The 55601-nt window shown below is 61.6% G+C and carries 59 protein-coding genes (2 of these 59 only partly in view); 32 read left to right on the forward strand and 27 right to left on the reverse strand.

Annotation, left to right across the window (positions count from 1 at the left end; genetic code table 11):
* Window positions 1–8 carry the start of an amino acid ABC transporter permease gene (locus EFD56_RS15740; protein WP_126905719.1) on the reverse strand. The gene continues 700 nt to the left of window position 1, outside the view, so the window shows 8 of its 708 coding nt (coding positions 1–8); its start codon is at window positions 6–8; its stop codon lies off the left edge, out of view.
* The gene (locus tag EFD56_RS15745) at window positions 5–778 is read right to left on the reverse strand and encodes an SDR family oxidoreductase (RefSeq protein WP_126905720.1); all 774 of its coding nucleotides are present in this window, start codon (window positions 776–778) and stop codon (window positions 5–7) included. Before EFD56_RS15745 ends, EFD56_RS15740 begins: the two co-directional genes overlap by 4 nt.
* Window positions 779–1009: 231 nt before the next feature.
* Here EFD56_RS15745 and nac point away from each other — a divergent pair, with 231 nt between their 5' ends.
* The gene (gene nac, locus EFD56_RS15750; RefSeq protein WP_126905721.1) at window positions 1010–1915 is read left to right on the forward strand and encodes a nitrogen assimilation transcriptional regulator NAC; all 906 of its coding nucleotides are present in this window, start codon (window positions 1010–1012) and stop codon (window positions 1913–1915) included.
* Window positions 1916–1921: 6 nt separating this feature from the next.
* Here nac and EFD56_RS15755 read toward each other — a convergent pair whose 3' ends face one another.
* From EFD56_RS15755 to EFD56_RS15795, 9 genes are all read right to left on the reverse strand, one after another.
* Window positions 1922–3124 carry a pyridoxal phosphate-dependent aminotransferase gene (locus EFD56_RS15755; protein WP_037113679.1) on the reverse strand — a complete coding sequence of 401 codons (1203 nt, stop codon included), beginning with the start codon at window positions 3122–3124 and terminating at the stop codon, window positions 1922–1924.
* 61 nt (window positions 3125–3185) lie between these two features.
* Entirely contained in the window at window positions 3186–3953 is a 768-nt protein-coding gene (locus EFD56_RS15760; RefSeq protein WP_126905722.1) for a 5-oxoprolinase subunit PxpA, read from the reverse strand.
* Between the two features lie 21 nt (window positions 3954–3974).
* Window positions 3975–4970 carry a 5-oxoprolinase subunit C family protein gene (locus tag EFD56_RS15765; RefSeq protein ID WP_126905723.1) on the reverse strand — a complete coding sequence of 332 codons (996 nt, stop codon included), beginning with the start codon at window positions 4968–4970 and terminating at the stop codon, window positions 3975–3977.
* On the reverse strand, window positions 4967–5674 hold the full coding sequence (pxpB, locus tag EFD56_RS15770) for a 5-oxoprolinase subunit PxpB (RefSeq protein WP_037146677.1): 708 nt from the start codon (window positions 5672–5674) through the stop codon (window positions 4967–4969). Before pxpB ends, EFD56_RS15765 begins: the two co-directional genes overlap by 4 nt.
* Window positions 5671–6093: an acetyl-CoA carboxylase biotin carboxyl carrier protein gene (locus tag EFD56_RS15775; RefSeq protein ID WP_037146679.1), complete on the reverse strand. Its 423-nt coding sequence runs from the start codon at window positions 6091–6093 to the stop codon at window positions 5671–5673. Before EFD56_RS15775 ends, pxpB begins: the two co-directional genes overlap by 4 nt.
* Window positions 6090–7481 (reverse strand): acetyl-CoA carboxylase biotin carboxylase subunit, encoded by a 1392-nt coding sequence (gene accC / locus EFD56_RS15780; RefSeq protein WP_037146685.1) that lies wholly within the window; start codon window positions 7479–7481, stop codon window positions 6090–6092. Before accC ends, EFD56_RS15775 begins: the two co-directional genes overlap by 4 nt.
* Window positions 7481–7912, reverse strand: a complete 432-nt coding sequence (locus EFD56_RS15785; protein WP_037146687.1) for an acetyl-CoA carboxylase biotin carboxyl carrier protein — start codon at window positions 7910–7912, stop codon at window positions 7481–7483. Before EFD56_RS15785 ends, accC begins: the two co-directional genes overlap by 1 nt.
* 138 nt (window positions 7913–8050) lie before the next feature.
* A complete protein-coding gene (locus EFD56_RS15790) occupies window positions 8051–8368 on the reverse strand; it encodes a CopG family ribbon-helix-helix protein (protein WP_085743867.1) in 318 nt (105 codons plus the stop codon).
* A gap of 95 nt (window positions 8369–8463) precedes the next feature.
* On the reverse strand, window positions 8464–9534 hold the full coding sequence (locus tag EFD56_RS15795) for a LacI family DNA-binding transcriptional regulator (RefSeq protein WP_126905724.1): 1071 nt from the start codon (window positions 9532–9534) through the stop codon (window positions 8464–8466).
* A gap of 222 nt (window positions 9535–9756) precedes the next feature.
* On the opposite strand from EFD56_RS15795, the gene EFD56_RS15800 reads away from it, so the two are divergent.
* From EFD56_RS15800 to ppk2, 7 genes are all read left to right on the forward strand, one after another.
* Entirely contained in the window at window positions 9757–10710 is a 954-nt protein-coding gene (locus EFD56_RS15800) for a sugar phosphate isomerase/epimerase family protein (protein WP_126905725.1), read from the forward strand.
* A gap of 57 nt (window positions 10711–10767) precedes the next feature.
* Window positions 10768–12000, forward strand: coding sequence for an ABC transporter substrate-binding protein (locus EFD56_RS15805; RefSeq protein ID WP_126905726.1), 1233 nt, complete (start codon window positions 10768–10770; stop codon window positions 11998–12000).
* Window positions 12001–12104: 104 nt separating this feature from the next.
* A complete protein-coding gene (locus tag EFD56_RS15810; RefSeq protein ID WP_126905727.1) occupies window positions 12105–12992 on the forward strand; it encodes a carbohydrate ABC transporter permease in 888 nt (295 codons plus the stop codon).
* A complete protein-coding gene (locus EFD56_RS15815; RefSeq protein ID WP_126905728.1) occupies window positions 12992–13876 on the forward strand; it encodes a carbohydrate ABC transporter permease in 885 nt (294 codons plus the stop codon). Before EFD56_RS15810 ends, EFD56_RS15815 begins: the two co-directional genes overlap by 1 nt.
* Before the next feature lie 7 nt (window positions 13877–13883).
* Window positions 13884–14966: an ABC transporter ATP-binding protein gene (locus EFD56_RS15820; RefSeq protein ID WP_126905729.1), complete on the forward strand. Its 1083-nt coding sequence runs from the start codon at window positions 13884–13886 to the stop codon at window positions 14964–14966.
* Between the two features lie 83 nt (window positions 14967–15049).
* Entirely contained in the window at window positions 15050–16702 is a 1653-nt protein-coding gene (locus tag EFD56_RS15825; protein WP_126905730.1) for a GMC oxidoreductase, read from the forward strand.
* A gap of 108 nt (window positions 16703–16810) precedes the next feature.
* Window positions 16811–17725: a polyphosphate kinase 2 gene (gene ppk2, locus EFD56_RS15830; protein WP_004670916.1), complete on the forward strand. Its 915-nt coding sequence runs from the start codon at window positions 16811–16813 to the stop codon at window positions 17723–17725.
* A gap of 127 nt (window positions 17726–17852) precedes the next feature.
* Here the strand turns inward: ppk2 and EFD56_RS15835 are convergent, their stop codons facing one another.
* Window positions 17853–18728, reverse strand: a complete 876-nt coding sequence (locus tag EFD56_RS15835) for an aldo/keto reductase family oxidoreductase (protein WP_126905731.1) — start codon at window positions 18726–18728, stop codon at window positions 17853–17855.
* A gap of 97 nt (window positions 18729–18825) precedes the next feature.
* Between EFD56_RS15835 and EFD56_RS15840 the strand changes: the two genes are divergently transcribed.
* The gene (locus EFD56_RS15840; protein WP_126905732.1) at window positions 18826–19737 is read left to right on the forward strand and encodes a LysR family transcriptional regulator; all 912 of its coding nucleotides are present in this window, start codon (window positions 18826–18828) and stop codon (window positions 19735–19737) included.
* 120 nt (window positions 19738–19857) lie between these two features.
* On the opposite strand, the gene EFD56_RS15845 is transcribed toward EFD56_RS15840, so the two are convergent.
* The 4 genes from EFD56_RS15845 to rpsU form a co-directional block, all read right to left on the reverse strand.
* Complete coding sequence (locus tag EFD56_RS15845) at window positions 19858–20337, reverse strand: pyridoxamine 5'-phosphate oxidase family protein (protein ID WP_037147559.1); 480 nt, start codon at window positions 20335–20337, stop codon at window positions 19858–19860.
* A gap of 61 nt (window positions 20338–20398) precedes the next feature.
* Entirely contained in the window at window positions 20399–20974 is a 576-nt protein-coding gene (locus EFD56_RS15850; protein WP_126905733.1) for an alpha-ketoglutarate-dependent dioxygenase AlkB, read from the reverse strand.
* A 7-nt stretch (window positions 20975–20981) separates the two neighbouring features.
* Complete coding sequence (locus EFD56_RS15855) at window positions 20982–21176, reverse strand: hypothetical protein (protein ID WP_016736977.1); 195 nt, start codon at window positions 21174–21176, stop codon at window positions 20982–20984.
* A 23-nt stretch (window positions 21177–21199) separates the two neighbouring features.
* Window positions 21200–21433: a 30S ribosomal protein S21 gene (gene rpsU, locus EFD56_RS15860; protein ID WP_004670929.1), complete on the reverse strand. Its 234-nt coding sequence runs from the start codon at window positions 21431–21433 to the stop codon at window positions 21200–21202.
* Between the two features lie 638 nt (window positions 21434–22071).
* On the opposite strand from rpsU, the gene rapA2 reads away from it, so the two are divergent.
* From rapA2 to EFD56_RS15890, 5 genes are all read left to right on the forward strand, one after another.
* Complete coding sequence (gene rapA2 / locus EFD56_RS15865; RefSeq protein WP_037113659.1) at window positions 22072–22788, forward strand: calcium-binding lectin RapA2; 717 nt, start codon at window positions 22072–22074, stop codon at window positions 22786–22788.
* 167 nt (window positions 22789–22955) lie between these two features.
* Complete coding sequence (locus EFD56_RS15870) at window positions 22956–23144, forward strand: hypothetical protein (protein WP_016736975.1); 189 nt, start codon at window positions 22956–22958, stop codon at window positions 23142–23144.
* Between the two features lie 380 nt (window positions 23145–23524).
* Window positions 23525–25021 carry a DUF4153 domain-containing protein gene (locus EFD56_RS15880; protein ID WP_126905734.1) on the forward strand — a complete coding sequence of 499 codons (1497 nt, stop codon included), beginning with the start codon at window positions 23525–23527 and terminating at the stop codon, window positions 25019–25021.
* A gap of 47 nt (window positions 25022–25068) precedes the next feature.
* On the forward strand, window positions 25069–25773 hold the full coding sequence (locus EFD56_RS15885; RefSeq protein WP_004670945.1) for a response regulator: 705 nt from the start codon (window positions 25069–25071) through the stop codon (window positions 25771–25773).
* Complete coding sequence (locus tag EFD56_RS15890) at window positions 25773–26795, forward strand: sensor histidine kinase (RefSeq protein WP_126905735.1); 1023 nt, start codon at window positions 25773–25775, stop codon at window positions 26793–26795. The genes EFD56_RS15885 and EFD56_RS15890 overlap by 1 nt, the downstream gene beginning before the upstream one ends.
* Window positions 26796–26812: 17 nt before the next feature.
* On the opposite strand, the gene EFD56_RS15895 is transcribed toward EFD56_RS15890, so the two are convergent.
* Window positions 26813–27451: a TetR/AcrR family transcriptional regulator gene (locus EFD56_RS15895; RefSeq protein WP_004670949.1), complete on the reverse strand. Its 639-nt coding sequence runs from the start codon at window positions 27449–27451 to the stop codon at window positions 26813–26815.
* A gap of 279 nt (window positions 27452–27730) precedes the next feature.
* On the opposite strand from EFD56_RS15895, the gene EFD56_RS15900 reads away from it, so the two are divergent.
* From EFD56_RS15900 to EFD56_RS15920, 5 genes are all read left to right on the forward strand, one after another.
* Window positions 27731–28294, forward strand: a complete 564-nt coding sequence (locus EFD56_RS15900; protein WP_126905736.1) for a TRAP transporter small permease — start codon at window positions 27731–27733, stop codon at window positions 28292–28294.
* Window positions 28295–28304: 10 nt separating this feature from the next.
* Complete coding sequence (locus EFD56_RS15905) at window positions 28305–29585, forward strand: TRAP transporter large permease subunit (RefSeq protein WP_126905737.1); 1281 nt, start codon at window positions 28305–28307, stop codon at window positions 29583–29585.
* Window positions 29586–29654: 69 nt separating this feature from the next.
* Window positions 29655–30671, forward strand: coding sequence for a TRAP transporter substrate-binding protein (locus tag EFD56_RS15910; RefSeq protein WP_126905738.1), 1017 nt, complete (start codon window positions 29655–29657; stop codon window positions 30669–30671).
* 65 nt (window positions 30672–30736) lie between these two features.
* The gene (locus EFD56_RS15915) at window positions 30737–31597 is read left to right on the forward strand and encodes a shikimate dehydrogenase (protein WP_126905739.1); all 861 of its coding nucleotides are present in this window, start codon (window positions 30737–30739) and stop codon (window positions 31595–31597) included.
* 27 nt (window positions 31598–31624) lie between these two features.
* A complete protein-coding gene (locus EFD56_RS15920) occupies window positions 31625–33514 on the forward strand; it encodes a bifunctional sugar phosphate isomerase/epimerase/4-hydroxyphenylpyruvate dioxygenase family protein (RefSeq protein ID WP_126905740.1) in 1890 nt (629 codons plus the stop codon).
* A gap of 108 nt (window positions 33515–33622) precedes the next feature.
* On the opposite strand, the gene EFD56_RS15925 is transcribed toward EFD56_RS15920, so the two are convergent.
* From EFD56_RS15925 to otsB, 7 genes are all read right to left on the reverse strand, one after another.
* Window positions 33623–34387: an SDR family NAD(P)-dependent oxidoreductase gene (locus EFD56_RS15925; RefSeq protein WP_126905741.1), complete on the reverse strand. Its 765-nt coding sequence runs from the start codon at window positions 34385–34387 to the stop codon at window positions 33623–33625.
* A gap of 41 nt (window positions 34388–34428) precedes the next feature.
* Window positions 34429–35157: an SDR family oxidoreductase gene (locus tag EFD56_RS15930; protein WP_085743885.1), complete on the reverse strand. Its 729-nt coding sequence runs from the start codon at window positions 35155–35157 to the stop codon at window positions 34429–34431.
* A 24-nt stretch (window positions 35158–35181) separates the two neighbouring features.
* Window positions 35182–36441, reverse strand: coding sequence for a sugar ABC transporter permease (locus EFD56_RS15935; protein WP_126905742.1), 1260 nt, complete (start codon window positions 36439–36441; stop codon window positions 35182–35184).
* Window positions 36438–37259: an ATP-binding cassette domain-containing protein gene (locus tag EFD56_RS15940; protein WP_126905743.1), complete on the reverse strand. Its 822-nt coding sequence runs from the start codon at window positions 37257–37259 to the stop codon at window positions 36438–36440. Before EFD56_RS15940 ends, EFD56_RS15935 begins: the two co-directional genes overlap by 4 nt.
* 68 nt (window positions 37260–37327) lie before the next feature.
* Window positions 37328–38401 carry an ABC transporter substrate-binding protein gene (locus tag EFD56_RS15945; protein ID WP_170967751.1) on the reverse strand — a complete coding sequence of 358 codons (1074 nt, stop codon included), beginning with the start codon at window positions 38399–38401 and terminating at the stop codon, window positions 37328–37330.
* Between the two features lie 233 nt (window positions 38402–38634).
* Window positions 38635–39519 (reverse strand): helix-turn-helix domain-containing protein, encoded by an 885-nt coding sequence (locus EFD56_RS15950; RefSeq protein ID WP_004676167.1) that lies wholly within the window; start codon window positions 39517–39519, stop codon window positions 38635–38637.
* A gap of 201 nt (window positions 39520–39720) precedes the next feature.
* Window positions 39721–40500, reverse strand: coding sequence for a trehalose-phosphatase (gene otsB, locus EFD56_RS15955; protein ID WP_029532090.1), 780 nt, complete (start codon window positions 40498–40500; stop codon window positions 39721–39723).
* Window positions 40501–40622: 122 nt separating this feature from the next.
* Here otsB and EFD56_RS15960 point away from each other — a divergent pair, with 122 nt between their 5' ends.
* From EFD56_RS15960 to repC, 5 genes are all read left to right on the forward strand, one after another.
* Window positions 40623–41708, forward strand: coding sequence for an ROK family protein (locus EFD56_RS15960; RefSeq protein ID WP_126905744.1), 1086 nt, complete (start codon window positions 40623–40625; stop codon window positions 41706–41708).
* Between the two features lie 492 nt (window positions 41709–42200).
* Window positions 42201–42377: a hypothetical protein gene (locus EFD56_RS32635; protein ID WP_004676165.1), complete on the forward strand. Its 177-nt coding sequence runs from the start codon at window positions 42201–42203 to the stop codon at window positions 42375–42377.
* A gap of 240 nt (window positions 42378–42617) precedes the next feature.
* Window positions 42618–43835, forward strand: a complete 1218-nt coding sequence (gene repA, locus EFD56_RS15965; protein ID WP_004676164.1) for a plasmid partitioning protein RepA — start codon at window positions 42618–42620, stop codon at window positions 43833–43835.
* The gene (gene repB, locus EFD56_RS15970) at window positions 43832–44821 is read left to right on the forward strand and encodes a plasmid partitioning protein RepB (RefSeq protein ID WP_126905745.1); all 990 of its coding nucleotides are present in this window, start codon (window positions 43832–43834) and stop codon (window positions 44819–44821) included. Before repA ends, repB begins: the two co-directional genes overlap by 4 nt.
* 199 nt (window positions 44822–45020) lie before the next feature.
* Window positions 45021–46325: a plasmid replication protein RepC gene (repC, locus tag EFD56_RS15975; RefSeq protein WP_126905746.1), complete on the forward strand. Its 1305-nt coding sequence runs from the start codon at window positions 45021–45023 to the stop codon at window positions 46323–46325.
* Window positions 46326–46503: 178 nt separating this feature from the next.
* Here the strand turns inward: repC and EFD56_RS15980 are convergent, their stop codons facing one another.
* The 3 genes from EFD56_RS15980 to EFD56_RS32640 are packed head-to-tail and all read right to left on the reverse strand — an operon-like array spanning window position 46504 to window position 47256.
* On the reverse strand, window positions 46504–46827 hold the full coding sequence (locus EFD56_RS15980; RefSeq protein ID WP_064819503.1) for a type II toxin-antitoxin system RelE/ParE family toxin: 324 nt from the start codon (window positions 46825–46827) through the stop codon (window positions 46504–46506).
* A complete protein-coding gene (locus tag EFD56_RS15985) occupies window positions 46827–47108 on the reverse strand; it encodes a type II toxin-antitoxin system Phd/YefM family antitoxin (protein WP_004676161.1) in 282 nt (93 codons plus the stop codon). Before EFD56_RS15985 ends, EFD56_RS15980 begins: the two co-directional genes overlap by 1 nt.
* A gap of 4 nt (window positions 47109–47112) precedes the next feature.
* Window positions 47113–47256, reverse strand: coding sequence for a hypothetical protein (locus EFD56_RS32640; RefSeq protein ID WP_004676160.1), 144 nt, complete (start codon window positions 47254–47256; stop codon window positions 47113–47115).
* Window positions 47257–47326: 70 nt separating this feature from the next.
* Here EFD56_RS32640 and EFD56_RS15990 point away from each other — a divergent pair, with 70 nt between their 5' ends.
* The 8 genes from EFD56_RS15990 to EFD56_RS16025 form a co-directional block, all read left to right on the forward strand.
* Entirely contained in the window at window positions 47327–48319 is a 993-nt protein-coding gene (locus EFD56_RS15990) for an LLM class flavin-dependent oxidoreductase (RefSeq protein WP_126905747.1), read from the forward strand.
* 23 nt (window positions 48320–48342) lie between these two features.
* Window positions 48343–49692, forward strand: coding sequence for an LLM class flavin-dependent oxidoreductase (locus EFD56_RS15995; RefSeq protein ID WP_126905748.1), 1350 nt, complete (start codon window positions 48343–48345; stop codon window positions 49690–49692).
* Window positions 49693–49710: 18 nt separating this feature from the next.
* Entirely contained in the window at window positions 49711–50910 is a 1200-nt protein-coding gene (locus EFD56_RS16000; protein WP_126905749.1) for a M20 aminoacylase family protein, read from the forward strand.
* Window positions 50907–51470, forward strand: coding sequence for a GNAT family N-acetyltransferase (locus tag EFD56_RS16005; protein ID WP_126905750.1), 564 nt, complete (start codon window positions 50907–50909; stop codon window positions 51468–51470). Before EFD56_RS16000 ends, EFD56_RS16005 begins: the two co-directional genes overlap by 4 nt.
* Before the next feature lie 36 nt (window positions 51471–51506).
* On the forward strand, window positions 51507–53282 hold the full coding sequence (locus EFD56_RS33460; protein ID WP_126905751.1) for an amino acid ABC transporter permease/ATP-binding protein: 1776 nt from the start codon (window positions 51507–51509) through the stop codon (window positions 53280–53282).
* Window positions 53283–53373: 91 nt separating this feature from the next.
* Window positions 53374–54318, forward strand: coding sequence for an ABC transporter substrate-binding protein (locus EFD56_RS16015; protein ID WP_126905752.1), 945 nt, complete (start codon window positions 53374–53376; stop codon window positions 54316–54318).
* 71 nt (window positions 54319–54389) lie between these two features.
* Entirely contained in the window at window positions 54390–55328 is a 939-nt protein-coding gene (locus EFD56_RS16020; RefSeq protein ID WP_126905753.1) for an ABC transporter substrate-binding protein, read from the forward strand.
* Window positions 55329–55345: 17 nt separating this feature from the next.
* Window positions 55346–55601 carry the 5' portion of an LLM class flavin-dependent oxidoreductase gene (locus EFD56_RS16025; protein ID WP_406549983.1) on the forward strand. Its footprint extends 848 nt past the window's final position, so the window shows 256 of its 1104 coding nt (coding positions 1–256); the start codon lies at window positions 55346–55348; its stop codon lies off the right edge, out of view.

Consider the following 55601-nt stretch of genomic DNA (forward strand, 5'->3'; position numbering starts at 1 on the left):
CCGCTCACGAGCCTGGCTCCCCGGATGGATCCGTCTTCGGTTGCGGCCTTGCGGTCTGCAGGCCGCCCATGACCTGCAGCGTTGGCGTGATCTCCATATGTCCGATGTTGACGGCAATCGGAGCCGCTATGGCGAAGGCGATCGCATCGGCGATATCGGCCGCCTGCGGCAGTTCGAAACCATCGATGAACCGTTCCCGGATGCTGGGGTCATCGCCGTGAACGTGATTGAAAATATCGGTGGCGACGCGGCCGGGGCAGATTTCCGTCACCCGCACCCGCTTGCCGAACGCGTCGATGCGCAGCTGGTTGGACAGCATGCTCACGCCGGCCTTGGTGGCGTGATAGGAGGAGTTGCCGCCGAAATTATAGGCGCCGGCGATCGACGAAATGTTGATGACGTGGCCGCGGTCGCGCGCCACCATGCCCGGCACGACCAGGCGGCAGATATGCAGGACTGCCCTGAGATTGACGTCGACGATGAGATCGATATCGCCCTCGTCGGCTTCCAGGAACTTCTTCGGCCGGTCGACGCCGGCATTGTTGACGAGAATGTCGAACTCGACCTGGCCCGCGAGCTCAGCGATCGCCGGCCGATCGGTCACATCGATGGCATGGGCGATACAGCCCGTGCGCTCGGCCAGCTGCTGCAGCGCTTGAGCACTGCGGGCAACGGCATGGACTTCGATGTTCTCTCGGCGAAGCCGCTCAACCACGGCTGCGCCGATCCCGGAGGATGCGCCGGTCACCAGTGCGGTCTTGTAGTCGGAGAATGGCATTGTCGTTCCCTTGTGGTTGATCGAGACAGTAGCGAAGCTTTAACCCCTTGCCTAAGACCGATTATCTCTGGAGCAATAAGCAACGGTTATGGAGCGCGCGGCCTGCCGAAGAAGAGAAAGCGGCGATGCCGGTATTCTCTGCCCGGCCTCGCTTCAGGCCGCGCCGCGTTGCAAAAGCAATTCGCCTCTGCAAACATGCCATCCACAGATCAGTATGGTACCCCGATCCCCATGGACATCAGACGCCTCAAATCCTTCATCGTGATCGTCGACAGCGGCAGCATCACACGAGCGGCGGATCTTTTGCATATCGCCCAGCCGGCTCTCAGCCAGCAGCTCGCGGCGCTGGAAGAGCATTTCGGCCACAAGTTGCTGATCCGCAGCCAGCAGGGCGTCAGCATGACGGATGCCGGACACGCGGTATATCGCCATGCGCAGATCATCCTCCGGCAGATGGAGCAGGCCCAAGCCGATGCATCGGCCGCCGGCAATTCGCTCGCCGGGCGCGTCTCGGTCGGCCTGGTGCCGTTCAGCAGTGCGGCGACGCTCTCCGTCGATCTGCTGGCGGAAACCCGGAAGCGACATCCCGGTATTCTGCTGCACCTGACAGAAAGCGTCGGCCAGACCTATAGCCAGATGATCATGAACGGCCGGCTGGAGATGGCGCTTCTGCATGGAACCGGACCGATCAAAGGCGTGCGCTTCGAACCGATCCTGAGCGAAGAGTTTTTCCTGGTCGCCCATCGCGACTTTGCGATCGAAGCGGATACGAAACCCGTTGCGGTCAACGCTCTCGACGGCATACCGCTGCTCCTGCCGCCCGCCTATAATTTCGTCCGGCGTGCGGTTGACACCGCCTTCACCCGCACACGCACCAATTTGAAGGTCGTGGCGGAGGTCGAGATCGTGCGCACGCTCGCCCGCGCGGTCGGTAGCGGCCTCGGCGCGACGATCATGCCGAAGGCGATTGCCGATCGCATCGTCTCGGAATCGAGCGAGCCGCTGATCTGCCGGCTGGTCTCGCCGCGGATCGAAGAAACCCTGTCGCTTTGCGTTTCCGACCAGAATCCCCTGTCGGAACCGGCTCTTGCTGTCCGCGACATCCTTCTGGAATTGACGGTGCGGCTGAAGGGTTAAAAGCGGTCAGCGCATCTCCTTGCAGAACTGGGCGATACGCGCGCAGCCTTCGCCGAGTTTTTCCATGCTCGTCGCATAGGAGATACGGAAGAAGGGGCTCATTCCGTAAGCCGCGCCTTGCACGGTCGCGACATGATGCTCCTCAACCAGGCCCATGACAAAATCGACGTCGGTCTCGATCTTGCGCCCGCCCCTGCTGGTCTTGCCGATCAGCCCCGATATGTTGGGATAGATATAAAAGGCGCCTTCGGGCCGATGGCAGCGCAGGCCCTCCACCTCCGACAATTTGTCGAGGACGAAATCGCGGCGCGTCTTGTAGATCGCTGCCCGCTCCCTCAGCAGGTCCTGGGGCCCGTCCAGCGCCGCGGTCGCTGCCGCCTGGGTCAGCGTCGCGATGCCGCCGCCATTCTGGCCGTTGACGTTGCTGATAGCGGAGATCAGCTCTTTCGATCCGGCGCAGAACCCGAGCCGCCAGCCGGTCATCGCGTAAGCCTTCGAGACGCCGTTCATCGTCAGGACGCGGTCATATAGTCTCGGTTCGACTTCCGCGATCGTGCAAAATTGAAAATCGTCATAGACCAGATGTTCATAGATATCGTCGGTCATGATCCAGACGTTGGGATGGCGCAGCATGACCTCGGCGATGGCGGCCATCTCCGCCCGCGAGCAGGCTGCCCCGGTCGGATTGTTCGGGAAATTCAGGAAGAGCCATTTGGTGCGCGGCGTGATCGCCGCTTCCAGATCCTCCGGGCGCAGCTTGAAGCCGGTCTGCTCGCGGCAGGGCACGGCGACCGGCACGCCGCCGGCGAATTTGACGATGTCGGCATAGCTGACCCAGGAGGGCGTGGGAATGACGACCTCGTCGCCCGGGTTGCAGGTCGCCAGCATGGCGTTGAAGATCACCTGCTTGCCGCCGCCCGAGACGACGATCTGGCTGGCATCATAGTCGAGATTGTTGTCGCGCTTGAACTTCCTGATGATCGCGGATTTGAGCGCCGGCGTGCCGTCCATCGGCGGATATTTCGTATCGCCGGCAAGTGCAGCCGCATGGGCCGCCTCGATCGCATGCGCCGGGGTGGGGAAATCCGGCTCGCCGGAGGAGAGGCTGACGACCTTGATCCCCTTGGCGGCCAGTTCTCGGGCGCGCTGGGTCATGGCGGCGGATGCTGAAATGGAGACGTTTTTCAGGCGGTCGGCGATGACGGACATCGACATGATCCTTCGATGAGGGATTGAAACAAGAGACCGCCCGCGGGCGATCGGGATTGCGTTATTCGGCGAGTTCGGCCGCAGGTGCGAGGGTGGCGCCGGTGGCTTCGATCTCACCGCGCACGATGCCGGCAAGCTCGAGGGCGCCTGGCGTGTCGCTGTGAACGAGGATGGAGCGCGCCGGCATGGCGATCACGCCGCCGTCGCTGGTCTCGACGCTGCCGTCGAGGAGGAATTTTCGCACACGGGCGCGCACGGCGGCTTCGTCCTTGATGACGGCGCCCGACAGCCCGCGGGCAACAAGCCTGCCGCCGGCGTCATAGGCCCGATCCGCGAGGAAAAGCGCCAGCGTTTTCAGGCGCGCGCGTTTCGCCGCCTGCTCGATCTCGCTGCCTGACGTGACGAAGACAACCAGGTTGCGATCGATGGTGACGATCGCATCCATCATCAGGTCGGCAAGGACAGGGTCGCGGTTGACCATATTGCCCATGGCGGCATGGAAGCTGATATGGGAGACGGCGACCCGCTCGGCTATGGCGATCGCCATCAGCGCGCCGAGCTGGTAGAGCATCTGCTGGCGAAGCTCGTCCGCCTGAAAGGGCATTTCGCGCCGGCCGAAGCCCAGCCGGTCGGGCAGGCCGGGATGGGCGCCGATGCCGACGCCATTCTGCTTTGCAAGCCGCACCATGCGCCCCATCGTATCGGGGTCGCCGCCGTGGAAACCGCAGGCGATATTGGCCGAGGAGACGATCTTCATCATCGCTTCGTCGTCGCAGAGCCGGTAGGGACCAAATCCTTCGCCCATGTCGGAATTCAGATCGATCTTCATCAGTTCCTCCTTTCGCTCCGCTTAGGCCATCGCCTTCAGGGCACGCTTGACCATCCCGAATGTCAGCCTGACATCCTCGACATAGCGGGCGACAGCTTGTTCGACCGCACGCGCTTCCGCATGCGTCGAGCGGACGAATTTCAGGCGGGCGCCGATGCGGGCCTGCCCGAGCCGCCAGAGGTCGCATTCGATCACGCCGGCGACCTTCGGATAGCCGCCGGCCGTGTTCGCGTCGCTCATCTGTACGATCGGTTCGCCGCCGGGTGGAACCTGGATGACGCCGGGCACGACGCCATGGGAGCGCATCTCGATGGCGGCGGTCGGCGTGATCGGCTCACCCGACAGGCGGTAGCCCGTGCGGTCGCTGCGCGAGGAAATCCGCCAGGTCTGGCTCCAGAAGTCTTCGCCGTCTCCGGCGAAAAGACCATGCTCGCCGGCAGGCAGGGCGCGGATCGGCAGCACGCCATCGACGGGCTCCGGGAAGACCTCACGCAGTGCCACGGCCGGCTCCACGACCGCGAGGCCCGTGGCCGGCAGCATGGCAATCTCCAAGTCCTCGCCGACCGCGATGCGATCGCCTTTCGCCAGCGGCCGGCCGGCATTGCCGCCGAAGCCGCCGCGCAGCGACGTGCTGCGCGACCCCATGACGACAGGAATATCCAGCCCGCCGCCGACCGAAATATAGGCGCGCGCCAGCAGCGGGGGCTGCTTCAGTTCGAGAATCTGTCCGGGCTCTGCCATATAGGCGCACCAGGGAATGAGTTCCGATCCGTCGAGGTGAGGGTGACCGTCGGCGCCGGTCACGGCACAGACGGTGCGCCGCTCGAAACGCAGGCTGAACGGGAAGGTCTGCACCTCGATCACAGCCGCATTCTCGTCATTGCCGACGAGACTATTGCCGATCCTCACCGCGAGCGGATCCATCGCGCCGCTTGCCGACACGCCGATATCACGATAGCCGGGGCGTCCGAGATCCTGCACCGTGTTGAAAGGACCGCTTTCCAGGATCTCGATCATAGCTCGATCCTTGCCGGCAGGAACCGCACCGTATCACCGGGCGCCATCATGGCCGGGGATGGCGCGGTTGGGTCGAACATCTCAAGCGTCGCAAAGCCGATGGAGTTCCAGCCATTGGGGCCGGTCAGCATGGCGACGCCGGTCTGCATGCCGCCGATCGTCACGCAGCCCTTCGGCATCTTCAGCGACGGCACGGTCTTTCGCGGCATATAGATGCGCGGGTCGAGGCCATGCAGATAGCCGAAACCCGGCGCGCTGCCCAAGGCGAAGACACGGTAGGTGGCTTCATGATGGATGCGGACGACCTCGCGGTCGCTTAAGCCCGAGAGATCGCAAAGGGCGGGAAGATCGGTCGCATGTTCGCCGCCGTAATGGACGGGAATCTCGATGGTTTTGCCGTCGAGATCGATGCTCTGCGCATGCTCCCATGCCTCCAGCAGCCGGACGACCACCGCATCGGGATCCTCGGGCGTCTGCTTGAAGATCACCAGCAGGTTGGTCATCCCGGGAATATTTTCGGCGAGGTCCGCCCAGCTTCTCATCGTCTGAGACAGGGCCCAGATCCGCCGCTGCGCGATGAGATCGAAATCGCCCGGCGCCTCGAGCAGGAAGGATCTGGCCCCGATCGAGGAAACCCGCGCCCGGCTTTGGGTGGCCGGAACGATTTCGCGTTGCGAGGCATGTCTGTTCGTCGTGGCGATCATGATGGCAGCTCGATTTCGAACAGAGGGTCACCGAAGCCGACCAGGGCGCCGGGCTCAGCGAGCAGTCTGGTCAAGACACCGGAATGGCCGGCGCGAAGGGGAAGCAGCACATGCCCTACCCTGATGAAGCCGAGGATATCGGCATCGGATACGAAGCGCGGCAGAGTTTGGGGCGTGACAGCGGCGGCCGGATGTGCGGCGCAGAAATGCCCCGCCAGCGGCGCCTTCACGACGACAGGTGGGGAGTGCGAGGCGCGGGGTGTGGCTGCCGGCGCGGTGATGCGGGCGCCCTCCCCTGAAATGACGATACGAATCTGCCCGTCCGGCCGGGAGATTTCGAGGCCCTCCACGCCGGCGGCCGTCAGCGCGTCGGTGAGGAATGCAATGGTGGCGGGATCGCTGAAGTCGATGGCGCTCATGCCGTCCTCCGCAGCTTCAGCCAGTGCTCGAGATAGTGAATATCGGTCTCACCACGTGCGAATGCGTGGTCCTCGAACAGGGCGCGCAGAAAGGGGATATTGGTGGCGATGCCCTCGATCTCGGTGCCGGCAAGCGCCTCGCACATTCTGGCCATCGCTTTTGCCCGCGTCGGCGCGTGGACGATCAGCTTGGCGATCAGCGAGTCGTAATAGGGCGAGACCCTGTAGCCGGGATGAAGATGCGTATCGACCCGGATGCCCGGCCCCTGCGGCAAAGCGAGATGAGTGACGACGCCGGCCGACGGCAGGAAAGTGTCGGGATCCTCGGCATTGATGCGGCACTCGAAAGAATGGCCTTCGCAGGTGACCTCACTTTGGGCGAGATCCAGAAAGTCGCCCTGGGCCGCCTTTATCTGCGCCTGGACGATATCGACCCCGCTCGTTAGTTCGGTGACGGGATGTTCGACCTGAAGCCGTGTGTTCATTTCGATGAAATAGAAAGCGCCGTCCTCATAGAGGAATTCGAAGGTGCCAACGCCGCGGTAACCGATCTGGCGACAGGCCTGGACGCAGGCCATGCCGACCGGCTGGATGATCTCAGGCGCGATCCCGGGCGCCGGCGCCTCCTCTACCACTTTCTGATGGCGGCGCTGCATCGAGCAATCCCGATGTCCCAGCCACACGGCATTGCCGTGATCGTCGCAAAGGACCTGGATCTCGATATGGCGCGGATGCTCCAGGAATTTCTCCATGTAGAGGGCGGGCGAGCCGAAGGCCTTGCGCGCCTCTTCCCGGGTCAGGGCGATCGCCTCATGCAGTTGATCGGCTTTCGGGACGACGCGCATGCCGCGTCCGCCGCCGCCGCCGGACGCCTTGACGATGACGGGATAGCCGATCTCCAGCGCGATGCGCTCGATTATGGCCGGGTCGTCGGGCAGCACGCTGTCGGGGCCGGGAACGCAGGGAACGCCGGCCGCCATCATCGCCCGCTTCGCCGCGATCTTGTCGCCCATGGTCGCGATCGATGATGCCGTCGGCCCGATGAAGGTCAGCCCGGCCCTCTCGACGGCGTCGGCGAATGCGGCGTTCTCAGACAGAAAACCGTAACCGGGATGAATGGCGCCCGCGCCGGTCAGGCGTGCGGCGAGAAGGATGGTATCCTGATTGAGATAGCTCCTGCCCGCAGCCGACGGGCCGATGCAGAGAAAATGGTCTGCGGTCCTGATGTAGGGCGCTTGCCGGTCCGCCTCGGAGCAGATGGCGACCGTCTTCAGGCCGAGTTCGCGACAGGCGCGCTGAACCCGAGCGGCGATCTCGCCGCGGTTGGCGATGAGGACGGTGTCGAAGCGGCGTCCCGAGGCAGCGGATTGTTCAGATGTTTCCGGCATCAGGCGATCTCCGCCAGCAGATCGCCGGTCTCGACCTCGCCATTGTCGATGTCGGTCAGGTGCGTAATGCGCCCGGACCGCGGCGCGGCGATCGTGTTGAAGACCTTCATCGCCTCGATGATGAAAAGGGTCTGCCCCTCCTCCACCGCGTCGCCGATCGCGACGAATGGCGGCTCGCCGGGCGCCGGCGCCCGGTGCAGAACGCCAAAGACGGGCGCCTTCACCGCATGGGAGGTTTTCTCGACGCTCGAAGGCGCATCGGAGACAAGGCCTATCGTCCATCCCGGCTCTTTCGGGGGCTCGGCGACAGCGGCCTCTCCCGGCGACGTGCGGAAAATCCGAACGGTTACATCCTTTTCCGTCACGGTCAGCTCGGTAATGTTCGATCGTCCGACAAAGTCGATCAGCGTCTTGATCTTCGAGAGGTCCATGTGCGTGCTCGGAATTTCAAATTCCGCCGCGCAGACCTGAAGGTTCGGATCGCCCGGCGTCGTGATTTTCGTAGCACGACGGGCCGACTGATGGGGTCAGACGAAGTTTTGATGGAGTGCAGTCAGCGCCTGTCGGCCCTATCGCTGGACGCTCGCGAAATGCCCAGCCACCAGGCGTGACTTGTGGCATTCGGGGGCGGACAACTCGTCGTCAAATCCCCAGGTCGAAAGCCATTTTTCGACCTCGGCGCCGGTGACGTGCAGTCCCGTCGCTTCAAATTCATTCCAGGCCTCAAGCGTCTCCTGCCGCAGCGCCTCGCGCTTCTCCTCGCGCTCGACAAATTGCGCGATGGCTTCACGCATGATCCAGTGGGACGAAGGGCGGCGCGCCTCGGCCAATTGTTGAACGCGGCCCTTTAGCTCGTCATCGAGCTTGAGCGAGGTCGGCGATGCCATGAGGCCTCCTTAGTCAGAGGTAATACCTGACGCTAATTTAGGCTTTCCCGCGGTATTTATCCATGAATGAATTCAATGATGCGGTTCAGGCATCGTCAAATCTTCGGAGGGGCGATGCTCTCCCGCAGGATGAGCTTGCTGCGGACGACGGTGCGCACGCAGTCCGGGTTTTGCCTCTGGCCGAGGGCGTCGAGCAGGAGTTCCACTGCCGCGCGCCCCATCTCTTCGACCGGCTGTTCGATCGTCGAGAGCGGCGGCGACGAGAATTCGCAGACCGGGGAACCGTCGAAGGAGACGACGGAAAGATCGTCAGGAATGCTCAAGCCGGCGCGCTGGATGCGGCTGACGAATGAAATGGCCATGTCATCGCTGGTGGCGATGACCGCCGTGGGTTTTTCGGCCAATCCAGCGAAATCGTCTGCCGCCTGCACGCCGATATCGAAACCGTGCTGATAATCGAGACGGCCGCCCGAGCGGCGCACTGCCTCCTTCGACAGGCCGGCTGCCTCAAGCGCCTCCAGCACGCCGCCATAGCGCTCGACGTCGTGATAATTGCCTTCTGGTCCCGCAAGATAGAAGAACCGCCGATGGCCCAAGCGGATCAACTCGGCAGTGACGTCGCGCACGGCTTCGCGGTCGTTGGTAACGACACTTTGCAGGCCCGCATCGCTCATGTCGAGCAGCATCGAAACGATCGGCAGACCGGAATTTGCCAGCGAGCGCCCATCGACCTCCGGAAGCTTCGACGACAGGATGATCGCGCCGCGTACGCTGCCGCCGAAGGCAAGATCGAGAATGTGCCGCTCGGAAATCTCGTCGCGATCGAGGTTGGCGATCATCAGGTTGTAACCGCCCTGGATCAGCGATTTGTTGATGCTCTGCAGGACCTGCGGAATGATCTGCGAGACGCCGTAATAGAGCGATCCGGGCAGGATGATCATGATGATGTTGGATTTCCCGACCCTGAGGCCCCGCGCCATTGCATTCGGCGTATAGCCGAGCTGCTTGGCCGCCGCGTTGATCTTGGCACGGGTCTTCTCGTTGACGCGCCGGGGATTGGCGAGCGCACGGCTGACCGTCGATATCGCAACGCCGGCAAGCCGCGCGACATCGGCCATCAGCGCGCCCGATTGATCCTCGCCGACCACATCCTTGTTTTTATTCACGTTTATCTCTTTCCCTCGGATGCTTCGATTTGCAACTCTAAGACAGGCGATGGTCTATAGCAAACGTTTGCCAAAAATCGCTTGCCAAAAAAACCAGCTTGGCTATCATCTTCCAATGGCAAACGATTGCCATTTCTTAATGCGTTGATAATCCATGACTTGTTGGATGTGGAGCTGCTGTTCCGCTGACAGATGGGTCCTGCCTCGAGAATGGGATAGATTATGGCTACTGGCGACAGGCTGCGCTTCGGCGTCGATCTCGTGACGTTCTTTCATCCAGGCTTCTGGGGCGTCGATGACCATGATGCGATTGTCGCCTATGCGCGCGCCGAACCGCGCGCCTTCTGGGACAAGATCCTCGACAGCGTCCAGGCCTCCGGCGTCACCGGCGTCGAGCTGACCTTCTCTCCCTTCAACTGGCAGGATGCGATCAAGACCTATGGTTCCGTCAACGCTTTCGCAGCCGAATTGGCAAAACGCGGTCTGACGCTCTGCAGCGGCTTCTTCGCGGAACTGGAGGCGGCCGGCGACTTTGCCGAGCCCGAGGCCCAGCGCGCGCTGATCGACAAGGCGGAACGTTATGCCGACTTCCTGAAAGCCTGCGGCAGCGACATCATGGTGATCGGCGCGCCCTTGCGTCAGACACTCGGCGCCCAGCCGGTGCAATTTTTCGATTTCGACCGCGCCAAGGTGATCGCCGATTTTCTGAACCGGCTCGGCGCGACCCTTTACGCCAGGGGCGTGCGGCTGGCGCTGCACACCGAAGCGCATTCGATCTTTGCAGGTGCGCGCGACGTCGACCTGATGATGATGCTGACCGACCCTGCCTATGTGCATATGTGTCCGGATACGGCCCATATTATTGTTGCCGGCTCCGACCCCGTGCAACTCGTCGATCGCCATCACGAGCGGATGATTATCGCCCATTGGAAGGATGCGATCGGTCCGATGCCGGCCGACACCCCGATCGACAAGCACATTCACGAACGCCATCAGCCCTATTTCTGTGGTTTCGGCCTCGGGCGGGTCGACTGGCCTGCCTGGATCCGGCTGTTGCGCGACCGGGCCTATGAAGGCTGGGCGATCCTCGAACTCGATGCCGCGCCGGATCCCGTCCGCGACATCGCCAACGGGCTGACGCTCGTCCGGCAGGCGCTCCTGCCGATCTATCGCTGACTTCATTCCGAAGATGACGAACGCCCCGCCAAGAGGGCATTTTCAAGAGGTGGAACAATGAAAACCATGATGAAGCTTTTTCTTGCCGGCGTGGCATTCGCCGGCCTCTTCGCCGCCGCGCAGGCCGAAGACAAGCCGACGATCGAGATGATGTCGTCCTGGACCTCGGGCGGTGAGGCAGCCGCTCTCAATGTCATCAAGACCGAGTTCGAAAAGCGCGGCGGTGTCTGGAAGGATTCCTCCATCGCCGGCTTTGGCGCGGCCGATGCCGCCTTCCAGAACCGTATCGTCGCCGGTGACGCCCCTGGCGCCAAACAGGGCGTCATCGGTCTTGCCGCCGCTGATTTCGTCAGCCAGGGCCTGTTCAATCCGATCGACGACGTCGCTGCCGCCGGCAAATGGGCCGACGCCCTGCCGAAATCGATCCATGATCTCATCTCCTATGACGGCAAGGTCTATCTTGCGCCGACCGGCGCCCATGGCGAAAGCTGGGTCTTCTATTCCAAGGAAGCCTTCGGCAAGGCCGGCATTGCAGAGGAGCCCAAGAGCTGGGACGAATTTTTCGCCGATCTCGACAAGCTGAAGGCCGCCGGCATCATCCCGGTCGCCTGGGGCGGCCAGCCTTGGCAGCAGACCAAGGTCTTCAACATGATCCTGCTCTCGCAGGTCGGGACCGACGGTTTCCTGAAGATCTATGTTGACAAGGACAAGAGCCAGGCCTCCGTCGAGGGCGTCAAGAAGACCCTCGAAATCCTCGGCAAGCTGCGCGGATATGTCGATGCGGGGGCGGCCGGCCGCAACTGGAACGACGCGACCGCCATGCTGATCACCGCCAAAGCAGGCGTGCAGTTCATGGGCGACTGGGCCAAGGGCGAATTCACCGTCGCCGGCAAGGAACCGGGCAAGGATTATGGCTGCATGATCGCGCCGGAATCCAAGGGCATGGTCTATATCGCCGACTCCCTGTGGTTCCCGAAGACCAACAATGCGGCGACTGACAAGGCGCAGAAACTTCTCGCTGAAGTCGTCATGGATCCGGCCGTCCAGGTCGAATTCGCCCTCAAGAAGGGCGCGATTCCGATGCGCTCCGATGTCGACAAGTCGAAACTGGATGTCTGCGCGAAGAAGGGTGCCGAGCTGATGGCCGCCGGCGCCATCGTGCCGGACCAGGCGATCGTGCTCACGCCGCAGCAGGTCGGCGCGCTCGACGATTTCGTCGACGAATATTGGAGCGGCGGATCGAACGATGCGGCGTCCGCGGCCGAAAACTTCTTCGCCATCTTCGAGTAGGATCGTGACCGTGGCGTCGGCCTGATCCCAACGCCACGGCTGCCGGCCGCTGCGCTCCACGCGGCGGCCGGCAGCCCCGCTTTCATCCGTCAACGAGCTGGCCGATGTCCATCAAACGCAAGCCCAATCTTTCCGCCACCATCGCGCTACTGCCGACATGGTTCGTCGCGATCGTCGTCTTCATCGGCACCATGTCGTGGTCGATCCGGCTATCCTTCACCAATTCGACGCTGTTTCCATCCTCGACCTATGTCGGCTTCGCGCAATATTCGAAGCTCTTCTCCTCCGCCAAGTGGCTGGCATCGCTGCAGAACGTGTTGATCTTCGGCATTCTTTACGTCGCAGGCTGCCTGCTGCTCGGCTTCCTGCTGGCGGCCGCACTCGATCGTAAGATCCGCTTCGAAAGCGCCTTCAGGACGATCTTCCTCTATCCCTACGCCATGTCCTTCGTGGTGACGGGGCTGATCTGGCAATGGATGCTCAATCCGACGCTCGGCATCCAGGCGAGCGTGCGTTCGCTCGGCTGGGAAAGCTTCGTCCTCGACTGGGTCGTCAATCGCGACATGGCGATCTATGCGCTGGTGCTTGCCGGCGTCTGGCAGGGCGCAGGGCTGGTCATGGTCATTGCGCTCGCCGGCATACGCGGCATCGAGGCCGAGCAGTGGAAAGCGGCGCGGATCGACGGCATTCCCATCTGGCGCATCTATGTCTCGATCATCCTGCCGCAGCTCGGGCCGGCGCTGGCGGCTGCCGGCATGCTGCTCGCCATGGGCGTGATCAAGACCTACGACATCGTCGTCGCCATGACCAATGGCGGCCCCGGCAATGCCACCGAGGTGCCGGCGAAATTCATCATGGACAATCTGTTCGGGCGCCAGAACCTCGGGCTCGCCACGGCGGGCGCGACGGTTCTGGTCCTCGGCGTTGTTATCGCAGTCGCGCCGTTCCGCTATGCGATGCACATGCGCAACCGGGCGAAGGGGGCGGCGTGATGACCCAGCGCCATCCGAACGGGCCGAAGCCGTCGCAGATCACGGCGGGGCGCATCGGTCTCTACGCCTTCCTTATCGTTGCAGCACTCTTCTTCCTGCTGCCGCTCTATACGATGGCGGTGACCTCGCTGAAATCCATGGATGAAGTCCGGCTCGGGCAGATCTTCGCTTTGCCGGTAAGGCTCGACTTCTCCGCCTGGGTGACCGCATGGTCGGGCGCCTGCATGGGAACCGTCTGCGTCGGCATTCGCAGCGGCTTCTGGAATTCGGTGGCAATCACCATTCCCGCGGTCGCGATCTCGGTCTTCATCGGCGCCGTCAACGGTTATGCGCTGTCGCTCTGGCGGCCGCGCGGGGCAAATGCGCTCTTTGGCCTGCTGATGGCCGGCGGTCTCATCCCCTACCAGATCTTCCTCTATCCGATGGTTCGCGCCATGGCGAATATCGGTCTCTACAATTCGCTTGCCGGCATCATTCTCGTCCATGTCATCTTCGGCCTGCCGCTGGTGACGCTGCTCTTCCGCAACTATTTCGTCAGCGTGCCGGAGGAGCTCTGCAAGGCGGCGCGGGTCGACGGCGCCGGCTTCTGGCGCATCTTTTTCGAGATCATGCTGCCGATTGCCGTACCGATGGTGGTCGTGGTCTCGATGCTGCAATTCACGGGTATCTGGAACGACTTCCTGCTCGGCCTCGTCTTCGCCGGGCGCGATAACCTGCCGATGACCGTGCAGCTCAACAATATCGTCAACACCACGATGGGCGAGCGCACCTACAATGTGAACATGGCAGCGACGATCCTGACCGCCATCGTCCCGCTTGCCATTTATTTCCTGTCCGGCCGCTGGTTCGTGCGCGGCATCGCCGCCGGCGCAGTCAAGGGGTAACGCTTCCATGCAATCCGCCGTCTCCGTCAAGGATCTGAAGATCGCCTATGGCCACCATACGGTGATCGAAAAAATGTCGATCGATATTGCTCCGCAGGAGTTCCTGGTGCTGCTCGGCCCTTCCGGCTGCGGCAAGTCCACGCTGCTGAATGCCATTGCCGGGCTGCAGGACATCGTTGCCGGCGAGATCTGGATCTCAGGCAAGAACGTCAGCTGGGAGGAGCCGAAGGACCGCGGCATCGGCATGGTCTTCCAGTCCTACGCGCTTTACCCGCGCATGTCGGTGCGCAAAAACCTCTCCTTCGGCCTTCGCGTCGCCGGTCTGCCGAAGGCCGAGATCGAGGCGCGTGTTGCCCGTACGGCTGCTCTCCTCCATCTCGACACATTGCTCGACCGCCGCCCTGCCGAACTGTCAGGCGGCCAGCGCCAGCGTGTCGCCATCGGCCGGGCCTTGGTGCGCGAAGTCGATGTGTTCCTCTTCGACGAACCGCTGTCGAACCTCGACGCCAAGCTGCGCCACGAGTTGCGCGTCGAGATCAAGAAGCTGCATCAAAGCCTCGGCAATACCATGATCTACGTGACCCACGATCAGGTCGAAGCCCTGACCCTCGCCGACCGCATCGCCATCATGCGGGACGGCGTGATCCAGCAGCTCGCCTCGCCGGCCGAGATCTACCGTCGCCCGGCCAATCTCTTCGTCGCCGGCTTCATCGGCGCGCCGGCGATGAATTTCATCGAAGGCCGGATCGAGCGCGGCGGCGCCTCGCCGGTCTTCCGAAGCAGGGAGCTCAGCGTCGATCTTTCCGGCTATGCCTTCAGCCACGCCGCGGCGGACGGACCTGTTACATTAGGTTTTCGCCCCGAGCATCTCGTCCTCGATGGAGCCGCAAGCAGCCTGCCCACCATTCCGGGCCGGGTTTCTGTCGTCGAGCCGATGGGCTCGGATGCCGTCGTCTGGTTCGACTGGGCCGATCAAAGCCTCTCGCTCCGGCTGATGGGGGACGTGACCCTCGAGCCGGGCGATGCCGTCGTTCCCGGGCTCGATATTGCCAAGGCGTCGCTCTTCGACGCCGACGGATCGCGGCTGTGACGCATCATCCCTTTGTTTTCCCGCAATTCCGGACGCGCTGCTCGCCGTTTCGGGGATTGCTCCAGGACAGGATTTGAAAAGACATGTCTGAGATCGTCTATGATGCGCTGGTGATCGGTTCCGGCGCGGCGGGTTCCTTCGCGGTCAGGGAATTGACGGCATTGGGACTGTCGGTGCTGCTTCTGGAGGCCGGTCCCGCCGTCGGACCGAAGGATTTCGACCCCGCGCGCAAGAAGGCGCCGGCAAGCAGCATCAATATCTGGGAGCGTGCGCGGGCCACAATCAAGGGGCAGCCGATCCAGGCACGGGCGGCCTTTTTCACCGAGCGCTTCAGCCATTTTTTCGTCAACGACCGTAAGAACCCCTATACGACGCCGAAGGGCGAGCCCTTCCTGTGGATCCGCGGCCGACAGGGCGGCGGGCGTCTCCACAGTTTCGGCCGGGTGCTGCTGCGCTGGACCGACGACGATTTCAAGATCCGGTCGCGTACCGGAAAGGGCGTCGACTGGCCGGTTTCCTATGACGAACTCACGCCTTTCTACGACGAGGTCGAGGCCTATCTCGGGCTCTATGGCAACAAGGACGATGTGGCGACCCTGCCGGATGGCGTCTATGCGAAGCCGGCGAGCCTGACGCCCGCCGAGCAGATCTTCAAGCAGGCAGTCGAGAGCCGCTGGCCGGAAAGGCACGTCGTCTCCTGGCGCTATATCGCGCCGGATGCCGAGCGCATGCCGCGGCCGCTGCGCGAAGCAAAGGCGACCGGCCGGCTGACCGTCCGCTACGATGCGGTCGTCCGCCGCATTACCACGGACGAGAAAACCGGCCGCGCCACCGGCGCGGAATTCATCGACCGGAATACAAGGGAAGTATCAACGGCTAGCGCCGCAATGGTGGTGCTGTCGGCCTCGCCGATCGAGAGCGTGCGGCTGCTCCTCAATTCGGCTTCAGCCCAACATCTCGACGGCCTTGGAAACAGCTCGGGTGTCCTCGGCCGCTATTTCATGGATCAGCTTCCTTGCCTGGCCTTCGGCTCCTTTTCAAAGGCGAAAGGTTGGGCACCCGACGAATCCGCTCCGACCGACCCGTTTTATAACCCGTCGGGTGGGATCTTCATCCCCCGCTTCGGCGAGGGTGATTCCGCCCGCGGCGATTTCGACTACCAGGGCAGCGTCGGCCGGGCACCGGTCTCCGGCGACACCAACGCGCGTCTCGCCTTCTTCGGTTTCGGCCGCATGCTGCCCTATGCCGACAACCGCATCACCCTCGATGTCAGGCGCAAGGACGCTTGGAACATTCCCGTGCCGCATATCCGCTGCGTCATGCAGGCGGAGGAGCAGGCGCTGCTTCGCCGGCAGGAGGAGACGCTGATCACGATGATCCGGGAAGTCGGTGGCGAACTCGAATTCATCGGCTCGCCGACTGGCCTCAAGGAGATGGGCAAGGGCGCCTTCCCCGATGCGGACGCCTTCAGCCGTTTCATGTTCCGCACATGGTTCCGCAAGACCATGTGCATGGGCGCGGCAATTCATGAAACCGGCGGTGCGCGCATGGGTGAAAGCCCGGAGGCATCGGTGCTCAACCCTTATAACCAGGTCTGGGATGCGCCGAATCTCATTGTCACCGACGCCAGCGCTTTCCCCGGCAGCGGCATCGCCGGCACGACGCTCACCGTCATGGCCCTGACGATCCGCGCTTGCCGAAACCTAGTCGACCGGTACCGGGCCGGCCAGCTTTAAGGCCTGCTTGGAACGAGAGACGCGGGTAACCGTTTCAGCTCGATCAGTGGTCGTCATATAACCTTCGCACTGACATGCTCCTGTCAACAAAAGCAGGAAGGAAAACCCATGTCTCAGACACATCAGGACCAGCTCAACCGGATAAAGGCCGAGATCGCCGACAGCTTCGATGAGGAGCTGGAAATGCAGATGGAGGAGGACCGGCTGGACGATCTGGTCGCCGAGGGAATGTCGGAACCGGCCGAGCAGACGCTCGAGCGAAAGATCTACTTCCGCGAACTCTTCCGGCTGCAGCACGAGCTAGTACGGCTGCAGGACTGGGTTCAGCACAAGAAGCTGAAGGTTGTGGTGCTTTTCGAAGGCCGGGATTCGGCCGGCAAGGGCGGCGCGATCAAGCGCGTCACCCAAAGGCTCAATCCGCGCGTCTGCCGCACCGTCGCGCTGCCCGCCCCGACCGAGCGGGAGCGTCATCAATGGTATTTCCAGCGTTACGTCCCGCATCTCCCGACTGCCGGCGAGATCGTGCTCTTCGACCGCAGCTGGTACAACCGCGCCGGCGTCGAGCGGGTGATGGGCTTCTGCACCCCCGATGAACTCGAGGAGTTCTTCCGCTCGGTCCCGGAATTCGAACGCATGCTGGTCCGCTCCGGCATCGTGCTGATCAAATACTGGTTCTCGATCACCGACGAGGAGCAGGAATTCCGCTTCAAGATGCGCATTCACGATCCGCTGAAGCAGTGGAAGCTTTCACCGATGGACATGGAAAGCCGCGTCCATTGGGAAGAGTATACCAAGGCCAAGGAAGAAATGCTGGCGCGCACGCACACCAAGGAAGCGCCTTGGTGGGTGGTGCAGGCCGTGGACAAGAAACGGGCGCGGCTGAACTGCATCGCCCATCTTCTCGAGCAGATTCCCTATGAGGATGTGCCGAAACCGGAGATCCAGCTGCCGGACCGCATCCGCCACGCCGACTACACCAGGGCGCCGGTGCCGCCTGAAATGTGCGTACCGGAGCGTTATTGAAGCAATAGCCGCAACGGACTTTCACGGCCGCAGATGACGAGCGGACACCAATTCGCTGATGGTTTCGGCTATTGCTACACCACGTGTGAGCGTCGTTGTGGCAATAGCTCTTGGCCTTTGAATGCGATCAGGCGGCAATGTTTCCGATCTGATTGAGCTCGTCGATAACCTCATCCGGCAGAACAAGCGCGGCAGCGGCAAGGTTCTCCTTGAGATGGCCGACGGACGAGGTGCCGGGGATCAGCAGGATGTTCGGCGCTCGGCGCAGCAGCCATGCGAGCGCCACCTGCATGGGCGTCGCATCAAGGCGTGCGGCGACATCGGACAGGGTGGATGACTGCAGCGGGCTGAAGCCGCCGAGCGGGAAGAAGGGCACATAGGCGGTGCCGTCTCGGGCGAGCTCGTCGATCAGGCGATCGTCGGCCCGATGAGCCAGATTATACTGGTTCTGCACGCAGATGATCTCGGTGACCCCGCGCCCTTCGGCGATCTGCTTCGATGTGGCGTTGCTTAGGCCCACGTGACGGACCAAGCCCTGCTGCTGAAGGTCGGCAAGTACCGTCAGGGGTGCTTCTATCGAGCCTTCGGCAGGGCCATGAATGTCGAACATGATTCTGAGGTTGACGACGTCAAGCACATCCAGGCCGAGGTTGCGGAGGTTGTCGTGTACGGCTTGCGTAAGCTCTTCCCGCGAGAAGGCCGGAATCCAGGATCCGTCGGCGCCGCGCCGCGCGCCGATCTTGGTGACGATGACGAGATCATCGCGATAGGGGTGGAGGGCTTCGCGGATGATCCGGTTGGTGACTTGCGGGCCGTAGAAATCGCTGGTGTCGACGTGATTGACACCGCTGGCAACCGCCTCGCGCAGCACCGCAAGCGCGGCGCCGTGATCCCTGGGCGGGCCGAACACGCCAGGCCCGGCGAGTTGCATGGCGCCATACCCAAGTCGTTTGACGGTGCGGTCGCCGAGATTGAAGCTGCCGGCCTGATCGATAATGGACATGATCTCACTCCTTTCAAGAGATGCGGCCAAGACTACGCCTTGGCGGGTCGTATGATAATCGGCTACAATCAGTACAGGCCGTGCGGAGTGGCGAACAGTGAAAGCAGATTTGAGCGATCTCAATGCCTTTGTCGCCGTGGCGCGGGCCGGCGGTTTTCGCGAGGCGGCGCGGGGCAGCGGCAGCAGCGCCTCCTTCCTGAGCGAAGCGGTGCGTCGCCTCGAGGCTGAGCTCGGGGTCAGACTGCTGAACCGCACGACGCGTAGCGTCGTTCCAACGGAAGCAGGCAAGGGCCTGCTGGAACGGCTTGGCCCTGCCTTGACGGAGGTGGAGGCCGCGCTCGACGTGGTCAACCGATTTCGCGACAGGCCAGCCGGTTCGCTGCGGCTCAATGTACCGGTCAGCGCGGCGCGCCTGGTGCTGCCAGCTATCATTCCGCCATTCCTCGCCGCCTATCCCGATATTCGCCTCGAGATCGTCGCCGAGGAGAGCTTCGTCGACGTGCTTGCTGCCGGATGCGATGCCGGCATCCGCTATGACGAGCGGCTGGAGCAGGATATGATCGCGATACCGATCGGGCCGCGCCGGCAGCGCTTTGCCACCGCCGCGTCGCCGGCCTATCTCGACCGTCATGGCCGGCCGCAACATCCGGGCCAACTCCTCGACCACGCCTGCCTGCTGGGCCGTTTTGACAGCGGTGCGCTGACGACGCCCTGGGAATATGAGCGGGACGGCGAAGTGGTGCGGGTCGAACCATCGGGACCATTGATCGTCAAAGTCGGCGGGGCGACCGATCTGTCTGTCGACGCCGCCATAGCGGGCACGGGCGTAATCAGCATTTTCGAAGACTGGCTGCGCCCGTATTTTGACAGCGGCGTTCTCGAGCCAATTCTCGAGCCCTGGTGGCAGCGCTTTTCCGGGCCGTTTCTCTATTATCCCGGACGGCGCCTGGTGCCCGCCCCGCTCCGCGCCTTCATCGACTTCGTCAAGGCGTCAGCCAGCCCGGCTTGAACGAAGTTGCCCGGCGTTAAACCGCGTCGCGACCTTTCAGACTCGCTCCCTGCGCGTTAGTTCTTTATTTTCTCGCATGTCGTTGAGGCAAAACCGCTGCACACTTTTGTACGGCATGCTTTAGAGCTTGACCTCGACGTTGTCGCCCATGTCCGGTTTGCTGTTGGAGACCGCTGCGGCCGCCATTTTGATGTAGCTGATAATCGTGCCTGGGCTGTCCCAATATTCGGCCGAAGACGGGGTAATCTTGAGAATACGGATGGAGGGGTCGTCAGGGTTGTCCCACCATGCCTTTGCCGGTGTCGCCCACAAATCCCTGATCTTCTCGCGATCGTTCTGTACCTCGGCCGTTCCCGATACGGAGACATATTTCTGTCCCTTGGTGTCGGCGAAGGCCAGGCAGACGTTGGGCCAGCGGGCGATCTCATCGTCCTTGTGGCTGGCAAGATCGGTTAGAAAATAGACCGCGTTTTCAAGCTGTGCGCTATAGGCTGACATCGGGCGGGCGCGCAGGCCGTCGCCGTTGCGGGTTGTCAGCATGCAGAAGCCGATCCTGTCGATCAATTCCCACACGCGCGTTACATCGTCATGCTCGACCATTATTATCTCCATCTGTACAAAAGACGGAGTAACCATCTGCTGGCGTCGATGTTCCCGTGGCTTACTGCGCTAACTCTCGGAAGGTGACCGAATAACGCAGACGGTCGACGGGCGGGATCGAATGTTCCCAGAGCTTTCTTGACGCGCCGGCCAGAAGATAGGCTGAGCCGGGATCAAGCACGAACGACTGCCGCTGCCATTTGTCGCCGGTCCGGCGTCTCAGCCTGAAGGTGCAGGACGAAAGCAGCGAAATGCCAACGACCCGGCCGAACACGGATTTGTCTCTGTGCCAGCCAATTGGAGCGCCGGGTGTGTATTCGGTCACGAGAGCCTGCTCGAGCGCCTCCGCGACGATTCCAGCGAAACCTGCGGCGACCTCACGAATGGGAAGCAGCAATGACGGTATCGGCTCTGTTTTCCTGATGCTCTGACTGTCGAAGTCGTATTTCCACCCGAAGGAAACCGTCCTGCGCTTGCCTTCGAACCCATGGAAGTCGAAGGCTTTGAACGGCAGGGCGGGTATCGCTTCGAGAACGGAGCGCTGCAGATCCGGGAGAACGATATCAGGGGAATATCGGAACCCCTCCGGAAAGCGGTCGTCGGCCACACCAAAGAGATCCTGTTGCGCCGTCACCATTCGTTCCTCAATGCACGCTTGGCGTTTCCATGACCATTGCGAAGTCTTCCGCGACCAGTTCGCTGACGGCTATGAGGATTTCCTCCCGTGAAAAGCCGGAGGTCAGCGCACGCTGGATCAGGTCCTGCAGATCCGGCTCGACCACGTCACGGCAATCCTCGAGGCGTTCTTCTGAAACGGCAAGACTATTCAATTCGTCCATTGTCTATCCTTTCGGGAAAGCTATTAACGTGTTGCCGTCTGCTTGCGCCCGGTCAGCAGTCCTTCGCGCTGCATCTTCTTGCGTGCGGCCTTGCGCTGCCGGCTGATCGCCTGGGCTTTTTCTCTGACGCGGCGTTCGGACGGCTTCTCATAGGCGCGCCGTTCCTTCATTTCGCGGAACAGACCTTCGCGCTGCATTTTCTTTTTCAGCGCCCTCAGGGCTTGATCGACGTTGTTGTCTCTGACGAGTACCTGCATTCGCATTCTCCTTGTTGGATGGTGGGTCGATCTCTGTCAGCCGCGTTATCAGGTAAATCAGACCTGCATTCATGGCGGCTAAAAAGGGAAATACCTTTCACGCTCCAGCAGTCTCGGACGGGATCCCGACCCTTGCGCCGGCCGATCAGCGGCCGCAACCGCAGTCGCGATATTTCGTGGTTCAAAGAAATCCTCTGACGGCGGTCGGCGGAATCAGCTCGCTGCTGGGATTGTCCAAGGGCCGCCCGGATGGCGCATGCCGCCGATCCTATTGCGTTCATTCACCTGTCGGCACCGCTTTGAGGGTCCGGTCAGATCGGCTGCGGCCTTAAGGTAGGTGCCAGGGTCACGGATTGCAATGCCGTGCAGCCGCCATAGAAGCAAGCGTCAGAAGAGTGTCGGCAACATAGTCACGGGGCAGGTTCTTTCAAGTTTACCGGGTGTAAATTGGTCGAAATTGCTTCAAATTTGATTGGTGCAGATAACGTATTGGTCGCTTTATGAGCACGCATACACGTTATGGATGAATGTTAACCTTGCGCTAAATACCCCATTGACTTGCATGATTAATAAGTTGTTAAAGAAGCCGCTCGCGAAGGTCAAAATGACCCACTGATAAACAATTTTAGGAGAAACTAATGGCTTCCCCGATTCACGCAACTGACGATAGTGCAACTTTTCAAGAAACCGACGTAATTTCCGGCAATCTTCTTTCCAACGATTCCTCCGACAACGGTCACCTGTTCCTGCGCGCCTTCGACCAGCAGACAGTCGGTGCCAAGCAGGCCGGTCAGATCACCGAAATCCACGGCGATTACGGCACGTTCTTCGTCAAGGCCGACGGCAGCTATACCTATGTTCTGAGCGACGCTGCCAAGATCGGTTTCACCCATGGTGAGACGCTGGTCGAAAAGGTTTCCTACAAGATCTCCGACGGCGCCGGCCACACCGACTTCGGCCTGTTCACCCTGAACATCCAGGGCGTGACCCAGATCAAGCCGGTCGCGGTCGATGACACCTACAGCTTCACCGAAGGCCATGCCATCGGCGGCAACGTTCTGGACAACGACATTGCCGGCGACAACGGCAAGATGTTCCTGCGCCAGTTCCTGAGCACCAAGGTAGACGCCGCTGCGGACGCCGTAACCGACGTTGCCGGCACCTATGGCACGTTCCATGTCAAGTCGGATGGCACGTTCACCTACGACCTGACGGCCGATCTGGATGCAGGCGTGACCTACACGGAAGTTCTTCGTTACTACAAGATCTCCGACGGCGAAGGCCATACGGACACTGCCAAGGTGACGCTCAACATCCTCGGCACGGACGCTCATCCCGACGGCGTCGGTGTTTGATCCGAAGCAATAGATCAGTGAGACAAGACGCCCGCCGCACAATCGGCGGGCGTCTTCGCATCCGCTTTCTTGACACATGCTTTCTGAATATAGTTGCTCGTAATCCTTTTTAGCTAGTTCTTATAAAATCCTCGTGGGCGTAGTCTTGATGTTCGGAGGACACGCCGTTGACCGAACACATCGAACCCAGCCAAATCGAAACGGACGACCTGACGAAAGTCTGGTCCGTCACCGAGTTCTGCGCTCGTCACCATATCGATACCGAGGAACAGGCGCAGCTGCTCAAACTTTTCGGGCCGTTCGCGACCGCCTGCGAACTGCTGCACAATGCCAGACGTGCTCAGCGATTCAGATAATATCCTTTATTCTTCCCTCGCTCTTCTCTGCCGAAGAGGAACGGTTCCGACATACGTCCGGGGTTGGGCTCTGACCGTGCGTTCGCGGGCGACTGCCTAATGTTGCAGTGTGCTCCGCGCGTCTGAACAGACGCGCGGCGCTTTGCGGCAATTTCCTGAATTGCTCCTCGCTTTCTGCACAAAATCTGCAATCCGGCGCGGCATCTTCCCGCCATGAGCAAGAACGCCAGCCCGCCCCGCCCCGCACTCCCCGCTTTGCCGGATCGCCTCCGCAATGACGGATGGTGGCTGACGGAAGAGTCTCAACACACCCCTGCCGCGACGAGATCGGACACCCAGCTGATCGTGATCAGAACGCGGCCTTTGCAAAAGGAGCAGCAATGGATACAGCCGATATTTTGACAGAGCCGATGACGATCAAACGCGGCAGCGGCCGGACCGTGACGCTGCTTGCGCTGGTGGCGCTTGCGGATTTTCTGATCTTTGGCCAGGAGCTCGGGATAAACCTCTTCCTATTTGCGCTCGCCGTCTGCGCCGGCATTCTGTTTTCGGCCAGGCGGGGTCCGCAGTTTTCCATGGCGGCTTTCCTGTTCGGTCTTTTGGTCCTGTCGTCGGCGCCCCTTGTGGAAGCGGCCTCGCTCACGGGCCTCGTCCTCTGCTTCTGCGCACTGATGTCGGTTGCTCTCGTCCGCGCCAGATTGATGCCTCGCCGCCTTACGGGCCTGCCCCTGGTGTTTTTGCGCTTCGCCCTCGTCATTCCCCTACGGCTTGCCGAGAGTATCCGAAAATATTTTGCCACCCCGGCCAAACGATTTTCTTTTGCCGTGGTCCGACAAGGCGTCGGCCTCTGGATCATGCCGCTCGTTCTCGCTGCGATCTTTGTATCTCTCTTTGCTGCGGCCAATCCGCTGATCGAGATCGCGCTGCGCAGCATCGATTTTGCCGTTTTGCTGCAGTTCCTCGATCTTTGGCGGATCGGCTTCTGGACGATGACCGCTATGGTGGTCTGGGCGATGCTGCGGCCGCGCCTGAAGCGTCGCGTTGCAAGATCGCAAGCCGGCAGATCTTTCATGATCGTACCCACCAGGAATGCGCCGCTCGGCCAAGCTTCGCTGTTGCGATCGCTCATCTTGTTCAACGCAATTTTTGCCGTGCAGACGCTTCTCGATCTCGTCTATCTCTGGGGCGGCGCCGATCTGCCCGAGCATATGAGCCACGCCGAATATGCGCATCGCGGTGCCTATCCGCTGATTGCCACCGCACTTCTCGCCGCCGGTTTCGTGCTCGTCGCCATGCGCCGCGGCGGCCCCGGCGATCATAGCGCACTGATCCGCGGCCTCGTCCATGCCTGGATCGGCCAGAATGTTCTGCTCTGCCTGTCGTCGATGCTGCGGCTCGGGCTTTACGTCGAGGTCTATTCGCTAACGGAACTGCGTGTCGCTGCCGGTCTCTGGATGGGCCTCGTCGCCATCGGCCTTGTCTTGATCCTGCTCCGGATTCTGTTCAACCGTTCCAACGCGTGGCTGATCGCCGCGAACCTCGCCTCGCTCCTTATCGCTCTCTACATCAGTTCCTTCATCGATTTTCCGGCTTTCATCGCCCGCTTCAATGTCGCCCATAGCCAGGAGGTCAGCCAGGAAGGCCCGCCGCTCGATCTTGCCTATCTCTCTTCGCTCGGCCCTTCCGCCATTCCGGCGCTCGATCGCTATATCCGGATGCTGCCGGATCACCTGATCGACAAGAAGAGCGAAGCGATGACGGTTCGTTACCATCTCTCCAGGAATTTTGAGATCCGCCGGCGCGACTGGCGGAACTGGACCTTCCGTTCCGCACGGCTGGAGAGCTATCTCTTGTCTTCTGCGACCATTGCAAGATAGGACGAGAACGACGACAACAGGCACGACAAACCAACACAGGACCGGTGATGGCGCCCCGCATTCTCGTCGTCGATGATGAACCTCACATTCGCGATGTGATCTGTTTTGCTGTTGAGCGCGCAGGCCTGACACCGACGGCTGTTCGCAGCGGCTCCGAAGCGATGGCGGCCTTCCGCCGCGGCAATATCGATCTGATCATTCTCGATATTGGCATGCCCGATATGGATGGTCTGGAGGTCTGCCGCCAGATCCGCAAGACATCGGGATTGCCGATCCTGTTCCTGTCCGCCCGCGACGAGGAGATCGACAGGATATTGGGGCTCGAAATCGGTGGCGACGACTATGTCACCAAGCCTTTCAGCCCGCGTGAACTCATCGCGAGGGTCAAGGCGATATTGAAGCGAAGCGGCAACGGGGCGGCGCCCGGCAGACGCCATGCCGCCCTTGTCGCCGGCGAGATCAGCCTGGATCGCCACGGCCGGACCGTCATGTTCGGCGACAGCGCCCTCGCGATGACGGCCTTGGAATTCGCGATCCTGGAAGCGTTGCTGTCGCGTCCCGGTATGGTCTTCAGCCGCGAACAATTGATGCAATCGGCCTACGGCGCAGGCACCTACGTCGCCGACCGGACGATCGACAGCCATATCCGCAACATTAGAGCCAAATTCACGGCGGTCGGCGGTACCGGGATCATCGCGACTGTTCACGGCATCGGCTTCAAGCTAAGCGGTGAAATCGGGAGGAAGGCCTGATGCCGGCGCTGAAAGTCAGGGTGAAATGGCGGCCGAGGCTGGCGCTGATCGTCTATGCCGTGCTGCTCGCCGTGATGGCGCTGCCGATCCTGATCGTCGTCTGGTTTCGCGCCGTCGAGGCGAGTTCCGACCGGATGGCGCCAGCGGAAATCGGAGCGCTTGCGATTGTCGCAATCCTGACGCTCGGCATTGCCTATGTGCTGACCCGCACCATCACCGGGCCGATCGACGCCCTGATCGCCCGCACGGAAGAGATCGCTCGCGGTGGCAAGGCGGCAATCCGTCCGCTCGACAGCTATGGTACACGGGAGATCGCGCTGCTGTCGCAAAGCTTCCTCGATCTTGCCGGAAAACTGGTCGACCGCACGGACTATGTCCGCTCCTTTGCCGCCCATGTCTCCCACGAGTTGAAATCGCCGCTGACCGCCATCCGGGGAGCGGCGGAACTTCTGCGCGATGACGATGCCGAGACGCCGATGACGACAGCGCAGCGTTTGCATTTTCTCGACAATATCGTCGCCGACGCTGTCCGGCTCGACGCATTACTGCAGCGGCTGCGGGAACTGGCGCAGGCGGAAACGCCTGTGAACGAGGGCAGAAGCAGTGTTCCCAGCATCATGACTTCACTGCGCACGCGCTTTCCCGCCCTTGATATTTCGGCGGCCGGAGATGCGGAAATATCGATCGCGCTCCCAAATGAAGCAGCCGTCATTGTCTTCGCCAACCTGGCCGAAAACGCCTTACAGCACGGCGCCACGCTGTTGGAATTCGCAATATCGGCCGACGACCGCAATGTCGTCTTTCTCGTCCGGGACGACGGCAGCGGTATTTCCGAGGCAAATCGCGAACGCATCTTTCAACCGTTCTTCTCGACCCGCCGCGAACAGGGAGGCACAGGCATGGGTCTCGGTATCATCCGCGCCATGCTGAGTGCTCATGGCGGCAAGATCCGCCTACGACCGACGGTTGGCGCCGGCGCCGAGTTCGAAATCACGCTGCCCGTGCCATCGCCGCGCTGTTGAGGTGGAACTTCCTGCCCTCAGCTTTTCAGATAGCTGACGACAGCGTCGGCAATCATGCCGCGATGGCGCTCGATGGTATCGCCGTCCGAGAGATTGCGCCTGAAGATCGTGCCGAACGTATACCGGTTGGAAACGCGGAAGAAGCAGAAGGCGCTGATCATCATGTGAATGTCGATCGGGTCGGCCTTGCGCCGGAAGACTCCGCGGTCGAAGCCACGCTCCAATATGCCGGCGATGGTTTCGATGACCGAAACATTGAGATCGCGAATCGCCTCCGAACGAAGCATATGCGCGGCGTGATGAATGTTCTCGATGCTGACCAAGCGGACGAAATCCGGATTGGCCTCATCATGATCGAAGGTCGTTGAGATCAGAGTCCGCAACGCCTCTTCCGGTTCGAGATTGGACAGATGCAGATCGGCTTCCAGCGAGCGAATCTTGCGATAGGACTGCTCCAGGACGGCAAGGTAGAGCCCCTCCTTGCTGCCGAAATAATAATAGATCATCCGCTTCGACGTGCGCGTCTTTTCCGCGATCGAGTCGACACGGGCGCCGGCGAGCCCATGGGTCGAGAATTCCTCAGTCGCGACAAGGAGGATGTCTTCCCTCGTCTGCTGCGGATCATTCTTCCGGCCGTTCTCGCCCCGTTCCGCCATAAGCCTGGTCGCCAGCCCTTCTAAACTTTTGTTTCGCCGTCGGAATTTCGGCCTTCAGAGGCATTCGAAGCAGATGCTCCGGTCTCACTGCTCACCAGTCTTATTCACGTTGGCGGCAGGTTTCAATAGATGGCGCTTGACATACGAACTAGTTAGTACATTTTTAAAGGGCAGCGGTAAGGGAGTTGATCGTGGCGCAATATCTTGGTCGGACATGCAACAGCTTGTCCGGTGACGGTCGATGGCCTGTGCAGCAAAGGCCACGCTTGGGAGGAGCGAATGACCCGTATCATCGATTTTTATTTCTACGCGCTGAAGATGACGATCGCTCTGCTGCTGGCGGGGATGGTCGTGCTCGTTTTCGGCAATGTCGTGCTTCGTTACGCCTTCAATCAGGGCATCACCTCGTCCGAGGAGCTGTCGCGCATCTTCTTCATCTGGCTGACTTTCCTCGGCGCCGTCGTGGCGATGCGTGAGCACGCCCATCTCGGGGTCGACTCCCTCATCACCCGCCTGCCGAAACCTGTCGCCAAGCTCGCGGTGCTCTTGGGTTACGGCATGATGCTGGTCGCCACTTGGCTGATGATCAGCGGCAGCTGGTCCCAGACGCTGATCAATCTTCACGTCTCGGCGCCGGCGACCGGCATTTCGATGGGCGTCTTCTACGGCGCGGGGCTCGCCTTCGGCGTGCCGGCCTTTTTCATCCTGCTCTGGGACGCCTATGCGATCGCGACCGATCGCATCGATGTGACGACCGCCGCACTCGTACGTGACAGCGAGGAACAGGCCGCACTCGAAGATCCCGCGCAGACCGCCTTTTCCGTTCTGAAGCCAAAGCACTGAGGCCGCCGTCATGACCGTCACCATCTTCCTCGGCGCTCTTCTCGGTCCGATGGCGCTCGGCGTGCCGATCGCCTTTGCTCTCATCATCACCGGCGTGGCGCTGATGTTGTATCTCGGCATGTTCGATGCGCAGATCGTCGCGCAGAATGTGCTGAACGGGGCCGACAGCTTCCCGCTGATGGCCGTGCCCTTCTTCCTGCTGGCCGGTGAGGTGATGAACACCGGCGGCCTTTCGCGCCGCATCGTCAATCTCGCCATGGCCATGGTCGGCCATATCAGGGGCGGTCTCGGCTTCGTCGCAATTTTCGCGGCCTGCATACTCTCCAGCCTTTCCGGTTCCGCGGTCGCCGATGCAGCGGCGCTTGGCGCCCTGCTCTTTCCGATGATGCTGAAATCCGGCCACGATCCGGCCCGCGCCGGCGGCCTGCTCGCCTCGGCCTCGATCATCGGTCCGATCATCCCGCCGTCGATCGGCTTCATCCTCTATGGCGTCATCGGCGGCGTTTCGATCACCAAGCTGTTCCTGGCCGGCATTTTCCCGGGCCTATTGATCGGTGCTGCCCTTTGCATCACCTGGCTGATCGTGGCGCGCAAGGAGCAGTTCGCCCTGCCGCCGAAGCAAAGCGGCGCCGTGCGGATGAAGGCTTTCGTCGACAGCATCTGGGCGCTGATGCTTCCCGTCATCATCATCGTCGGCCTGAAATTCGGCGTGTTCACGCCGACGGAAGCCGGCGTCGTCGCCGCGGTCTATTCGCTCTTCGTGTCGATGGTCGTCTATCGCGAACTGCCGCCGTCGCGGCTGTTCGAGGTCTTCGTCGCCGCGGCCAAAATCACCTCGGTGGTGATGTTCCTGGTGGCCTGCGCCGCCGTTTCCGCCTGGCTGATCACCGTTGCCGACGTGCCCGGTGAACTCGCCGGCCTCGTCGAACCGCTGATGGGCAACCAGACGCTGCTGCTGCTTGCCATCATGGTGCTCATCGTCGTCGTCGGCACCGCCATGGACATGACGCCGACGATCCTGGTGATGACGCCGGTGCTGATGCCGATCATCAAGCAGGCCGGCATCGACCCGGTCTATTTCGGCGTGCTGTTCATCATCAACAATTCGATCGGGTTGATCACGCCGCCGGTCGGCACGGTGCTCAACGTCATCTGCGGGGTTTCGAAGCTATCGATGGAAGAGCTGATGAAGGGCGTGATCCCCTTCATGATCGCCGAGCTGGTCGTTCTGTTTCTGCTCGTCCTTTTTCCTGAGCTGGTGACCGCTCCGGTCGCCTGGTTCGGACACTGACTTCGCCGATAACGGCGGTGAATTGCAACGCGGCCGGAGGAGACGCCGGCTCTATTCTGGGAGGAAAACATGCTGAATAGATTGACAAAACTGGCGCTGGGACTAGCCCTGCCGATCGCCTTGCTGGCAGGCGGCCCTGCTATGGCCGAAATCCGCGAGCACAGCCTCAAATTCGCTGCCGCCAACAACAAGGGCCATCCCCAGGTCATGGGCATGGAGAAATTCGCCGAGCTGGTGAAGGAAAAGAGCGGCGGCAAGATCGAGGTCAAGCTGTTTCCGGGCGGCGTGCTCGGCGGCGACGTCCAGACGGTATCGGCTCTGCAGGGCGGCGTCATCGAGATGACGGTGCTCAATGCCGGCATTCTCTCTAGCAACGTCAAGCAGTTCGGCGCCGTCGATCTGCCCTTCCTCTTCAACAGCGGCGAAGAGGCCGACAAGGTGATGGACGGCGCCTTCGGCACCGGCCTGATGAAGCTGCTGCCCGATACCGGTCTCGTCGGCCTCGCTTATTGGGAGCTCGGTTTTCGCAACCTGACCAACAACCGTCATCCCGTCACCAAACTCGAGGATATCAAGGGCCTGAAGATTCGCACGATCCAGTCGCCGATCCCGATTGAGCTCTTCAACAGCCTCGGCGCCAATGCAGTACCCCTGCCCTACACCGAGCTCTATACCGCGCTCGAGACCGGCACCGTCGATGGTCAGGAGAACCCGGCCGCCAACATCATCAACGCGAAGTTCTTCGAGGTGCAGAAGTACATGACGGTGACCCGTCACCAGTACAATCCGCAGATCGTGCTCATCAGCAAGAAGTTCTGGGACGGCCTGAATGATGAGGAAAAGGCTGTCTTCCAGTCGGCCGCGACGGAAGCCCGCGACTATCAGCGCAAGGTTTCGAGGGAGCTCGATGCCAAGGCGATCGAGGAGATCAAGAAAACCGGCATGGAGGTCGCCGAACTCAACCCCGAAGAGACGCAGAAACTGCGCGACGCCGTCAAGCCACTGATCGACAAGTTCGCCGGCCAGATTGGCGCAGAGACCGTCACGCAGCTCTTCAAGGAGCTCGACACGGTTCGCGGCAAGTAGGCAAATCGCGGGCCCGCAGCGACCCTGCGGGCCCTCCCAGCACGACAAGAAATGGGAAATGGTCTATGGCCGAGACACTGCTGAAACCATTGAAGGCCGGGCTGATCGGCGCCGACATCCAGGCCTCGCTGACGCCTGCCATGCATATGCAGGAAGGTGCGGCGCAGGGGCTGGACTATGCCTATGAACTGATCGACCTCACCAGGCTGAACGCGTCGCCGGCCGATCTTTCCGGGCTCATCGAGGATGCCGAGGCGCGCGGCCTTGCCGGCCTCAACATTACCCATCCCTGCAAGCAGCTCGTCATTCCCCTGCTCGACGACTTGTCGCCCGAGGCCCGCGCGCTCGGGGCCGTCAATACCGTCGTCCTGAAGGGCGGCCGGCGTTTCGGTCACAATACCGACTGGTGGGGTTTTGCCGAAAGTTTTCGGCGCGGGCTGCCGCAGGCCGACCTTTCCGCTGCCGTGCAACTCGGTGCCGGCGGAGCGGGTGTTGCGACCGCCTATGCGATCCTGACACTCGGCCTTGAGCGTCTGACCGTCTTCGATCGCGAGCATGAACGCGCCGTCGATCTGGCAGAAGCGATGTCCGCGCTCTTTCCCGGCGCGGCGATTGCTGCCGGCCGCGACCTTGCCGTCGCGATGCAGGGCGCGTCCGGGTTGATCCACGCGACGCCGACGGGCATGGCGAAATACCCTGGTGTGCCGCTTCCACCGGAACTCCTGGAATCGCGGCATTGGCTCGCCGAGATCGTCTATTTCCCCCTGGAAACCGAACTACTGCGGCAAGCAAGAACGCGCGGTTGCCGAACGCTCGATGGCGGCGGCATGGCGGTCTTCCAGGCCGTCGGCGCCTTTCGTCTGATCACCGCCAGGGAGCCCGATGCCAGCCGCATGCTGATGCATTTCAAGACGATGACAACATAAACACCGCACTTCGGAAGGACCACTGCGATGAAGACATCGATAGCGACCGTTTCGCTGAGCGGCGACCTCAGCGACAAGCTGGAGGCGATCGCCAAGGCTGGCTTCGACGGGGTGGAGATTTTCGAGAATGACTTGCTGATCTTCGACGAGAGCCCGAGGGAGGTCGGCCGCATGGTGCGCGATCTCGGCATGGAGATCACGCTGTTCCAGCCGTTCCGCGATTTCGAAGGCATGCCGGAGCCGCTGCGCAGCCGCACCTTCGACCGGGCCGAGCGCAAGTTCGACCTGATGCAGGAGATGGGCACCGACCTGGTGCTGGTCTGCTCGAACGTCTCGCCGGCTGCCCTTGGAGGTCTCGACCGGGCGGCGGCCGATTTTCATGACCTCGGCGAGCGCGCCGCCAGGCGCGGCCTGCGCGTCGGTTACGAGGCGCTCGCCTGGGGCCGTCACATCCACGATCATCGCGATGCCTGGGAGATCGTCCGGCGGGCCGATCATCCGAATATCGGCCTGATCCTCGACAGCTTTCATACGCTGTCGCGCAAGATCGACGTCAATTCGATCCGCTCGATCCCGAAGGAGAAGATCTTCATCATCCAGCTTGCCGATGCGCCGCTGATCGACATGGATCTTCTCTACTGGAGCCGTCACTTCCGCAACATGCCCGGCGAAGGCGACCTGCCGGTGCTCGATTTCATGAAGGCGGTCGCCGCCACCGGTTATGACGGTTATCTGTCGCTGGAGATCTTCAACGATCAGTTCCGCGGCGGATCGGCCAGTGCCATTGCCGTCGATGGCCGCCGTTCGCTGATCTATCTCGGCGATCAGGTCAAGCGCCAGCAGCCGGAGAGCGCGCTGCCGGTGCCGGTGATGCCGCCGCGCGCCAAGGTCGAAGGCATCGCCTTCATCGAGTTCACCGCCGACGAGGACGAGGCGGCAGCACTCGAGGCGCTGTTTGCAAGCCTCGGCTTCCATAAGGCGGCCAGACATAAGAGCAAGCGGGTGACGGTGTTTCGCCAGGGCGCCATCAACCTCGTCGTCAACACCGAACGCAAGGGCTTTGCCAGCGCCTCCTATGCCGTGCACGGCACCTCTGCCTATGCCGCCGGGCTGCTGGTTGATGATGCCAAGGCGGCGCTGCAGCGGGCCGTCGCACTCGGCGCCGAACGCTTCGAACAAGCCCTCGATGCCGGTGAGATCGAGATGCCGGCGGTGCGCGGCGTCGGCGGCGGCATCCTCTATTTCCTCGACCGCCACAGCGAACTCGGCCACATCTGGGAGATCGAATTCGACGCGATCGAGGACGCGACGCCGCCACAGTCGGCCGGGCTGCAAGCGATCGACCATATGGCGCAGACGATGAAATACGAGGAGCTTTTGACCTGGCTGCTGTTCTACACCGCGCTTGTTGAGGCCGAGAAGACGCCGATGGTCGATATCGTCGATCCCTCCGGCATCGTCCGCAGCCAGGTGGTCGAGAATGAGCAAGGCTCGCTGCGCATCACCATGAACGGGGCGGAGAACCGCAACACGCTCGCCGGCCGTTTCATCGCCGAGACCTTCGGCTCCGGCATCCAGCACCTTGCCTTCCGGACCGACGACATCTTCGCGACTGCTGCCGCCCTTGCCGCCAACGGCTTCGTGCCGCTTTCGATCTCGCCGAACTATTATGACGATCTCGAAGCTCGCTTCGGCCTGGAGGCCGAATTCGCCGAGCGCCTGAAGGCCAACAACATCCTCTATGACCGCGACGAGGCCGGCGAATATTTCCAGCTCTACAGCCCGACCTATGGCGAGGGGCTGTTCTTCGAGATCGTCGAGCGGCGTGGCTATCGCGGTTATGGTGCCGCCAACGCCATCTTCAGGATCGCCGCCCTGAGGAAACATCTGCGGCCGGCAGGCCTGCCCCGCGCCTGAGACGCGCTGTCAGGCAGGTTCTCGGCATAAGCTCGTCACGGGGAAGAATGGCAAGGCAACAGTCAGCATCGATGCAGAGGACCCCTCCCCCGATGCCACCGTCGCCCTCTATCGCGTCGTATAGCCGCCGTCGATGACAAGCACTTCGCCGGTGATGTAGCTTGCCGCCGCCGAGCAGAGGAACAAGGCGGCGCCGGCCACCTCTTCCGGCTGTCCGACGCGTCCCATCGGGGTCATGCTGCGCCAGATCGGAAACCAGTCGGGATTGTCGATGCCGCCGCGTGACAGATCGGTGTCGATATAGCCGGGGGCGATGGCGTTGACGCGGATGTTTTCGGCGGCGATCTCGCTTGCCAGGCTCTTCGTCATCATATGAACCGCCGCCTTAGAGGTGTTGTAGGCGACCTGGTTCTGCGGAATGTTGGAAACGATGCCCGAGATCGAGCCGATATTGAGGATGACGCCGCTGCCCTGGCGCCGCATTGGGGCAAGTGCAGCGCGACAGGCGCGGAACACCGCGTCGACATTGACAGTCATGATCTCGCGCCAGATGGGATCGGGGAATTCGCCGCTGTCGCCATGAATGGCGATGCCGGCATTGTTGACGAGAATGTCGAGCCGGCCTGTCCGCGAGAGCGTCTCGGTGACGAGGGCGTCGGCGGCATCGTTTTTTATCAGGTCGGCGGCGATGAACTCGCAATCGACACCGGCCTCGGCGAGCCGGTCTTCGGCCGCCGCATTGCGTGACCTTCCGGCAATGACGACTTTGGCGCCCGCCTCGCCGAGCGCCTCGGCAATCGCCAGCCCGATGCCGCGCGTGCCGCCGGTCACAAGCGCCACCTGTTCATCCAGTCGAAACCTATCGAAGATCATGTCCGTTTCCTTCTATGATTGCGAAAGGCCGGCAGCCCTCGTCAGATATCCGTGCTTTGCGGCAGGATGACCAGATCGCGAATCGTGATGTTGCGCGGGCGCGTCAGCATGAAAAGTACCGCATCGGCCACTTCCTTCGCCTCCATCAGGCCGCCCGCGGCAAGCGCCTCGTCCAGCTTCTCCTGCGGCCAGTCGCTGAGAAGTGCGGTGACGACAGGGCCCGGGGCGATGGCACCGACGCGCAGGCCATGCTTGGCGACCTGGCGCCTCAGTGTGTGGACGAAGGCCTGGACGGCATGTTTCGAAGCCGTGTAAATCGGTTCCCAGACGACGGGGACCATGCCGGCAACCGAACTCGTCAGGATGATATCCCCGGTCTTGCGCTCGACCATGTGCGGCAGGACGGCATGCACCGAACGGAACGCGGCGTTGACGTTCAGATTGAGCATACGGTCCCAGGCGTCGGGGTCGCCGGTCAGCACCTCGCCGCCGATATAGGAACCGGCGTTGGCGTGGAAAATATCCAGCTGGCCTGCCTTCGCCAGGATCTCAGGCATCATCCGCGCCACGCTTTTCGGATCCGTGAGGTCGACGACCAGGGGAATGGCATGGGCACCGAGCGCCGAGCAGATTTCCTTCAATGCTTCTTCGTTGCGGTCGACCAGCACCACTCGGGCGCCGGCGGCAAGCATGGCCTTGGCGCATTCCAGGCCGATACCCGATGCGGCTCCGGTGACGGCCGCGACTTTTCCAGACAGATCCTGTCCCATTTTCTTCCTCTGTTGTTGAGTGTTTTAGGCCCGGCCGTGCGAAATGCGGGATCGGCGTGCCAGCGAGTCGACGATGACGGCGACGGCAAGGACGGCGCCGGTGATCATGTACCGAAGCGACGATGACAGATCGAGAAGCGTCAGCCCGCTGGCGATCGACTGGATGACGATGATGCCGAGAAGGGCTGAATAGGCGCTGCCGCGCCCGCCGAACAGGCTGGTGCCGCCGATCACCGCCGCGGCAATGGCATTGAGATTGACGTCGCCGGTGCCGGCCTGCTGGCTTGCCGTCGCGAGCCGCGCGGCCGAGAGCACGCCGCCGGTCGCCGCAAGCAGGGCACAGGCAACGAAGGCGCTGGCATAAATGCGCGAGACGTTGATGCCGGAGCGGCGGGCAGCCTCCCTGTTGCCGCCGACGGCATGCATGGAGCGGCCCCATTTGGTGCGCGTCAGCGCATAGTTCATCGCGATGACGAGCCCGACGAAGAGGCCGAACATCCAGGGAATGCCGCGCGATTGATTGAGATAGAAGGCGACCGCTTCCAGGGCGAGCGTGATGACGACGGCGCGCAGACACAGTCCGCCGGTCGATTTCGACGACAGGCCGGCGGCTCGCCGGCGCGCCGACGTGCGGTAGCTTGCGAGAAAGAAGGCAAGGCCGGCAAGTGCCACGAGCGCATAAGAGACCGGATCCGGCATGACCATGATCTGGCCGAAATTGACGAGCCAGGAACCGTAGGGGAGATTGATCGAACCGGTCGCTCCGAGGATATAAAGCTGCAAGCCGAGAACCGCGAGCAGGCCCGACAGGGTGGAGACGAAGCTCGGCATGCCGAAACGGTTGAACAGGAAGGCGTAGAGCGAGCCGATCAGGGCGCCGACGCTCATCGCGGCGAGGACCGCCAGCACCACTGGCCAGCCCTGGTTGACCCAGAAGACACCGACCAATGCCGAGGCGAAACCGCTGACCGAGCCGACGGAAAGATCGATCTCGCCCACCATCAGGATGCAGACGATGCCGAGCGAGATGACGCCGACCGTCGAACAGTCGAAAAGCATGTTGACGAGGTTGGCGCTGGAGAGAAACACCGGATTGAGTGCCTGGAACACCGTCCAGATGATCGCCAGACCGACAATAACCGGCAACGAGCCGAGGTCGCCGGAGCGGATGCGATCCCAAAAGGCGCGGATCGAGCCGGCAAGGCTGTCGTCATGGCGCACCCTTTCGTCGCGCCGGTCGAGGAGCTGAGGTGCTGTCGGTTCGTTCGGGATCGTCTTCATCATGGCCTTCCCTCCTCGTTTTGCTGGCCTTGTGCCTGGCGGCGCATGGCGCGGCGGGAGACGGAATTGTTGGACGCGCCGGTGATCGCGCTGACGAGCGCCTCGTTGGAGGCATCGGGCATGAAGGTGCCGTTGTTGCGCCCGAGCCGCAGAACGACGATGCGGTCGGCGACGGCACGCACATCCTCCATATTGTGGCTGATCATGATAACGCCGAGACCGCGTTCGCGCACACGCTCGATCAGGTCCAGCACTTCGGCGGTCTGCGCAACACCCAGCGCGGCCGTCGGTTCGTCGAGCATGATCAGTTTCGGCTCAAGCAGCAGCGACCGGGCAATTGCCACGGTCTGGCGCTGGCCGCCGGAAAGCGAGGCCACGGGCTCACGCACGCTTGGGATTCGGGCCGAAAGCTCGTTCAGCAGCTTCCAGGCGCGGATCTCCATAGCGACCTCGTCGAGCTGGAAAGGGTTGAGCTCCTTGCCGAGGAAAATATTGGCGACTACATCGAGATTTTCGCAAAGCGCCAGATCCTGAAATACGGTCGCAATGCCGAGATCGAGCGCAGCACTCGGGCTCGACAGGTCTGCTTGTTTGCCCTCGAACAGGATCGTGCCCGAGCTCGGCTGGTGCACACCGGCCAGGATCTTGATCAGCGTCGATTTACCGGCGCCGTTGTCGCCGACGAGCGCCACGACCTCGCCGGCATGCACGTCGAGTTCGATATCGGTAAGCGCCGACACGGCCCCGAAGTTCTTCGAGATACCGCGCAGGCTGAGAACGGGCTGGCGGGAGCCGTCAAGCATATGAGAGGTGTCGGACATCGCCTGGCCTTTCCGAAGCGAAAACTGGAAGCGCGATCGGCGATCCGGCCGCGCTTGCCTTGGCTCGATTACTTGGTGATGCCGAGTTTCTTGCAGCCATCGGCATAGCGGCCGGTGCACAGTTCCTCGGCGGTGTTGATCTTCTTGTCGATGATCTCTGCCTTGAGATTTTCGGCGGTGACGACAGCTGGCACGAAAAGCTGTGCCGGCGTGTCGTACAGCGTCATTTCCGCCTTGATCGTCTCTCCTGCCAGGAGCTTCACGGCGACGTCGGCGGCGGCCGCGGCGACGATTTCGCTCGGCTTGGAGATCGTATTGTACTGATCCCCCGATATGATCAGCTGCAGCGCGGCGATCGTCGCATCATTGCCGGTCACCGGCGGTACGGGATCGATACCGGCTGCCTTGAAGGCGGCGATGGCGCCGCCGCCGGTACCGTCATTGGCGGCGACGACGCCGACGATCTGTTTGCCGAAGCGGGTGATCTGGCCGGCCGCCCATTGCTGCGCATTTGCCGGCTGCCAGTTCGGCGTGTCGAATTCGGCAAGCGTCTTGTAGCCGCCGCTGGCAAGACCCTCGTGAATGCCGTCCTTGATCAGTCCGGCGGCCGCGTCGGTCGGCGAACCGTTGATCTGCAGAATGCCGCCACCATCGGTCGGCACATTCTTCGCCTTCAGATGCTTGACCAGCGATTCCGCGATCGCCTTGCCGATCGCCTTGTTGTCGAAGGAGACGTAAAAATCGGCCTTGCCCTTCGGGATCGGGCGGTCATAGGCGATGACCTTGACGCCCTGGCTCTGAGCGAGTTGGACGAGAGATGCGGCAGCGGCCGAATCCACCGGATCGAGCACGATGACCTTGGCGCCCTGGGTGATGGCCGAATTGAACTGCTGCTGCTGTTTGGCGATATCGGCATCGGCATTCTGATAGAGGACCTTGCACGAGGCGCAAAGCTTCTTCATTTCCGCGACGAATCCCGGATGGTCGTGTTCTTCGTAACGGGTCGAGCCCTGGTCGGGCATGAGGAAGGCGACCGTCGCATCAGCCACGGCACTTTGCGCAAAGGCGGAAGTACCGCCGAACAGGGATAGGGCAAGTGTTGCGGCGCCTGCCGCTTTCGTCGAGAATTTCATCATTTCCATCTCCTCCCATTGGAAAAATTGTGTAACTTCGTCGCGCGGTGTTCTGCTGAACCAGCCGCCTTGCCTGTCCCGGCAATTTGCAGTTTTCTGAGGACAAGCGTCTGCTCTCGCGAACAGCTCATTGCGTGTCCGCGTTCAACCAGTGCCAGTTTTGTCCCTCCTCTCGTCCTCCCTATCGCCGCCTTCGGCGGATGGTTCTTCCTATTTCCTGGAACCGCGGTGGTTCGACTTGCTTAAGCCGCCTTGACCACGTTGATATTGTCGCCCAGCAACCGCCGGAAGCGGGACGGCGTCATGCCCTTTTCCGCGAGAAACTGGCGGTTGAAGTTGGACAGATTGTTGAAGCCGACCTCGAAGCAGATATCGGTGATCGACGCATGGTCGTCGCTCATCAGGATCTGGCAGGCGAGATTGATGCGCAGGCGTTTGACATATTGCACAAGCGACATGCCGGTATGCCGGCGGAAGGCGCGCGAAAAAGCGCCCGTGGACTGTCCTGCAATTCCGGCAAGATCGGCCTCGTCGAATGATTTCGTCAGGTTCTCCCTGATATAGGCGAGTGCCTTGTTGATGCCGGCCGACATATAGCCCGATGGATCGGGCAGATAGCTCGGGCTGGCCAGAAGCTGGGCATCCTGCGCCCGGCTGAGCAGGCCGATCATCATCATAAAAAGCTCGATGCGGCGCACGCCCTGCGCCTGCTGCACCTCATTCATCAGCGGTGCGACCTGCCGGCTGGTCTCGGCGCCGAAGAGCACGCCGCGACGGGAGGCTTCCAGCACCGGCTCGAAGGGACCGAGCTCGGCCAACACCTTCATCGTGTCGCTGATGAAATTCTCGCTGAACTGGATGAGCTGGCATCGCAGCGGAATGCTCGATCCCTTCGGCACGTCGCTGATCCAGTTATGGGGAAGATTGGGGCCGGCGAGAACGAGATTGCCCGGCTCGAACTCCCCGATGAAATCGCCGACGAAATAGCGCCCGGTTGTCGCCACGACGAGATGGAGTTCGTATTCCGGATGGAAATGCCAACGAACCGTGTGATAGGGATAGCCGTGGGCCTTCGTTGCGAAAGATTCGCCCGGCCTGATCTGAACGACTTCCAAGTCAGGTTCCATCGTTTCCTCCTCCGAGGACGGGTTCCAAGCCCACCCGCCAAATTCCCTTTTTGGCTTTATTATTGAGCGGAGTGTAGTGGTCTCGTTGCGCCCCTGCCACCACGATTCGTGGTCAAAACCGATACTTTTTTGATAATTGACGCCGCGCAGGCGGCGCAAATGACGGCGATAACTCGCACCGGAGATCGCCCAAAACCTATGTCAGGCGGCCAGGGCGGCAATAACGTTCCTGACCAGAGCAGCCGAAGACAGCCGGCTTGTGGCGCAGCTCGGAGCGCCGATCGCCCCGACACGGACGGATACGCCACCGCGGGCATTGGCGATCGCAAACATCGACTCATCGGTCAGATCATCGCCGATGGTGATCGGGCAGCGGTTCTTGAAGGGGTCGAATTGGAAAAACCGCTCCAGCGCATCACCCTTGCTCGACCGTGCCGGCCGCAGTTCGAACACCATCTTGCCGAGTTGCAGCGCCCAGTTCGGCCCTGCGACCTCGGCATAATGATGCATGCGCTCTTCGAGCACTTTTTCATATTCGGGCGCGAGCCGGTAATGGGCGGCAACAGCCGCGCCCTTGTCCTCGATCAGCACGCCCGGATAGTGCTCGGCTTCGGCGGTCAGCGCATGTTTCAGCGCCTGAAACTCGGGTGTCGCCTCGAGCGTATGCATCCCGGCGGCACTCCTGATCTCGGCGCCGTGCAGGCCCGCGGTCGGAAATGCAAAAGGTTTAAACAGCTCGTCTGCGTAGGCAAGCGATCGTCCGGTCACCAGCGCCAGGGCGCCGCCGAGCTTGTTCGACAGACGATGAAGTTGCCCGGGAAGGGCTTCCGGGACCTCGATCGCATCCGGAGTGGGCGCAAGATTGAGCAGCGTTCCGTCAATATCGAGAAACATTGCCCAGTGCTCCGGCTCGTTCAAAACCAATGAAAGCATTTCCTGTGTGGCGGTGTCATCCTGCACGGTCTTCTCCAAGCTCTGCAATCATTGAAGCTAGGTCGCCGGCCGGCAACGACAAGATACCTCGGCCGTCGGGAACATCCGCAGGCAAGTCGGCGTTTTATCTCGCCGCCCGTTCCAGCACTCGCGTCGTAAAAGGTACATTGATGGCCAAAAGCAGTTCAAAGCATAGTGACGAGGTCAATGCTCCATTGGCGCATGGTGCGACCGTTCTGCCGCTGGTGACTATCGACGACTATAACAACGAACTGCGGGACAAGAACGGTTTCGTTGGCGACAACGCCAACAAGAAGACCTTCCAGCAGAAACTCGACGATTGGAGAAAACATGTCCGCAAGTTCGGAGACGACCCGATCGGCAAGATTGAGACAGCGAAGCTCTCCAAGAAAAAGATCGAGGCTCTGCTGAAGGGAGACGATATGGAGGCCGCCGCCCTGATCATGGGCGCGGTGGAGGACTTCGCGCAGGATTTTGCCACAGTGATCGGGAAATTTCTCAAGGACGAGCGCTGGTCCAAGACCGAGCGCATCGTCGTCGGCGGCGGCTTCAGGCAAAGCCGCTTCGGGGAGCTGACGATCGCCAGAACCATGGTTATCCTCAAGGCGGCAGGCACCAATATTGAGGTCGTCCCGATCGCCCACCATCCTGATGAGGCCGGACTGATCGGTTCGGTGCATCTGATGCCGCCCTGGATGTTCAAGGGCTATGAGGCGATGCTGGCCGTCGATATTGGCGGCACCAACGTCCGTGCCGGCGTTGTCGAGTTCGGAAAGGAAAAAGGGCCGCACTTTGCCGACGCGAGCGTCTGGGAATCGGTCATCTGGCGCCATGCCAACGACGAGCCGAGCCGCAGTGCGACGGTAGAAAGGCTGGCGGCAATGCTGCAGGAGTTGATTGACAAGGCCGAAAGGGCCAATCTGAAGCCGGCTCCGATCATCGGGATCGGCTGCCCAGGCATCATCAAGGCCGACGGCTCGATCGAACGCGGCGGGCAGAACCTGCCGGGCGGCAATTGGGAGAGTGACAGCTTCAATCTTCCCGCCGCGCTGATGAAGGCCGTTCCCGAGATCGGCGATCACAGCACATTCGTGATGATGCACAACGACGCCGTCGTGCAGGGATTGTCGCAGATCCCCTTCATGCACGACGTGTCACGATGGGCGGTGCTGACCATCGGCACCGGTCTGGGCAACGCCCACTTTACCAATCGCGAAGGAATGAAAGTGGGATAACGTTCAAAATCTTTCCGGTGGATCGTCGACTGGCACGCGGCAGCGCATTGATCCTTGCGATCCATCCCTGTATCCGATGGCGCGCAGCCTTATGGTAAACAGGTGGTAAATAAGGGGAAATTCAGCAGGCGGAAGCAAAATTGCCGATAAGTTCCGCTAGGACGGCTCGCTTTCAGCGAATATGAAGATCGGTTCGGTTGAAAGACGGGGGTCAGGCAGCCGGCCTCGTTGTGTTGAGCATAGCCATCCGCATCTGATTCGACTACCGCACTGCCCCGCTTTTTCAGACGCGCGGGAGGGCTTATGCACCAGCGCGGTTCCTGCGATCCCCGTCGGCGGTTTGCGCCATAATGGGTCTTCTTTCCCTCCCCTCCCCCTTTCTGCCTTGTATGGAAAAGATGGTGATAAACGTGCCAGGCAGTTCTCGCCAGGGTCAAATTGCGCTTAACTTCCAGACCTCAGGCAAGTCCATACACAGACGAAAGATGGAAGATGAATTTCAAGGGAATAAGCGCTCCGCTCAATGCCGGCCGTCTCGAACAAATGCTCGGCATTGCTCCGGCACGTCGCGATCCCGAGAGCCAAGATGCAAATGACAAGTCCTCCGGCAACGAACCCGTCCGCGGGCTGGAAGCTGAAAGCCTGTACCGCTCGTCTGTCTATAAATAAGAAATGGCCCAACTGAGCCATTCGGCTATGAGTCGACGACATTTGACGGCTCGGGGGGCTTGCGGGATGCAGTCTCTGCGCCGTTGTCAGCTGACAACGGCGCTAAGATTCCGGAATTCCACGTAATTTTTCTGCTGAATCCGGTTTGTTATTGGTTGGCTAACCAAGAAACCGCTTGACGGAATCGCCAGACTCACGGTCATTTGCGCAAAATTACCCGATTTATCAGGATTTGCGTGAATGCCGACCAAGGCCGCGATTGTTGAGAAAGCCAAGAGAGCCAGTCAAGTCTCGATCGACGAGACGATTGCCCAGGACTCGACGATGCTCAGCAGCCAGCTGCAGGTGCTGTTCGAGCGGTTGTTTTCCCCCGATGCCCGGAAATCGCTGCGGCGGTTCAGCAGCACCGAGACCGCCAAGTTGCTCGGCGTCACCGACAGTTATGTTCGCCACCTCGCCGCCCAGGTGGAAACGATCAATCCCGAGAAGACGGCCTCCGGCCGCCGGGTGTTCTCGCTCGAAGAAATTCATGCGATGCGCCAGCATCTCGGCCGCACCAAACCGTCTTATCTGCCGATGCGCCGGCCGGGCGACCATCTCCAGGTGATCGCGGTTACCAATTTCAAAGGTGGCTCGGGCAAGACGACGACGTCCATCCATCTGGCGCAGTTCCTGGCGCTGCGCGGCTACCGCGTCCTTGCCGTCGACCTCGACCCACAGGCATCGATGTCGGCGATGCTCGGATATCAGCCGGAATTCGATGTCGGCGAGAACGAGACGCTCTACGGCGCCATCAAATATGACGAGACACGCCGCGACGTCGCCGACATCGTCCGCCAGACCTATTTCCCAGGTCTCGATCTCATCCCCGGCAATCTCGAACTGCACGAATTCGAACACGACACGCCAAAAGCGCTGGCCGATACCAATCGCGACGACAAGGACATGTTCTTCATGCGGGTGGGCAATGCGCTGCATTCGCTGGAGCAGAGCTACGACGTCGTCATCATCGATTGCCCGCCTACCCTCGGCTTCCTGACGCTGTCGGCTCTCTGTGCAGCGACGGCCGTGCTGATTACGGTTCATCCGCAGATGCTCGACGTGGCCTCGATGAACCAGTTCCTGACGATGACCTCCGACCTTCTGGCCGTGGTCAAGCAGGCGGGCGGCAACCTCGAATATGACTGGATGCGCTATCTGGTCACCCGCTATGAGGCCAATGATGGTCCGCAGGCCCAGATCGTCGCCTTCCTGCGCAGCCTGTTCGGCGAGCGTGTACTGACCTCGATGATGGTCAAGTCGACGGCGGTTTCGGATGCCGGCCTGTCGAAGCAGACGATCTACGAGGCCGGACGCGAGACGATGCATCGCCAGACCTATGACCGCGGCGTCGAGTCCGTCGACAACGTCAATGCCGAGGTCGAGCAACTCATTCGCAGTGCATGGAGCAGGACATGAGCCCAAAAGGACGCGATATCCTGAAGAGCATGGTCGGCGCCGTGGAGCCGGCACGGCCGGAGGCGCCGGGCGCGCCGCCGCCGCACCGGCCCTCCGGCGCGGTCAAGGCGATGAACCTGTCGCTTGGACGATTGGGTGAGGAAGCGGCGGCCGCCAAGGCGCTGCGTGAATCACTGGCCTCCGGCGACAAGGTGCTGGAGATCGATCCGGCTGCCGTCGAAATGTCCTTTATCCGCGACCGCATCCCGGTCGACAAGGATCTCGAATTCGAGCGGTTGAAGCAGTCGATCCAGGAAAGCGGGCAGCAGGTGCCGATCCTGGTGCGGCCGGATCCCGTCAAGGCCGGGCATTACCAGGCCGCCTACGGTCACAGACGGCTGCGTGCAGCTGCGGAGATCGGGGTTACGGTCAAGGCCGTGGTGCGCAAGCTGACGGATGAAGAATTGATCCTCGCACAGGGTCAGGAAAACGGCCCGCGCGTCGACTTGAGTTTCATCGAAAGGGCGCTGTTTGCGCGACGCATGGATGAACACGGCTTCAGCCGCGACATGATTGCCCAGGCGCTGGCGACGGACAAGCCGGAAACGTCAAGGCTACTGCAGGTGGCGCAGACGATCGATCCCGAGATCATTCTGGCCATCGGACCGGCGCCCAAGGTCGGGCGTCCGCGCTGGTTGGCCTTTGCCGAGAAATTCAGGGAGGCAGGCGGGCGGAAAAAGGCGCAGGCCGCAATCGGCGCTGCAGCTTTCCACACGCTGGAGAGCAATAGCCGCTTCGATATCATCTGGAAGGCGCTGGAAGAAAAGAGCGCACCGCAGCGGGCGGAGCAGACGCTTCGGACCCGAAGCGGGGGAACGCTCGCTTCGGTGACCCGTGCTGGAAAAACCTTTCGCATCGCCGTCAAATCGGCGGCGTTTTCGGAATTCCTGGCCCGGCGGTTGATAGGCCTCGCCGCTGAGTTCGAAGAGGAAAATGAGGGAAAATGAGGCAGTTAGACCGATTGTCAGCTGACAATTCGGACAGGAGATAACGCGCAAAAGAAAAAAGCCCCCGAACGTCACCGTCACGGAAGCTTTCCTCGCAGTCTTGAACACCTCCGAGAATCGCACTTCCGAGAATCGCTGTCAAGAGTTTTTGGCGCCGTTTTGGCGAGCGGATTTCTTTTGCCTCGTCGAGGTGGAAGAGATGGAAACCGGAAGTATAACGACGCCCTTCGGGCGGCGGCCGATGACGCTTGGCATGCTCGCAAGCCAGGTGATGGCGGGTGAGATCAAGCCTGATCAATCGGTCGACAAATGGAAGCTGTTTCGTGCGCTGTGCGAAGCAAAGCCGCTGCTTGGCATCAGCGACCGGGCGCTAGCGGTGCTCAATGCGCTCTTGAGCTTCTATCCCAAGAACGAGCTGGCCGAGGAAAACGGGTTGATCGTATTCCCGTCGAATGTCCAGCTTTCGCTGAGAACGCATGGCATGGCCGAGCAGACCGTGCGGCGCCATCTTACAGCACTCGTCGAGGCGGGGCTTCTGCTGCGCAAGGATAGTCCCAACGGCAAGCGTTATGTCCGCAGGGACAGGGCAGGGGAGGTCAACGACGCCTTCGGCTTTTCGCTGGCGCCGCTGCTTGCGCGCGCCGAAGAGATCGAACAACTGGCCGCTGAGGTGATGGCCGAGCGGCTGCATGTCCAGCGCCTGCGCGAACGCATCACGCTTTGTCGTCGTGATATCGCCAAGCTGATCGAAGCGGCCATCGAAGAGGACGTTGAGGGGGATTGGCAGAGCCTTCACCTGGAGTTCCGGGAACTGATCGAAGGCCTGCCACGGTCACCGACGACGGCACAGCTGGAACAATTGCTGGACGAATTGACGGCGCTTCGGGTGGATATCCTTAACCGGCTGGAAAGTCGAGCTAAAGCGATAAAACAGCGCGGCAATGCCTCTCATATCGAGCGTCACATACAGAATTCAAACCCCGACTCCATCTCTGAACTTGAACCAGGCTTCGACACGAAGCAGGGCGCGAGGGCGGAGCAAGACAATGGGCGAGGTGCCGTGACGCCGGAAGAGGGGAGGAGCGAGGCGATCCGTTCGGACAATCGGCCGGGACGGCAGGTTGGACGACCAGGCGGCCGTGATGATGCCGGCGGATTGAAATCCTTCCCGCTCGGCCTGGTTTTGCAGGCCTGCCCCGAGATCCTTGCCTACGGGCCGGATGGCGTGATCCGAAACTGGCGCGACCTGATGACGGCAGCCGTCACAGTTCGATCGATGCTGGGCGTCAGCCCGTCCGCCTATGAGGAGGCGGCAAGTGTGATGGGCGCGGAAAATGCCGCGACCGTGATGGCGTGCATCCTGGAGCGCGGAGGCCACATCAATTCCGCCGGCGGCTATCTTCGCGACCTGACGCGGCGTAGCGAAAAGGGAGAATTCGCGATCGGCCCGATGTTGATGGCGCTCTTGCGGGCAAATGCGCCGGCCGGCCGAAAGGCGGGATAAGTTTTCGGCGCTCGTCCGGGTCATCCATGCTCGGATGATCGCCGGCGACGATGCCCAAGGAGAGGGGGATGCCGAATGTTACAGCAGGTCGCGCAAAAGTGTGCAGCGGTTTTGCGGCAACGACATGCGTAAAAACAAAGAGCTAAAGCGAAGCGAATCTGAAAGATCGCGACGCGCTTTAGCGGATCAGCCTTCGTTCCAGGAAGGCCTGCATATCGCGACGGCCGTCTGCCACGCAGTAGACGACGACGTCGGTGCCGATGATGCGGTAGATCATGCGCCAGGGCTTATGGTGCAGTTCGCGATATTCGGAGATACCGATGCTGGCCAGTTCCTTCGGAATATTTCCGCGTGCCGGGAATTCTTCGAGATCGGCGCAGGCGCTTTCGATTTCCGTCAGGATGCGCTGTGCCATCTCGGCGCCGTCGCGGGCGGCAATGAAACGATAGAGATCCTCGACGTCGCGTTCCGCGTCCTCGGCAAGAAGAACACGATAACGCATCAGGACTGGTCGTCGGCCAGACGTTTGCGGATGCGCGCGAAGGATTCCGATGCAGGACGCAGCTTGCCTTCCTCGACCTGTCGATTGGTGAGCGCCAGCACCTTCAGCAGCGCCAGCGTTTCCTGCGTTTCTTCATATTGGCCGACATCCTGAAGGATCGCCTTGGCCTCGCCGTGAAGGGTAATGACGACGGGCTGCGGATTGTCCTTCAGCGTCCGGATGATCTCGGGCGCGTGTGCCTTGAGATAGCTGATCGGCTTGACCTGTTCTGACAGCTTCATGCGGCTACTCCATGTTGACCAGAATATAGATCATTAAATGGTCGATTGAAAGATCCATGCGCATGCGCGCCCGCATTCCCGGCGTCTGAATTTCCGTCGCAGCTGCGGCTGCTTTTTTCCTCTCAGTGTCCGCGAAAGAGAATGTCATTTCTTATCATGATATTTGTCTACTGATTTTATAGATTAAATATTACAACTACTGAGCGGATCGTGGCGCCATGACCTACCTCCTCAGCCTTCTCGACAAAAGCCCGATCGAACAGGGCCTCTCCGCCGCCGACGCGTTGCGGGCGACGGTAAAGATTGCCGCCCGGGCTGAGGAGCTCGGTTATCACCGTTTCTGGGTCGCCGAACATCACAACATGTCCAACCTGGCGAGTTCCGCGCCGGAGGCGCTGATCGCCTATCTTCTCGCCAAGACTTCGAGGATCCGGGTCGGCTCCGGCGGCGTGATGCTGCAGCACTACAGCGCCTACAAGGTTGCCGAGACCTTCAATCTCCTGGCATCGCTTGCGCCTGGCCGCGTCGACCTCGGCGTCGGCAAGGCGCCGGGCGGCTTTCCGCTGTCGACGCGCGCCTTGCAGCTTGCCGTCGATCCGGTGAGGAAGCCGGATTTTGCGAGCCAGCTTTCCGATCTCAACACCTATCTCGCGGCGGATCCCAGTTACGACGGTGCCCAGGCGACCCCTTTCCCGCCGACGGCTCCGGAGCGTTTCTTGCTCGGCGCCAGCGTCGAGAGCGCCGAACTCGCGGCCGAGAAGGGGTGGGAGCTCGTCTTCGCCGGCCATCTAAATGGCGATCCCGACAATCTGCGCAAGACCTTCGAAGCCTATGAACGGGCCTCGGGCGGCAAGCGCCCCATCCTGGCGCTCGCGGCCTTCGCTGCCGAAAGCGAGGAATATGCCCGCGAGCGTGTCGGTAAGCTTCGGATCGTCAAAGTGTTCCTGCCGAACGGTCAGACCGTCAATGTCGGCAGCGAAGAGCAAGCAGCCGAATTCGCCCGGCAGGCCGGCGTCACCGATTACCGCATCGAGGAGAGGGTGCCGAGCGTGCTGCACGGCACGGCAAAGCAGATCCGCAAGGAACTGGACGAGCTCCACCGCCGCCACGGCGTCAAGGAATTCGTGCTGGACACGCCGGCGCTTTCAACCGCCGACCGCCTTGCCTCCATCGAGCTGCTCGCCGCCGAGCGCCTTTCCCTCGTCGCCTGACCTTTCCAAGGAGGATCGATCCCATGGCTCAGAAACACGTCACATTCGGCATCATGCTGCAAGGTCCCGGCGGCCATATGAATGCCTGGAAACATCCGAGCGTACCGGCCGATGCCAGCGTCAATTTCGATTTCTTTGTGACGACGGCGCGCAAGGCGGAGGCAACAGGCATCGCTTTCGCCTTTGTCGCGGACGGGCTCTATATCAACGAGCAGTCGATCCCGCATTTCCTCAACCGGTTCGAGCCGATCGCCATTCTCTCGGCGCTGGCGGCTTCCACCTCGAAGATCGGCCTCGTCGGCACGGTCTCGACTTCCTACAGCGATCCTTTCACCATTGCCCGCCAGTTTGCCACGATCGATCTCATCAGCGGCGGCAGGGCAGGGTGGAATGCGGTGACCTCGCCGCTCGAGGGTTCGGGGCGAAATTACAGCCGTGAACATCCTGAGCACGAGCTGCGCTATGAGATCGCCGAGGATTATATCGATGCGATCAAAGGTCTCTGGGATTCCTGGGACGACGACGCTTTCGTGCGCAATCGCGAGACCGGCGTCTTTGTCGACAAGGCGAAGATGCATCGCCTGAACCATAAGGGCCGGTTCTTCCGCATCGAAGGACCGCTCAATATCGGTCGCTCGAAGCAAGGTCAGCCGGTGATCTTCCAGGCGGGCGCTTCGGACTCCGGCATCAGGCTTGCCGGCAAGCATGCCGATGCCGTTTTCACCAATGGCGGACCGTTCGAAGAGGCTCAAGGCTTCTATCGGCAGCTCAAGGACAGTGTCATCGCTCAGGGACGCGCCGCGGCTGAGGTCGGCATCTATCCCGGCATCGGCCCGATCGTCGGAAAGACGTCGGAGGAGGCGGAAGCCAAGTATCAGGCGATCCGCAATCTCGTCACGATCGAGGAGGCGCTCCTCTATCTCGGCCGCTTCTTCGATCATCACGATTTCAGCGTCTACCCGCTCGATGAGGCTTTCCCCGACATAGGCGATATCGGCAGGAATAATTTCCGCGCCACCACCGACCGCATCAAGAGGACGGCGCGCGAGAAGGGGCTGACGCTCCGCCAGGTCGCACTCGATTCCGCGACGCCGCGCACTGCCTTCATCGGCACGGCGGAGCATATCGCCGACGAGATCATCCGCTGGGTTGATCATGGCGCCGCCGACGGCTTCATTCTCGGCTTCCCGGTCATCGCCGAAGGCTTCGACGACTTCGCCGAGCACGTCCTGCCGATCCTGACCGCGCGCGGTTATTTCGATCCGGTCCTGAGGGGCGAGACGCTGCGCGATCATCTGGGCCTCCCCTTCCGGGAAAGCCGGTATGCGGCCGGCGCCGATCAGGTTGAGCAGGGAAGGGCTGTCGGCGCCTGAGGCGCCGAGCGAACCGCTATGGACACCATCGCTCTGAACACGCGCAGCAACGATCCGGTCGAGAAGGGTATCGCCGCCTATCTCGATGAGATCATCGCGCTTCGCCACGACCTGCACCAATATCCCGAGCTGGCCTTCCAGGAGCTCAGGACGAGCAAGCTGGTGGCGTCCCGCCTTTCCTCCTGGGGCTATGAGGTGGCGACGGGCATTGCCGGCACCGGCATCGTCGCCACCCTCAGACGCGGCGAGGGCGGGAAGAGGATCGGCATCCGGGCGGACATGGACGCGCTGCCGATCGAGGAGGCGACCGACCTTGCCTATGCCAGCAGCAATCCCGGCGTCATGCATGCCTGCGGCCATGACGGGCATACCGCGATCCTGCTTGCCGCCGCCCGCTATCTCGCCGAAAGCGGCAATTTCAGCGGCACGCTCAGGCTGATCTTCCAGCCCGCCGAGGAAATCGGCGCCGGCGCGCGCAAGATGATCTCGGAAGGACTGTTCGAACGTTTCCCAGTCGATGCGGTCTTCGGACTGCACAACTGGCCGGGGGTGCCGGCGGGCCAGTTCGGCTTCGTCACCGGTCCGGCCATGGCTTCCGTCGACCAGGCGGTCATCAGGATCATCGGAAAAGGCGGCCACGGCGCCGAGCCGCACCGCGCCGTCGATCCGGTGCTGGCTTCGGCTTCCTTCATCACCGCCCTGCAGAGCGTCGTCTCTCGCAATGTCGATCCGCAGGATATGGCGGTCGCCACCGTCGGCTCGATCCATGCCGGCTCCGCCTCGAATGTCATACCCGAGAGCGTGGAGATGAAACTGACCATGCGGGCCTTCAGCGAAGAAGTTCGCCGGCTTCTGCAGGAGCGCATTCCAGCACTCGCCCGCGCCCAGGCCGAAAGCTTCGGCGCCGAGACGGACGTGAACTACCGGCTCGGTTTTCCGGCGCTGGTCAACCACGCCAAGGAAACGGCGTTTGCCCGTGACGTCGCCTATGACGCGCTTGGTCTCGCCGCGATCGAGAAGGATTTCCGTCCGAGAACCGCAAGCGAGGATTTCGCCTTCATGCTGCAGGCCAATCCCGGCAGCTACCTCTTCGTGGGCAACGGCGACAGCGCGCCTCTCCACAGCGCCCATTACGATTTCAACGATGTGATCATCGCGCCGGCCGCCCGCTACTGGGTCCGGCTCGCGGAAACATTCCTCACTGAAGACAATGGGTGACGAACGATATGAGCGACACGTTTCTCTATACGACCCCTCTCGATCCCCGCGCCAAGCCGTTGATCGATCAGCTGATCCACGAATATGACAGCCGCTACGGCACCTATTTCAATGCCGAAGGCGCCGCGGCCGAATTGAACCGCTATCCGCCCGAAGCTTTCGCGCCGCCTCACGGCAATTTCCTCCTGCTGATCCGCAATGGCGAAACCATCGGCGGCGGCGCCTTCAAGCATTACGACGATCGCACGGCCGAGTTCAAACGCATCTGGACACGCGTGGATCTGCGCCGCCAGGGCCTTGCCCGCAAGCTGCTGGTGGAGCTGGAAGCTCAGGCGGCCCGTCAAGGTTATACGAGGATCTATCTGACGACCGGTTTCCGCCAGCCCGAGGCCGTCGGCCTCTATCTGAACTACGGCTACAGCGCTCTCTTCGACACGTCAGCCGATCCCGAGATCTACAAGAGCCTGCCCTTCGAGAAGGACATCACCCATCTCGTTCCGCCGGTCTTCGGAACCGAGGCGGCCGAACCGCGCCTGCGCGTGGCCGGCGCAAATCTCTGAAAGCGACACGACGATAATCATAAAAGGGAAGCAAGAATGGCACTGACGACGGATTTCGCGGGCATCGAGCCCGGCAGCAGGACGGCAGAACCGAAGCAGGACTATTCCCGTTACCGCATCGTGCCGGCGCGTCATCCCGAGCGATTGGCGGGCACGATATTCGCGGCCGTCGTCATCGTCGCCGTGCTCTATTCCACCTTCACCAATCCGCGCTGGGGTTGGAACGTCTTTGCCGAATGGTTCTTCGCCGAGCCGGTGCTCGTCGGCCTCGGCCGGACACTGCTGCTGACCGCGCTTGCCGCCATATCGGGTTCCATCTTCGGAACAGCCCTGGCGCTCGCCCGCGTCTCCAAGTCGCCGCTGCTATCGGGCCTTTCCTGGGGCTATATCTGGCTGCTGCGCTCGATCCCGATGATCGTGCTGCTCCTGATATTGAACAATCTCGGCTATCTCTATGAAACGATCAGGATCGGCGTCCCGTTCACCGACACGGTCTTGTTCGATTATCCCACTGTGCAGTTGCTGACGCCCTTCGCCGCTGCCTATCTCGGCCTCACGCTCAACCAATCGGCCTTCTTCGCCGAGATCGTCCGCGGCGGCATTCTGTCGGTGGATCATGGGCAGCTGGAGGCCGCTGCCGCACTCGGTCTGCCGCGCCGCCGCCAGGCGTTTCGCATCGTGCTGCCGCAGGCCATGCGCTCCATCCTGCCGACCGGTTTCAACGAGCTCATCGGATTGGCGAAAAGCACGTCCGTCGTCTATGTGCTGGCGCTGCCGGAACTGTTCTACACCGTCCAGGTGATCTACCGCCGCAATCTCGAGGTCATTCCGCTGCTGATGGTCGCGACCGTCTGGTATCTGATCATCATGACCGTGCTGTCGGTCGCCCAGCACTATATCGAGCGCTATTTCTCCAGGGGCGCCGTGCGCAATCCGGCACCGCTGCCTTTCCAGGCATTTTTCCAACGCTTCCGCCGGCCACTGCCGGTTCTCGATAGCGCGGCCGATAAAGTGCGCAATCTTGGTTTCCATGATGCGGGAGCTCTCCGGGCAGGCGGTGCGGTGCGCATCCACGGCATCTCGAAAAGCTTCGGCTCGCTGAAGGTGCTCGACGATGTCGAGCTCAACCTGCCGGCCGGCAGCGTGACCGCCATTCTCGGCCCCTCCGGCTCGGGTAAGTCGACGCTGCTGCGGTCGATCAATCATCTGGAGCGTGTCGACGACGGCTTCATCTCCATTGATGGCGATTTCGTCGGCTATAGCAGGAAGGGCGATACGCTCTACGAGCTTAAGGAGAAGGATATCCTCAAACGCCGCGCCGATATCGGCATGGTCTTCCAGAGCTTCAATCTCTTCCCGCATCTGACCGTGCTCGAAAACCTCATCGAGGCGCCGATCGAGGTTCGCGGTCTCGGCCGTGAGGAAGCCGTGCAACTGGCGCAGGAACTGCTGGCACGCGTCGGTCTCAGCGACAAGATCAATGCCTATCCGCGCCAGCTTTCCGGCGGCCAGCAGCAGCGCGTCGCAATCGCCCGCGCGCTGGCGCTCCGCCCCAAGGTGCTGCTCTTCGACGAGCCGACTTCCGCACTCGATCCGGAACTCGTCGGTGAGGTGCTCGACGTCATCAAGGAGCTCGCCCGCACCGGAACGACGCTCGTCATCGTCACCCACGAAATCGGCTTTGCCCGCGAAGTCGCCGACACCGTCGTCTTCATGGAAAGCGGCCGCATTCTGGAGGCCGGTCCGCCGGCCCGGATCTTCACGCAAGCGGAGCATCCTCGAGCGCGCGAATTCCTCGCCAAGGTTCTCTAGCGCGGACAGCGCTGGTGAAATGCCGGGCCGCGACGGGCTGCTCCGGTCGAATGACAATAAACACAACCTTAAGATGAAATGGAGAAGGGGTATGGCATTTACAGATAGGGTAAGGCTTCTCATAGCAGGAGCCGTCACCATCGGCGCGATCGGTTTCGGTTCCGCTCAGGCGCAGCAGAAGTTCGATCTCAGCCCCGAACAGCCGAACCGGCTGCGGGTGGAAAAGAACGAGAAACGCATCGCTGAAATCAAAGACTTCAAGTTCGTCGAAAACGGCGTCTTCACCGTCGGCATCAGCTCAAGCGGCAATCTGCCGCTGCATGACTATGCCTCCGATTCCAAGACGGTCATCGGTTACGACGTCGATCTGGCGCAGGCCATTGCCGACAGCCTGGGCCTGAAGCTCAATCTCGTTTCCGTCGCCTGGGCCGATTGGCCGCTGGGGCTCACCTCCGGCAAGTTCGACGCGGTGATCTCGAACGTCACGGTGACGGAAGAGCGCAAGGAAAAGTTCGATTTCTCGACTTACCGCAAGGATGAGCTCGGTTTCTACGTCAGGGCCGACAATCCGATCACATCGATCAAGGAGCCGAAGGATATTGCCGGCCTGAAGGTCATCACCGATGCCGGCACCAATCAGGAGAAGATCCTACTGGAGTGGGACCGGCAGAATGTCGCGGCCGGCCTCAAGCCGATCGAGGTGCAATATTACGACGATGATGCGGTGAAGGACCTCGCCGTCCAGTCCGGCAGGGCCGATGCGGTCTTCAGCGTCAACGCCACGCAGGCCTATGCGGCGGGAATCAACGGCAAGACCAAACTCGTCGGCACCGTCAGCGGCGGCTGGCCGATCACGGCCGAGATCGCCGTCACCACGCGCAAGGGCAGCGGCCTGGCGGCGCCCGTCACCAATGTCGTCAACGACCTGATTGCCAGCGGCGCCTACAAGAAGATCCTCGACGCCTGGAATCTGGGTCCCGAGGCGATCGACAAGGCCCAGACCAACCCGCCCGGCCTGCCGAAGAGCGGTTCGTAATGTTTATGGGACGGACGGCCGTTCGGGCCGGTCCGTCCCTGCCTTGCACTGCAAACGGAGACATATCGAACGTGGCGAGTTTTCTTGATATCCGCAGCTTTTTCTTTGTGGCGCTGACGGCAGCCTTGACTGGCCTCAGTGCAGCCCATGCGGCCGATGATTTCGACCTGAGCCCGCAGCAGCCGGGCAGGCTTCATGCAGCCAGGAACGATGCGGCGATCGCCGCAATCCCCAAGGAATTCAAGTTCGTCACGCCGGGCAAGTTCACCATCGCCGTCAGCCCCGGCGGCCCGCCGCTTTCCACTTACGCCACCGATGCCAAGACCGTGGTCGGCGCGGATCCCGATTACGCCTATGCGATCGCCGACAGCCTCGGCCTGACGCTGGAGATCGTACCGGTCGCCTGGATCGACTGGCCGCTCGGCCTCACATCGGGCAAATATGATGCCGTCATCTCCAATGTCGGCGTGACCGAGCAGCGCAAGGAGAAGTTCGATTTCTCCACCTATCGCCAGGGTCTGCACGGTATCTTCGTGAAAGCTGATAGCCCGATCACCTCGATCAAGGAGCCGAAGGATGCGGCCGGCCTCAGAATCATCGTCGGCGCCGGGACCAACCAGGAGCGCATCCTGGTCAAGTGGAGCGAAGAGGATGTTGCCGCGGGCCTGAAGCCGATCGAGCTGCAATATTACGACGACGAGGCGGCAAGCCTCCTCGCGCTGCGTTCCGGTCGGGCCGATGTCATCGTCCAGCCGCACGCGCAGCTCGTCTTCATCGCGGCGCGTGACAAGAACATCAAGCGGGTGGGCACGCTGAGCGCCGGCTGGCCGGATCGATCGGACGTCGCCATCGCCACCCGCAAGGGAAGCGGGCTCGCCGATGCGCTGACCATTGCCACCAATGGCCTGATCAAGGATGGCACCTATGCGAGGATTCTCGCTCACTGGCATCTTTCCGAGGAAGCTCTGCCGGCATCCGAGACCAATCCGCCCGGCCTGCCGAAATATTGATCAGCGGAAGACATGAGATGAGCGGCGGCAATATATCCATCAGCCAGATCGGCTTCCTCACCCCCGGCAACTATTCCGATGATGATCCCTTGTCGGGATTGGAGCAGACGCTCCAGCAACTGCACTATGGCGAGGCGCTTGGCTTCGACAGCGCCTGGGTCCGCCAGCGGCACCTGGAGCCGGGGATCTCGTCCGCCAGCGCCTTTCTGGCGGCGGCCACCCAGCGCACCAGCCGGATCGCGCTCGGAACGGCAGTCATTCCGATCGGTTATG

The sequence above is a fragment of the Rhizobium phaseoli genome (assembly GCF_003985125.1).
Lineage (GTDB): Bacteria > Pseudomonadota > Alphaproteobacteria > Rhizobiales > Rhizobiaceae > Rhizobium > Rhizobium phaseoli.

What these genes read in the sequence shown, in the direction of transcription:
- EFD56_RS15895 (WP_004670949.1), bottom strand. Translation starts at nt 27,451, where the DNA reads ATGGCGGAACGGGGCGAGAACGGCCGGAAGAATGATCCGCAGCAGACG.
- EFD56_RS16000 (WP_126905749.1), top strand. Translation starts at nt 49,711, where the DNA reads ATGGACACCATCGCTCTGAACACGCGCAGCAACGATCCGGTCGAGAAG.
- EFD56_RS15900 (WP_126905736.1), top strand. Translation starts at nt 27,731, where the DNA reads ATGACCCGTATCATCGATTTTTATTTCTACGCGCTGAAGATGACGATC.
- EFD56_RS15855 (WP_016736977.1), bottom strand. Translation starts at nt 21,176, where the DNA reads ATGGACGAATTGAATAGTCTTGCCGTTTCAGAAGAACGCCTCGAGGAT.
- EFD56_RS15950 (WP_004676167.1), bottom strand. Translation starts at nt 39,519, where the DNA reads ATGGAACCTGACTTGGAAGTCGTTCAGATCAGGCCGGGCGAATCTTTC.
- nac (WP_126905721.1), top strand. Translation starts at nt 1,010, where the DNA reads ATGGACATCAGACGCCTCAAATCCTTCATCGTGATCGTCGACAGCGGC.
- EFD56_RS15815 (WP_126905728.1), top strand. Translation starts at nt 12,992, where the DNA reads ATGACCCAGCGCCATCCGAACGGGCCGAAGCCGTCGCAGATCACGGCG.
- EFD56_RS15885 (WP_004670945.1), top strand. Translation starts at nt 25,069, where the DNA reads ATGGCGCCCCGCATTCTCGTCGTCGATGATGAACCTCACATTCGCGAT.
- EFD56_RS15825 (WP_126905730.1), top strand. Translation starts at nt 15,050, where the DNA reads ATGTCTGAGATCGTCTATGATGCGCTGGTGATCGGTTCCGGCGCGGCG.
- rpsU (WP_004670929.1), bottom strand. Translation starts at nt 21,433, where the DNA reads ATGCAGGTACTCGTCAGAGACAACAACGTCGATCAAGCCCTGAGGGCG.
- EFD56_RS15805 (WP_126905726.1), top strand. Translation starts at nt 10,768, where the DNA reads ATGAAAACCATGATGAAGCTTTTTCTTGCCGGCGTGGCATTCGCCGGC.
- EFD56_RS15930 (WP_085743885.1), bottom strand. Translation starts at nt 35,157, where the DNA reads ATGGGACAGGATCTGTCTGGAAAAGTCGCGGCCGTCACCGGAGCCGCA.
- EFD56_RS15880 (WP_126905734.1), top strand. Translation starts at nt 23,525, where the DNA reads ATGGATACAGCCGATATTTTGACAGAGCCGATGACGATCAAACGCGGC.
- EFD56_RS15990 (WP_126905747.1), top strand. Translation starts at nt 47,327, where the DNA reads ATGACCTACCTCCTCAGCCTTCTCGACAAAAGCCCGATCGAACAGGGC.
- EFD56_RS15810 (WP_126905727.1), top strand. Translation starts at nt 12,105, where the DNA reads ATGTCCATCAAACGCAAGCCCAATCTTTCCGCCACCATCGCGCTACTG.
- EFD56_RS15925 (WP_126905741.1), bottom strand. Translation starts at nt 34,387, where the DNA reads ATGATCTTCGATAGGTTTCGACTGGATGAACAGGTGGCGCTTGTGACC.
- EFD56_RS15920 (WP_126905740.1), top strand. Translation starts at nt 31,625, where the DNA reads ATGAAGACATCGATAGCGACCGTTTCGCTGAGCGGCGACCTCAGCGAC.
- EFD56_RS15995 (WP_126905748.1), top strand. Translation starts at nt 48,343, where the DNA reads ATGGCTCAGAAACACGTCACATTCGGCATCATGCTGCAAGGTCCCGGC.
- repA (WP_004676164.1), top strand. Translation starts at nt 42,618, where the DNA reads ATGCCGACCAAGGCCGCGATTGTTGAGAAAGCCAAGAGAGCCAGTCAA.
- accC (WP_037146685.1), bottom strand. Translation starts at nt 7,481, where the DNA reads ATGCCGGAAACATCTGAACAATCCGCTGCCTCGGGACGCCGCTTCGAC.
- EFD56_RS15910 (WP_126905738.1), top strand. Translation starts at nt 29,655, where the DNA reads ATGCTGAATAGATTGACAAAACTGGCGCTGGGACTAGCCCTGCCGATC.
- repB (WP_126905745.1), top strand. Translation starts at nt 43,832, where the DNA reads ATGAGCCCAAAAGGACGCGATATCCTGAAGAGCATGGTCGGCGCCGTG.
- EFD56_RS15755 (WP_037113679.1), bottom strand. Translation starts at nt 3,124, where the DNA reads ATGTCCGTCATCGCCGACCGCCTGAAAAACGTCTCCATTTCAGCATCC.
- EFD56_RS15745 (WP_126905720.1), bottom strand. Translation starts at nt 778, where the DNA reads ATGCCATTCTCCGACTACAAGACCGCACTGGTGACCGGCGCATCCTCC.
- rapA2 (WP_037113659.1), top strand. Translation starts at nt 22,072, where the DNA reads ATGGCTTCCCCGATTCACGCAACTGACGATAGTGCAACTTTTCAAGAA.
- EFD56_RS16015 (WP_126905752.1), top strand. Translation starts at nt 53,374, where the DNA reads ATGGCATTTACAGATAGGGTAAGGCTTCTCATAGCAGGAGCCGTCACC.
- EFD56_RS32640 (WP_004676160.1), bottom strand. Translation starts at nt 47,256, where the DNA reads ATGACATTCTCTTTCGCGGACACTGAGAGGAAAAAAGCAGCCGCAGCT.
- pxpB (WP_037146677.1), bottom strand. Translation starts at nt 5,674, where the DNA reads ATGATCGCCACGACGAACAGACATGCCTCGCAACGCGAAATCGTTCCG.
- EFD56_RS15775 (WP_037146679.1), bottom strand. Translation starts at nt 6,093, where the DNA reads ATGAGCGCCATCGACTTCAGCGATCCCGCCACCATTGCATTCCTCACC.
- repC (WP_126905746.1), top strand. Translation starts at nt 45,021, where the DNA reads ATGGAAACCGGAAGTATAACGACGCCCTTCGGGCGGCGGCCGATGACG.
- EFD56_RS15935 (WP_126905742.1), bottom strand. Translation starts at nt 36,441, where the DNA reads ATGATGAAGACGATCCCGAACGAACCGACAGCACCTCAGCTCCTCGAC.
- EFD56_RS15760 (WP_126905722.1), bottom strand. Translation starts at nt 3,953, where the DNA reads ATGAAGATCGATCTGAATTCCGACATGGGCGAAGGATTTGGTCCCTAC.
- EFD56_RS15820 (WP_126905729.1), top strand. Translation starts at nt 13,884, where the DNA reads ATGCAATCCGCCGTCTCCGTCAAGGATCTGAAGATCGCCTATGGCCAC.
- EFD56_RS15940 (WP_126905743.1), bottom strand. Translation starts at nt 37,259, where the DNA reads ATGTCCGACACCTCTCATATGCTTGACGGCTCCCGCCAGCCCGTTCTC.
- EFD56_RS15790 (WP_085743867.1), bottom strand. Translation starts at nt 8,368, where the DNA reads ATGGCATCGCCGACCTCGCTCAAGCTCGATGACGAGCTAAAGGGCCGC.
- EFD56_RS33460 (WP_126905751.1), top strand. Translation starts at nt 51,507, where the DNA reads ATGGCACTGACGACGGATTTCGCGGGCATCGAGCCCGGCAGCAGGACG.
- EFD56_RS15835 (WP_126905731.1), bottom strand. Translation starts at nt 18,728, where the DNA reads ATGTCCATTATCGATCAGGCCGGCAGCTTCAATCTCGGCGACCGCACC.
- EFD56_RS15915 (WP_126905739.1), top strand. Translation starts at nt 30,737, where the DNA reads ATGGCCGAGACACTGCTGAAACCATTGAAGGCCGGGCTGATCGGCGCC.
- EFD56_RS15985 (WP_004676161.1), bottom strand. Translation starts at nt 47,108, where the DNA reads ATGAAGCTGTCAGAACAGGTCAAGCCGATCAGCTATCTCAAGGCACAC.
- EFD56_RS32635 (WP_004676165.1), top strand. Translation starts at nt 42,201, where the DNA reads ATGAATTTCAAGGGAATAAGCGCTCCGCTCAATGCCGGCCGTCTCGAA.
- EFD56_RS15890 (WP_126905735.1), top strand. Translation starts at nt 25,773, where the DNA reads ATGCCGGCGCTGAAAGTCAGGGTGAAATGGCGGCCGAGGCTGGCGCTG.
- EFD56_RS15800 (WP_126905725.1), top strand. Translation starts at nt 9,757, where the DNA reads ATGGCTACTGGCGACAGGCTGCGCTTCGGCGTCGATCTCGTGACGTTC.
- EFD56_RS15850 (WP_126905733.1), bottom strand. Translation starts at nt 20,974, where the DNA reads ATGGTGACGGCGCAACAGGATCTCTTTGGTGTGGCCGACGACCGCTTT.
- ppk2 (WP_004670916.1), top strand. Translation starts at nt 16,811, where the DNA reads ATGTCTCAGACACATCAGGACCAGCTCAACCGGATAAAGGCCGAGATC.
- EFD56_RS15945 (WP_170967751.1), bottom strand. Translation starts at nt 38,401, where the DNA reads ATGGAAATGATGAAATTCTCGACGAAAGCGGCAGGCGCCGCAACACTT.
- EFD56_RS15905 (WP_126905737.1), top strand. Translation starts at nt 28,305, where the DNA reads ATGACCGTCACCATCTTCCTCGGCGCTCTTCTCGGTCCGATGGCGCTC.
- EFD56_RS15785 (WP_037146687.1), bottom strand. Translation starts at nt 7,912, where the DNA reads ATGGACCTCTCGAAGATCAAGACGCTGATCGACTTTGTCGGACGATCG.
- EFD56_RS15845 (WP_037147559.1), bottom strand. Translation starts at nt 20,337, where the DNA reads ATGGTCGAGCATGACGATGTAACGCGCGTGTGGGAATTGATCGACAGG.
- EFD56_RS15980 (WP_064819503.1), bottom strand. Translation starts at nt 46,827, where the DNA reads ATGCGTTATCGTGTTCTTCTTGCCGAGGACGCGGAACGCGACGTCGAG.
- EFD56_RS15960 (WP_126905744.1), top strand. Translation starts at nt 40,623, where the DNA reads ATGGCCAAAAGCAGTTCAAAGCATAGTGACGAGGTCAATGCTCCATTG.
- EFD56_RS15765 (WP_126905723.1), bottom strand. Translation starts at nt 4,970, where the DNA reads ATGATCGAGATCCTGGAAAGCGGTCCTTTCAACACGGTGCAGGATCTC.